Origin of the sequence: Gordonia sp. 'Campus' (assembly GCF_022206305.1) — a bacterium.
Taxonomy (GTDB): domain Bacteria; phylum Actinomycetota; class Actinomycetes; order Mycobacteriales; family Mycobacteriaceae; genus Gordonia.
The window spans coordinates 228203-285873 of the sequence record NZ_JAKOIW010000003.1 but is presented as its reverse complement, the minus strand read 5'-3'; the positions used below and the strand labels follow the sequence as shown (position 1 = coordinate 285873).

Here is a 57671-nt window from a genome sequence, read left to right as displayed (position 1 = left end):
CGGGACCCGACAAGATGGTCGCCACGATGGAGATCACGCCGAGTCATCACCAGCCGTTCGGCATCGTGCACGGCGGTGTGTATTGCGCGATCGGCGAGAGCATCGCCAGCATGAGCGCCTACCTGTGGCTGCAGGACACGGGTATCGGCGGCACTGCGGTCGGGGTGAACAACAACACCGACTTCATCCGGTCCGTCGGGGCGGGCACCGTGACCGCGACCTCGACGCCGATCCATCGCGGCCGTCGTCAGCAGCTCTGGGCCGTCGACATGGTCGACCAGGACGGCACCCTGCTCGCCAAGACACAGGTGCGGCTGCAGAACATCGAGATCAAGTGAGGACGCGACACCTCGACGGAGTCGTGCAGGCGACAGAGGGCTCGCCGGTCGGTGTGGCAGCGCCGCGAACTGCTCGTCGCGCCGTCGCGATGGTGGCATGGCAGGATGACATCCACTGACCGGCCGGGAATCGGAATCGACCGCCGGCCGACCACATCTCGAGGAGCGTCTCGGTGCGATTGTCGCCGCATGAACAGGAACGGCTGCTGATTTCGTATGCGGCCGAACTCGCCCGGCGGCGGCAGGCTCGCGGTGTGTTGCTGAACCATCCCGAGGCGATCGCGGTGATCACCGATCACGTGCTCGAAGGCGCCCGCGACGGTCGGTCGGTCGCCGAGCTCATGACCTCGGGACGTGAGGTCCTCCGCCGCGCGGACGTGATGGACGGCGTACCGGAGATGTTGCACGACGTCCAGGTGGAGGCGACGTTCCCCGACGGCACCAAACTGGTGACCGTCCACGACCCGATCGCCTAGACCGCCGGCGACGCCCGATCGATGCGGCCAGCGAGCCGGCTCACGACCGCGCCGCCCACCATGACCGCCCTCCCGTAGAGAGGACCGACATGTCGGCCACCCACTCGTCCGGTTCCGGATCGACACTCGTCCCGGGTGAGATCATCGCCGCCGAAGGCGCGATCGAGCTCAACGCCGGTGCCCCGGTCGTCGAGGTCACCGTCGTGAACTCCGGCGACCGTCCCGTCCAGGTGGGCAGTCACGTCCACTTCCCACAATCGAACCCGGCGCTGGAGTTCGACCGGGCGCTCGCACACGGCCGCCGGCTCGACATCCCCGCGGGCACCGCCGTGCGGTTCGAGCCGGGAATCGAGATGACCGTCGCGCTGGTACCCCTCGGCGGAACCCGTGAGGTGTACGGGATCTCGCTGGATCCACCGGGGCAGTGTGGTCCGGTTCGAGGTGGTCCGGTACGAGGCGGTCCGGTTCAGGGTGCTCCGGAGCAGGCGCCCGACTCTGACGAGAGCGAGTGACATGGCGATCCTGGGACGCGACCGTTACGCCCAACTGTTCGGACCGACGACCGGAGATCTGATCCGACTCGCCGACACCGATCTGCTCATCGAGGTCACCGACGACCTGTCGGGCGGTCCGGGACGCGCGGGGGAGGAGGCGGTCTTCGGCGGCGGCAAGGTCATCCGTGAGTCGATGGGACAGAGTCGGGCGACTCGCGCCGACGGTGCTCCCGACACCGTCATCACCGGTGTCGTGATCCTCGACCACTGGGGAATCATCAAGGCAGACTTGGGCATTCGAGACGGTCGAATCGTCGCGATGGGGAAGGCGGGCAACCCCGACACCATGGACGGGGTGCACCCCGATCTGGTGATCGGGCCGTCGACGGAGATCATCGCCGGCAACGGCAAGATCGTCACGGCCGGTGCCGTCGACTGTCACGTGCACTTCATCTGTCCCCAGATCATGGACGAGGCGCTGGGCAACGGGGTCACGACGGTGGTCGGTGGCGGCACGGGCCCGGCCGAGGGCAGCAAGGCCACGACGGTCACGCCCGGCGCCTGGCACCTCGCGTCGATCCTCGCCGCGACCGATCACTGGCCGATGAACATCGCGCTGCTCGGCAAGGGCAACACGGTCAGCGCCGAGTCGATGCACGAGCAGATCCGCGCCGGCGCTTCAGGTTTCAAACTGCATGAGGACTGGGGGAGCACACCCGCGGCCATCGACGCCTGCCTGCGCGTCGCGGACGAGACGGGCGTCCAGGTCGCGTTGCACTCGGACACGCTGAACGAGGCGGGATTCGTGGAGACCACCCTCGGCGCCATCGCGGGCCGGGGGATCCATGCCTACCACACCGAAGGCGCCGGCGGCGGCCACGCACCCGACATCATCACCGTGGCGGCATACCCGAATGTCCTTCCGTCGTCGACCAATCCGACCCGTCCGCACACGGTCAACACCCTCGACGAACACCTCGACATGCTGATGGTGTGCCACCACCTCAATCCCACGGTCCCCGAGGATCTGGCCTTCGCGGAAAGTCGGATCCGGCCGTCGACGATCGCCGCCGAGGATCTCCTGCACGATCTGGGTGCCATCTCGATGATCGGCTCCGACTCGCAGGCGATGGGCCGGATCGGCGAAGTCGTGTTGCGCACCTGGCAGACCGCGCACGTGATGAAGCGCAAGCGGGGATCGCTGCCCGGTGACGGCCGCGCCGACAACCAGCGCGCACGCCGATATGTCGCCAAGTACACGATCTGTCCGGCACGGGCGCACGGATTCGACGACGAGATCGGATCGGTCGAGATCGGCAAGCTCGCCGACCTCGTGCTCTGGGATCCCGCTTTCTTCGGGGTCCGACCGGACCTGGTGATCAAGGGTGGGGCCATCGCATGGGCCGCGATGGGCGACGCCAATGCGTCGATCCCGACGCCGCAACCGGTCTTCCCGCGGCCGATGTTCGGTGCCGCACCCAAACTCGCGGCCGCGACCTCGGTCAGCTTCGTGGCCCCCGGTGCCGACGCCGACCTCGCCGACCGGATCGGCGTCGACCGCCGGCTGGTGCCGGTGAAGAACACCCGCTCGGTGGGCAAGGCCGACATGGTGAACAACGACGCCTGCCCGACCATCGAGGTCGACCCCGACACCTTCACGGTGACGGTCGACGGCGAGGTGTGGGAGTCCGAACCGGTGGCGGAACTGCCCATGGCTCAACGGTATTTCCTGTTCTGATGGAAGGCCCGAACACGTCTGTGGCGCTGCACGCCCCGCTGGCCATGATGCTCGCCCTGGCGGATTCACGCCTGCCCGTCGGCGGTCACGTCCATTCCGGCGGCGTCGAACAGGCCATCGCGGACGGATTCGTCCGCAGTACAAGAGATCTCGCCGACTTCCTGTACCGGCGCGTCACCACCGGGGCACTGGTCGCCGCCTCGGTGGCGGCCGCGGTCGCCGACGGCGCACTCGACGTGGGCACGGCGCAACGTGAGACCGACGCGCGCACTCCGTCGGCCGCGGCGCGCAAGGCGTCGCTGGCGCAGGGGCGGGGAATGCTGCGTCTGGCCCGGCGGATGTGGCCCGACACCGACTGGTCCGCACACCGTCCGACCACACATCTACCGGTCATCAGCGGTTCGATCGGTGCGGCGTCGTCCCTGTCGGGTTTCCACACCGCTCTGGTCCTGGTCTACACCGCGATGAGCGGCTCGGCGACCGCCGGGCAGCGGTTGCTCGCACTCGACCCCGCCGACGTCTCCATCATGATCGCCGAGCTCGGCGCGGAATGTGAACGCGTCGCGGCCCAGGCCGCGGTGGGGCTGGCCGACCTGTCCGATCCCGTGCTCGACATCTTCGCCGAACGTCATGAGCGGCAATCGATGCCGCTCTTCATGTCCTGATCCGACGCTTCTCCACGCGTCCCGACCCAGAGGAGACCCCATGCCCCCGCATCTCATCGACGGGCAGCCCCACACCCACGATCACGACCGCCCGCGCCGGCGCAGGGAGCCGGGGGAGGCGCTCCGCATCGGGGTCGGCGGACCGGTGGGGTCCGGCAAGACGGCGCTCGTGGCCGCGCTGTGTCGTCAACTGCGGGACGAGTTGTCGGTCGCCGTGCTGACCAACGACATCTACACCACCGAGGACGCGGACTTCCTGCGCCGCAACGCGGTTCTGCCCGACGAGCGGATCACCGCCGTGCAGACCGGCGGCTGCCCGCACACCGCGATCCGCGACGACATCACCGCGAATCTCGATGCCATCGACGACCTAGTCGAGGCCAACCCGCCACTTGACCTGATCCTCGTGGAGTCGGGTGGCGACAATCTGACGGCCACCTTCTCGACCGGTCTCATCGACGTGCAGATCTTCGTCATCGACGTCGCCGGGGGCGACAAGGTGCCGCGGAAGGGTGGTCCGGGCGTCACGTTCTCCGATTTGTTGGTCATCAACAAGATCGATCTCGCCGAACGCGTCAATGCCGACCTCGACGTCATGCGGCGCGATGCTGCGAAGGCCCGCGACGACCGGCCGACCGCCTTGATCTCGCTGACCGACGATCCGGCGGCGACCGACGTGCTCGCCTGGGTTCGCGCCCAGTTGGCGGCGCCCGTTCCGGCGGGATGACCTTGCGCACCGAGGTCGACATCGTCGCGACCGCTGATCGCGGCGTCCGCCACCGGGCGTCGGGCGGCCTCGGGGTCCGGGTCGTCGGCCCAGGTCATGTCCAGTTGATCGGCACCGCGGCGACCCCGCTCGGCGGCGACGAGATCGTCGTGCGGGTGCGGGTCGAGACCGGTGCGCACCTGAGCGTCGGCAGTGTGGCCGCCACCATCGCGTTGCCGGCGCGAGGTCGTACCGATTCGGTGATGAGGTGGGACATCGAGGTCGCCGAGGGCGGTCATCTACGGCTCGACACGCAGCCGACCGTGGTGGCCGGCGGCGCGAGCCACGATTCCGACATCGTCGTGCGGATGGGGGCCGACGCCACGCTCGACCTGCACGAACACGTTCAGATAGGACGGGCGACGACGATGTCGGCCGCCACGGTCGACCGTGACCGGACCGGCACCTGGACCGGGGGATTACGGGTGGAGGTGGGCGGCGACATCGTGCTGGCCCACCGCGTCGCCCTCGGCGCCGGGACACCGGCCGGCGCGATCGGGCATCGAGCCATGAGCAGCGTGTTCCGCTACCCGGATCGTCGACCGGACGCGGTGCACCCCACCGAGTTCGCGGCCCGCCTCAGCCTTGTCGGCGGTGCGAGCCTGACCAACGCCCTGGGTGCGTCGGTCGCGGCGACCCGACGTCTGGTCGACGCCCACGAACTCGACGCACTCGCCGCCGTGCGATAGGCCCGGCGGGACCTGTCGCACGGCCGCCGCGTCAGCTGGCCTCGGCCTCGGAGTCCTTGCCGTCGGCGTCCTTGCCCTCGGTCGGCACCGAACCGGTCGTCTCCGCGGCCGTCGATTCCGAGTCCACCGTCCCGGCATCGGTCTTCGCCGGCTCCGAGTCCGACGGGGTGCCGGCCTTCTCGAGCGCGGAGAGCTGCCCGATGGCCGTTCGCGCGTAGACCTGCTGCTCGGTGACGGCGAGTTGCGAGCGACCGCGGGTGGTGAACGCGAAGAACCAGTTGATGAGCGTGTTCAACCGGTTGCGGAAGCCCACGAGGTACACCAGGTGCAGCGCGAGCCAGCCGAGCCAGGCGAAGTAACCTTCGGTCTCGAACGTCTTCTTGATACCGGGGATCGGCACCTGCATCACCGCGGAGTACCGCGAGATGGTCGCCATCGAGCCCTTGTCGTAATAGCTGAACGGTTTGCGCTGGTCGGGGGTCTGCCCCTTCAGCTCGGCCTTGATGGCATCAGCCGCGTAACGGCCACCCTGGATGGCGCCCTGGGCGACACCGGGGACACCGTCGACGGCCATCATGTCGCCGACCACGAACACCTCGGGGTGACCGGGGATCGTGAGGTCGGGGAGCACCTTCACCCGTCCGGCGCGATCGAGTTCGACACCCGACTGTTCGGCGAGCTGCCGGCCGAGTGGGCTGGCCTGCACGCCGGCCGACCAGACCTTGCACTGCGATTCGATGCGCCGGGTGGTGCCGTCCTTCTCCTTGACGACGAGCCCGTCGTAGTCGACGTCGACGACCATCGCGTTCAGCTGGATCTCCACGCCCATCCGCTCGAGCCGGGCGGCCGCCTTGGCCCCGAGCTTCGGGCCGAAGGGGGGCAGCACCGCGGGCGCGGCGTCGAGCAGGATGACCCGCGCCTCGGTGGGATCGATGTTGCGGAACGCGCCCTTGAGGGTCTTGTCGCTCATCTCGGCGATCTGACCGGCCAGCTCGACGCCGGTCGGTCCGGCTCCGACGACAACGAAGGTGAGTAGTTTGGCACGCTCGGCCGGGTCGTGCGACAGCTCGGCCTGTTCGAAGGCACCGAGGATGCGTCCGCGGAGTTCGAGCGCGTGGTCGATGGTCTTCATGCCGGGCGCGTACTCGGCGAAGTGGTCGTTGCCGAAGTAGGACTGGTCGGCACCGGCCGCCACGATCAGGTCGTCGTACGGCGTGACGGTGACGCGTTCGAGGAGCTGCGAGGTCACCGTCTTCGCGGTGAGATCGATCTCGGTCACGTCACCCATCAGCACGGCGGTGTTCTTCTGCTTGCGCAGCACCACGCGGGTTGCCGGGGCGATCTCACCTTCGGCGACGATGCCGGTCGCGACCTGGTAGAGCATCGGCTGGAAGAGGTGATGGGTGGTCTTGGCGATCAGCGTGACATCGACGTCGGCCTTCGCCAGGCGCTGGGCGGCGAACAATCCGCCGAAGCCGGAACCGATGATGACCACTTTCCTGCGGGTGGTGGCCGCTACAGCGGGGGCCTGGGCGGCGGGGCTGCTCATCTCCAGACATCTCCTTCTCGCTCGATGGACGACGATCTTGCGGACAACTCGACCGGGGGTGTCGAGCGCCACCCGGCGCAACCGCGTGGCGACGGAGCCGGAGCAAGACCGTGCACACCGTCAACGGTAGTCAATGATGATCGGGCTGGCGCGTCCAGAGGGGTGTTGCGTTCACGCGGACAGATCGCCCGCCGACGACCAGCGCAGGGACCGCTCCTGCCAGTCGGCACGCAGGATCTCGTACTCCACCTCGGACCGGTCCCGATCCGGATGGATGGCGAGCAGCTCGGCGGAGTCGGCCGCGTCGTCGCAGAGGTGAATCGCGGAGAGCGTCATGCCGAGCTTCTCCATCACGCGCCTCGACGGCGCGTTGCGGGCGACGGTGCCGGCGAAGACCCGGTCGGTGCTCAGGTGGTCGAAAGCGAAGGCGATCATCGCGAAAGCGGCCTCGGTGGCGAGTCCCCGACCCCAGACCGTGCGGCGCAGCCGGTAACTCAGCTCGAGTTCGGCGCGAGTGCTGTGTCGTGGGGTGCGCAGGGAGACCCACCCGAGAAATGCGGTCGTCGCGGGATCGCACAGCACCCAGGTGCCCGTCCCGTACATCCGTCGTTCGGTCTCGGCGCGGGGAACCACCCAGTCCTCGATGACGGCGCGCGGGGTGGGAGCGCCACCGCTCACGAAACGCATGACCTCGGGATCGCTGTCCAGGTGAACGAGCTCGTCGACGTCGACGAACGACACCGGGCGGAGTCGGGCCCTCGCCGTGTCGATGTTCACCCGAACCCCTCACCGCGGCCGCCGCACGGCCGCACACCACTGTCCACCTCGGATTCCTGCCCCGGCGAGAGTCTACGACCTGATCGGCGACGCGTGCCGCAGTTCAGGGCACGCGTGTCTCGCACTAAGATCTCGCCCGTGGACCTCGACCCCGCTTCCCCTGCCTCGACCTCGGCCGCCGCGATGGCCGCCGGCGCATCCTCTACCGACGGAGCCGGCGATGGTCCCGGCTACTCCCTGGACGTGCCGGTGTCGTTGCGCTGGGGCGACATGGACATCAACAACCACATCAACAACGTGCAGATCTCGCGCCTGTTCGAGGAGAGCCGGGTCCGCTCGTTCCTGGAGTGGATGCCCGGACGTCCACGCAACTTCTCCTTCCTGGTCGCGCGCCAGGACATCGAGTTCTCCGCACCCGTCTACTACTCGGTCGATCCCGTCCACATCCGGACGTGCATCGGACGTGTCGGCCGGTCCTCGTTCGTCATGGTGCTGCGCCTGTTCGATCAGTCGGGCACGCTGTGCGCGACCGCCGAGACGACGATGGTGGTGGTCGACCCGGACACCGGTCGTCCGTCGCCGATCCCCGACGACGCACGGGCGCTGCTGACCGCCCGCCTCGGCGAACCCGCCCGATTCCACGCCCCGCGAGCGCACGTCGCCGGCTGACGACGCCGAGCCGAACCCGCCGTGTTGATCCTGCCGCCGTGTTGATCTGGCCGCCGTGTTGATCCTGCCGCCGTGTTGATCCTGCACAGGGCCGAACGCACCGACACCCTTGCCGATGCCCTGGCCGACGTGCTGTCGAGTCCCCTGCGCGACCCGATGCGGGCCGAGATCGTGTCGGTACCGGTCGCCGGGGTGGAACGGTGGCTGGCCCAGCATCTCGCCCGCCGACTCGGATCGGGGACCACCGGATCCGACGGCGTCGCCGCCAACATCGACTTCACGGGTCCGGGACGTCTGGCCGACGCCATCGGCGCCGCGGTGATCAACGGCACCCGTCTGGAGACCGCGGCCCGGCTGTCCGCCTCGGAACCGTGGCGGGCCGCCGAACTCACGTGGCCGGTTCTTCGTGTTCTCGACGACCGGATCGACGACCCCGAACTCGACGTCATCGCCCGTCACATCGGCGCCGGAGACGCCGAATCGCCCCGGATCGGCCGGCGTTACGCCACCGCCCGTCACATCGCCGAGTTGTTCGAGCACTACGGGCGGTCGCGGCCGTCGATGATCGCGGACTGGGCGGAGGGCGCCGATCTCGACGGGGCGGGAGGCCGTCTACGCGACGACCTGATGTGGCAACCGGGATTCTGGCGCGCGGTCCGCGACGAGATCGGCCGGCCACATCCGGCGGAGACCCTGGACGAGGTGTGTGACCGGTTGCGCGCGGACGCGTCGGCGGGGGGACTCCCGGAGCGGTTGTCGGTCTTCGGCCCCACCCGGATCACCGAGTCGTTCCGGCGGATCATGAGCGCAGCGGGTGTCCACCACGACGTCCACCTGTTCGTCCCGCATCCGAGTCCGCAGCTGTGGGGGAAGATCGGCCGGTGGGAGGACGTCGCCGGGGTCGCCGCCGACGCGGAACGGGTGGCGGTCCCGCCGCGTCGCCGTGAGCGGTCCCTGCCCGAGCTCGGAAACCCGTTGCTGGCGGGTCTGTCCCGAGATCTGCAAGAACTGCAGTTGCGTCTCGAACCCATCGTCGAGCGCGACCTGCACCATCCACCGCGTGACGCCCCACGGGCAACGACTCTGCTCGGCGCGGTCCAGTCGGACATCCGGAACGACACGACCGGCGACACCGCAGGCGCGGCGACCTCGTCCCGCGTGCGCGCCGACGACTCGGTCGAGGTGCACGCCTGCCACGGTCCCGAACGGCAGATCGAGGTGCTGCGGGACCGGCTGCTGCATCTGTTCGCGGCCGACCCGACCCTGCAGCCGCGTGATGTCCTGATCATGTGTCCCGACGTCGAGACCTTCGCGCCGCTGATCCGCGGGGCGTTCGGCCAGGCCGGACTTCCTCATCCGGCCTTCGACCTGCGTGTCCGGCTCGCCGATCGAGGGATACGACACGTCAATCCGATCGTCGATGTCATCGTGGGCGTCGTCGAACTGGCCGCCGGTCGGGTCACCGCGGGCGATGTCGTCGACCTGCTCGGCAGCCCGCCGGTCCGGGCCCGCTTCGCGATGACCGACGACGATCTCGACCTGGTTCGGGAATGGTTGTCGCACAGCCATGTCCGCTGGGGTCTCGATGCGGTGCAACGAGCGAGGTACGGGCTGGAGCGGTTCCGGCAGGGCACGTTCGACGCCGGCCTGGACCGCATCGCCCTGGGGGTGGTGGCCGAGGAGGCCGATGACGAATGGCTCGGTACGGCTCTGCCGTTGGCGGGCGTCGAGAGCACCGGCATAGATCTCGTCGGGCGCTTCGACGAGTTCCTCGCCCGGCTCGGACACGTGCTGACCGAGTTGGGCACGCCCGCGACCGCCCAGCGTTGGGCGCAGACGCTCGTCGACGCCGTGACCTCGCTCACCGACACCGAGCCCGCGGAGGACTGGCAGCGCGCACAGGCCATCCGGATGCTGAGCGAAGCGTTCGGCGACAGCACATCCGGCGGCTCGGACGAGATCCTACGTCTGGCCGACGTCCGAGATCTGTTGTCGGCGCTGGTCGCCGGACGTCCCACACGGTCGAACTTCCGCACCGGCGAGCTCACCGTCTGCACCATGGTGCCCATGCGGTCGGTGCCGCACCGGGTGATCGTGCTGCTCGGCATCGATGCCGACGTCTTCCCACGCGTACAGCGGATCGACGGTGACGACGTGCTCGGGGTCGATCCGCTGATCGGCGAACGCAATCCGCGGGACGAGGACCGACAGTGTTTCCTCGACGCCATCTGCGCCGCCCGGGACGCGCTGCTCGTCTTCTACAGCGGCGCCGACCCGGTGTCGGGCCGCCGCGTGCCCCCGGCGGTGGTGGTGAGTGAACTGGTCGACACCCTCACACGACTCGCCGGCACGAGTCCCGTACGCCGACACACCTTGCACGGGTTCGACTCCCGCAACTTCGTGCCCGGCGGAGTCGCAGGTGTCGAGGGTCCGTTCAGCCACGACGCGGCGCTGCTCGAGGGGGCGAAGAGCATGCGGGAACCGTCGGGAGGTGTCGTGGTCGCCGCGCGCGAGACGCTGCCCGCACCCGAGCGCACCTCCGACACCGAGGACATCGACCTGGCCGCTCTCGTGGACTTCCACGTCGACCCGATCACCGCCTTCGTGCGTCAGCGACTCGGCGCACGTATCCCCGACGACGACACCCCGCACGCCGACCAGCTCGACGTCGAACTCGATCCGCTGGACAAGTGGGGGATCGGGGATCGTTTCCTGTCGCGGATGCTGACCGGCGTGCCCATCGCCGACTGCGAAGCAGCCGAACTCCGGCGCGGCACCCTGCCGCCGTTCGCCTTCGGCACGCGCGAGCTCAGGGCGATCTCCCGGGCGGTCACACGTCTGCACGGCGTCGTCGAACCGCTGCGGTCCGGTGCACCGGCGACCCTCGACGTCCTCGTCCGGTTGCCCGACGGCCGGCGGCTCCACGGGACGGTGGGCGAGGTGTTCGGCGAGCCGGATGGTCCAGCGGCGGTCGTACGCGCCACCTATTCGCGGCTCAAGGCCAAACAGCAACTGAGCGGCTGGATCACGCTGTTGTCGGTGGCTGCCGCGGCAGCGCAGGGCAATGACACGGCGGGCCGTGTTCAGACGGCGGTGCTCGTCGGACGCGCCGCACGCGGTGGCGGAACCCACACCATCACCCTCCGACGTCCCGACGATCCGGTCTCCCTGCTGAACGATTTGGTGCGACTCCGGGACGAGGGGTTGCGTCGACCGCTGCCCCTGCCGCTCGAGCCCGCGTGCGCCTTCGTCGAGAACGACGGCCCGGGCCGTCGGAGCAAGTTCGCACTCATGAACGCGCGCAAAGTGTTCGACGACAAGTTCGGCCCCCGCCACGACCGATACGTCCGGCTCGCATTCGGCGGAGACGTGCTCGCCGACGTCGAGTTCGACGCCCTGCTGGCCCGCCGCGGCCTCGCAGAGAACCCCTGCGGCGGCGTCGAATTGCCGATGGGCGAGGACGATCCGCTGTTCGCCGGTCTGGCACGCGCCGTGTGGACACCACTCAACGCGCACCGGGAGGGCACATGACGGGCCCCGCCACCTTCGACATCACTGCCGATCTGCCCGAGCACACCACCGTGCTGGAGGCGAGCGCGGGCACCGGCAAGACCTACGCGATCGTCGGGCTCGCGGCACGGCACATCGCCGAGGGCGTACCGATCTCGCAGATGCTGCTCGTCACGTTCAGCCGGGCGGCATCCGCGGAACTGCGTGAGCGCATGCGCGAACGCGTACGCGAGCTGCTCGACGCGCTGGAGTCCCTCCAGCCCGGCGACACTGCTGATCGCCCCCTGGCGGCCGTCGGGGACTCCGACGACCCGCTGCTCCGGATGCTGGCGAGCGGCTCCGCCGACGACATCGCCACCCGCCGCCGCAATCTCGCACGCGCACTGAGCGACTTCGACGCCTCGACGATCGCCACCACGCACACCTTCTGCAATCGGATGCTGGAGGCGCTCGGGTTCCTGGGCGAGCGCGAACTCGTGTACTCGATCGTCGAGGAGGTCGACGATCTCACCGAAGAGGTGGCACTCGACCTCTACCTTCGGGGCTTCTGGTCCACCGACACACCCGATTTCGGCTTCGCCGAGGCGCGGGAGATCGCCCGCGATGCCGTGCGGCAGGCATCGGTGGACCTCGCACCCGACGAGAACGACCTCGCGGACGGTGCGAACCCAGACGCCGTGGCCGCCCGCCGGGTCAGTTTCGCCACCGCCGTGCGACGGATCGTCGAGACGCGGAAACGTGATGCGCGCGTGCGCACCTACGACGACCTGCAGGCGATCCTGCACCGGATCGTGACGGACCCGGTGGTGGGCGAGCGGGCCTGCGCCCGCATCCGCAGCACGTTCTCGGTGGTGCTGGTCGACGAGTTCCAGGACACCGATCCCTTGCAGTGGGAGATTCTCCGTCGGTGCTTCCACGGTCATCGCCGGCTGATCCTCGTCGGCGACCCGAAGCAGTCGATCTACGGCTTCCGAGGCGCGGAGGTACTCAGCTACCTCGCCGCTGTGTCCTCCGCGGACACCCTGCAGGCGCTCGACGTCAACCGACGATCCGACGGTGCCCTCGTCGACGCTCTGGGGCACCTGTACGGCCATGCGGCACTGGGCCATCCGGACATCGTGGTGCACCCGGTGACCGCGTCCGCCGCCGGGAGCAGGCTCGAGAACGGGTCCCCACTGCGCATCCGGGCATTCCTGCGCGGCGACTTCGCGTCTCTGAACTCCTACAATCTGCCGTCGGTGAAGGAGGTCCGGGCACGGATCGCGACCGACGTCGCCGACGACATCGCCCACACCCTCGCGCAGGGCGCGCGCATCGAGGTGGACGGGGTGGCGCGCCCGGTGGATCCCGGTGACATCGCGATCCTGGTGCGGCTCAACAGCACGATCGAGCCCCTGCAGCGGGAGCTCGCCGAGCGTGGCGTCAACTCGGTGATCGGGTCCGGGGTCAACGTGTTCTCCACCACGGCCGCCCATCACTGGCTGTGGGTGTTGCGGGCCGTCGAGCAGCCCTCGCGCTCCGACCGCGTTCGTCTCGCCGCACTCACGACGTTGCTCGGGTGGTCGACGGAGCGGGTGGCGACCGCGACCGAACCCGACGTCGCCGGTCTCGGCGCCGAACTGTCCGCGCTGGGCCGGGTTTTCGTGCAGGGCGGGTTCGCGGCAATGGCGCAACGGCTCCTCGACACCCACGACGTCGCGGCCCGGGTGCTGGCGACCGAGAACGGCGAACGCGTCCTCACTGACCTGTTGCAGGTCTCTGCGCTGTGCAACAAGCACGTCGTGGAGAGCTCCGACGGACTCGGTGCGTTGGTCGAGTGGCTGAGCGAGCGGATCGCCGACACCTCGGCCCGGCAGCGCTACGTGGACCAGAGCCGCCGGCTCGATCGCGACACCCAGGCCGTGCAGATCATGACCGTCCACGCGAGCAAAGGCCTGCAGTTCCCGATCGTGTACGTGCCCTACGGCTGGGACGGCACGTGGATCGGCGACCGCGGCAACATCACCTACCACGACGAGTCGGGAAAGCGTCGGCTCGATGTGGGCGGGGGACAGGCACCCGGGCGCGCAGCCCGTCGCAGGCGCTACGCCGAAGAGACCGCCGGGGAGGACCTGCGCCTGCTCTACGTCGCTCTCACCCGAGCACGATCGCAGGTGGTCGCATGGTGGGCGCCGTCGATGAACACCGCCAGCGGACCCGTGCACCGCTTGATCTTCGGTCGGGACAACGCCGTCGAGACACCGCGCGCGGACGGCGAAGTCGTGTGGTCGGTCGGGTCGGATGTGCCGATTCCCGAAGACGACTCCGCCTGTGTGACCGTCCTGCGCACGCTGACCGATCGCGATTCACTCATCTCGGTCGAGCCTGCCGGCCGCATCGAGTCCGCCGGGCCGGTGCCGCGCCCCGACCCGGGTCCGGATCCCGCGACCCTGGGCGTCGCCGACTTCCGGCGCAATATCGATCAGGAGTGGCGGCGCACGTCGTATTCGGCGATCGTCGCCGACGTGGCGCACGGGGCGCCCGGTACGCCCGCCGAGTCGGTCGTGACCACCGGGAGCGAGCCGGCCGAGGACGTCCTGTCCGACGAACCGGCCGGGATCCCCGATGCGGTCGGAGACGTGACCGGAGAGGACGGCGTCCGTGAGGGGACACCGTCACTCATGAACGGTCTTCCCTACGGAGCCGCGTTCGGCACCCTCGTCCACGAGGTCCTCGAATACGTCGACACCTCGGCCCCGGACATCGAAGTCCATGTGCGCGAGCTGTGTTCGGACGCGATCGGCTCACTCGCGGCCGACGTCGATCCCGGCACCCTGGTCAACGCGCTCGTCGGCGTGCTCACCACCCCGCTGGGGTTCGGCGACCTCTGGGGCGTCGACCCGGGTGACCGGCTCGCCGAACTCGACTTCGAGCTGCCGCTCGGCCCGGCCGAGCCGCACGACACGGAGCCGGCGGCCGGTGCGACACCGGGCCTGCTCGCCGACCTCATGGACGAGCATCTGGCTCCCGAGGATTCGTTGCGGGAGTATTCCGGGCACCTTCGGGAGCTTCCGGACCGCCGGTTGCGCGGGTTTCTCACCGGGAGCATCGACTCGGTGTTGCGCACACCCGAGGGTCGCTATGTGATCGTCGACTACAAGACCAACCGCATCCGGCCGGGCGACCTGGTCGTCGAGGACTTCGACGCCGCTGCGATGGCGGGTGAGATGATCTCCGCCCACTATCCGCTGCAGGCGATGCTGTATTCGGTTGCGCTGCATCGTTATCTGCGGTGGCGAGTGCCAGACTACGACCCGGTTCGTCATCTCGGCCCGGTCCAGTACCACTTCGTCCGCGGGATGGCCGGGCCGGACACGCCGGCTGGATGCGGCGTGTTCGAGTGGGCATTGCCCGCGTCACTGGTGACGGCGCTGTCCGACGCGCTGGCGACAGGAGCCCGATGAGCATTTCCGACGACCAACGAGTGCAACGGGCGAGCGGCGTCCTGGCGGACTGGAACGAGGCGGGCGTGCTCGCTGCCGCCGACGTCCACATCACCGAACGCCTCGTGGGTATGTGCGCCGAACCGGTGTCGGACACCGCGCGTCTGGGCGCCGCCCTGGCGGTCCGCGCCGTCCGCCTCGGCTCCACCTGTCTCGCCCTGGACCGACTCGACGAGCTCGCCGGCGACGACACAGCGCATCTGACGATCCCGGCCCCTGTCGTCCTTCTCGGCGAACTGCTCGAGAGTCCGCTGGTCGCCGGAAGCGATGCGGGTCCGCTACGTCCGCTGGTGGTTCGCGATTCGGTCGACGGGCCACTCGTCTACCTGCAGAAGTACTTTCGGCAGGAGCAGATGATCCGGGACACCCTGGCCCGGCGCGCGCTGACGGCGCCGACGGTCGACCCCGATGCCCTGCGCATCGCGATCGCCACCGTGTACACCTCACCCGAGGACGGACATCTGCAGAAGCTGGCCGCCGCGGTCGCCGCGACCCGCTGGACCACGGTGCTCGCGGGCGGACCCGGTACGGGTAAGACCTACACCGTCGCACGCATTCTCGCGGTACTCGACGCACTGCAGGGTCCCGGTCTCCGGATCGGGTTGTGTGCGCCCACGGGCCGAGCGGCGGCCCAGTTGCAGGCCTCGGTGGAGGCGGAGTCGACCCAGTCGGGTTCCGACCTGCCGGTCACCGCGCACGCGGTCACCCTGCACTCGCTGCTCGGCTGGCGCCCGGGAGCCAATCCACGGTACGGCCGGGGTCGGACGCTTCCTCACGATGTCATCGTCGTCGACGAGACATCGATGCTGTCGATGACAGCGATGAGCAGGCTGCTCGACGCCGTCCGTCCCGATGCGCGCGTCATCTTCGTCGGTGACCCCCATCAGCTGGCGTCGGTGGAGGCGGGTGCGGTCCTCGCCGACCTCGTCGAACGGACGGATGTCGCCGGGGTTCAGGCGGATCCGGGAACCCCGGCGGTATCCAAGGCCGCTCTTGATGCGGTGGGTACGCCCGACCACGAACTGGGGCCGGAGGAGGCGGGTCAGCTCGCCGACGGCGTCATCACCCTGCGCAGGCAATTCCGATTCGGCGGCGGCATCTCGCGCGTCGCCGCGGCGGTCAACTCGGGCGATGCCGACGAGGTCCTGAGACTCGTCGCAGCAGAGGACGTTCCGAACGTCGAACTCGTGGCGCCCGACGACCTCGACGAGATACGCGCCGACCTCGTCGAGTGGGGTCGGACGCTTCGCGCGGCGGCCCGCCGTGGCGATGCGTCAGCCGCCCTCGACGCCCTCGACGCTCACCGGGTGCTGTGCGCGCATCGTGAGGGCACGTGGGGTGTGCGCGGCTGGTCGGCACGGATCACCGACTGGCTGGGCACGACGGCTGCCGAGCACGCCGGATGGTATGCGGGACAACCGATCCTGGTGACCGCCAATGACCGTCAGACATCGACGTTCAACGGTGACACGGGGGTCGTGATCGCCGACCCCGAGGGCCGGTCCGCTCGCGGACAGGGCGTCGGTCGAGATGCCGTGCGGGTGGCTTTCCGGCGTGGAGGAGCCGTGCGCCTGCTGCATCCGACCCAGCTCGCCGACGTCGTGTCGGTCCACGCGATGACGATCCATCGCAGCCAGGGCAGCCAGTTCGATCAGGTGACCGTGGTCCTGCCGCCCACCGGATCGGAACTGCTCACACGCGAGTTGCTGTACACCGCGATCACCCGTGCCCGCGAGCACGTGCGGATCGTCGGCACGCCGGAGGTGCTGGCTGCCGCGGTCAACCGTCGCGTGCAGCGGGCCAGCGGTCTGCGATCGACGGTGATGCCCTTCGGCGGTCAGGGCACTCCGGCGACTTGAGGCGGAGGAGCGGCCCCGTCCTCGCACGATGCGACCGCGCGGGACAGAGTTGCGTCTGATTTCTCTATGGAGTTGGCAAGGTACGGATGCGGTCCCGGGGCGCCGGGTGCGGGAGGTGCTACGCGAAGTCGGCCTCAGGCGGGGTTGATTGTCAGGCGGCGTCGTCGAGTCGCATCGTGCGGCGGTTGTAAGCGGGTAGTGGTCGTCGGCGCGGGTCGATGGTGGCGGGTGGGACGAGCCAGGGATGCCGGTCGAAACCCATCACGATGTCCCAGCCGTGGTGGTGGACCTGGGTGTGGCAGCGTTGGCAGAGCAGGCAGCCGTTGTCGAGGTCGGTGGGACCGCCGTCGGCCCAATGGGATATGTGGTGGACCTGCGTGTGTGACGGTGCTGCACCGCATTTGATGCAGCAGCTGTCGCGGATGATGACGGCTTTACGGAGGTGGGCGGGGAACAAGCGCCGGGTCTGTCCCATCTGTAGCGGTACACCTTCGCCGTCGAGGATGATCTCGGTGAGCGAGCCGTCGCAGGACACCTCCTTGGCGGCAGCCTGTGTGACGGATCCCGTCCACGGCAGGCTGGCCGGATCGGAACCCGTCGCGGGAAGGGTCAGCAGCAGCTGAGTGCGTGGACTGCCGATGCTGTCGATGCTCGCTCCGAGTGCTGCTTGGTCGAGGATGAGTTCGAGGGCATCAGCGCGACGTTGCTCAGCGGTACGGCGATCGTCGGCACCGTCGGGTTCGGGTCGCGGGCAGGCCCGTTCGTCGATCATGGTGAGGAACTTTTCGCCGATGGTCTGTGTGAGGTCGGCGCGGATGTCGACGCGTCCGTCGTCGGTGGTGTGGGTGTTGACCGCGTTCAAGCCAGCGTCGTCGGCGGCGGGAATACTGGTGTCGGTGGCGTCGGCCAGGGTGTTGCCGATGGTGCGGGCGTGCTCGATTACTTGCGCCGGCGTCGCACCTGACAGTGCTTGGCCGAGCAGTTCGATCTCGTGTGAACTCTTGTCGTTGTCCGAAAGCTCTTCAGGACAGCGTGTCTCGATGTGGCGCATACCGCGGACGATGGCGTCGACGATCTCGGTGGACAGTCGTCCGTCGGCGGCGTGGCGGGCGAGAGTAGGTAGCGCTGGTAGGGCGTCGACGATGCGCATGATGCGGTGGGCGGCAGCGGGCGCGTAACCCATCTCGATCAACAGTTTCTTGGTGGTGCTGCCCGCCATCTGTGCGACGCGCAGTTCATCGAGTTGCGTTGTGTGCAGCGCGATCTGGTGATCGACGGCATTGCGAATCAACCGCAGCGTGTTCAGCGCATCGAATGTTGTTCGACCGCTGGGATCGTCGGCGGGCGGGGTGGTTTCGATGCGCTGATCGAGGAAGGTGGCGAGCTCGGGCATGACTCCACTGTACGGGAACATGTGTTCGAATGCCAGGGTTTTCCCCAACTCTTGATCGCGAAAATACAAGATACACAACGAATGTCGTTGACTGTGCGTTATTCGCTACCAGTGGTGAACACCCGTCACACCCGTATCGGATTCGCCAGAATGCGGCCTTGTTGTGTCAGTTCGGGGTTGCCGGACTTTGGTGTGGGGGCATGCCTTGACCAAGAAGGCTCAGTCCGTGAGCAGGCCACCGGGGCACACGGCCGGCGGCGTGAGCCACCAAGAGTCCCGATCGGCGGCTCGGCGAGGTCCGGTAGTGAACGCACTGCACGACAATAGAAGGCGTCTGCGATCAATAAGATCCTGTCGCACACTGCCGTTCTGATCCGGGACAGCGCTGAGACACCACTGGCGAACACTCTGCGTGCCCTGGCCACCCGGACCATCAACTCCAGCCCGTATCACCCACAGACCTGCGGCCTGATCGAGCGGTTCCGACGGACGCCCAGAGACGGCTGAACGCTCATCCGGTATCGGATCGACACGCCGACGCCCCTAGACCAGGTCGCAGCCACCGGGCACGAGGTCGCGACGCTGATAGCACTCGACGCCGAGGAGCTTCCTCTGCACATCGTCAGGCAGTGCCATGAAGCCGGAGATCGCGCGGCTGCGGTGGATCTCCGACCGGTGCGCGCGGACGGCCGCCTCTTTGCGCGCCGCCAGCCCGGACACGTCCACTACCAAGTCGATCTCGGATTCCGGGGTCCCCGGCAGCTGTTCACGGGGGATGTCGGCGAACAGGCTCTCGCCGAGCTCGTCCATCATCCACTCGGGGATGGTGGCGAAGTACAGCGACCGGACACGCCACGCGGGTCCGGCGCGGTGGTAGAGCTTCGTCGACGCGGCGGCGTCGGCAGCGGCGCACGCCAGCCGGTGGGCGTGCACATGATCGGGGTGCCCGTAGATGCCCAGCGGGTCGTAGGTGACGACGATGTCGGGCTGCAGAGCGCGGATGTGGTGGGTCAGAGCGCGCACCTGGTCGTCGAACGAGGCCGCGCAGAGTCGAGGCGCGTCGGGGGCCGATTCCGGGCGCCGGTCGTCGGCGTACCCGAGCATGATGGGAGGTCGTGGCATACCCAGGATGCCCACGGCTTCGGTCAGTTCCCGGTGCCGGACGGTGCCGTCGGCCCACGTGCACATGACGAGGTCGACCTCACCGCCGGCATCGGCATGACGTGCCATGAGTCCGCCGGTCCACAGAGATTCGTCGTCGGGGTGCGCGTGCACCAACAGCAGTCGCGGTGTGCCCATCCACCTGGCTTCCTGATCGTCCCCGACGGACCGGGGTCTCGTCGGGGGTAGTCGGTCCCCGACCCAGGGTAGCCACACCGCCGATCGGTAAAGTCGGTGTCCGTCCCCGACGCGTCGCACCGGCACCCGATCGCCCGCCGCCGGTGCATGAGAACAGAACATGGAGGTCTGCGATGAGCGCTCAGCCCGAAGTCCACGAGTTCCAGGCAGAGACCCGGCAACTGCTGGATCTCATGGTCCACTCGATCTACTCCAACAAGGACAGCTTCCTGCGCGAGCTGATCTCGAACGCATCCGATGCGCTCGACAAGCTCCGACTGGAGTCGCTGCTCGACAAGGACCTCGACGTCGACACCTCCGACCTCCACATCACCTTGGCGCCGGATGCGCAGGCCCGCACCCTCGTGGTCGCCGACAACGGGATCGGCATGACGCGCGACGAGGTCGTCGGCCTCATCGGCACGCTGGCTCGTTCCGGTACCGCGGAGCTGCGGCGTTCGCTGGCCGAGGCACGTGCCAACGGTGTTTCCGATGCCGCAGCCGAGGAGCTGATCGGACAGTTCGGCATCGGCTTCTACTCGACCTTCATGGTCGCCGACAAAGTCGCCCTCGTGACCCGTAAGGCGGGGGAGACCACGGGTACCCGCTGGGAATCGACCGGCGACGGCACCTACACCATCGACGATGTCGCCGACGCACCCCAGGGCACGTCGGTCATGCTGACGCTCAAACCCGTTGACACCGAAGACCATCTGTACGACTACGCCGACCAGAGCAAGCTGCGCCAGCTGGTCAAGCGGTACTCCGATTTCATCGCGTGGCCGATCCGGATGGACGTCGAGAAGACGGTGCCGGTGGAGACCCCCGACACCGATTCCGATGACGAGTCGGGTGAGGAACCCAAGGTCCCGGAGACGAAGACCGTCGTCGAGACGGAGACCATCAACTCGATGAAGGCGCTGTGGGCCAAGTCGCGGTCGGAGGTCAGCGAGGAGGAGTACCAGGAGTTCTACCGTCACGTCTCGCATGCCTGGGACGCGCCGCTGGAGACCATCACGCTCCAGGCAGAGGGAACCTTCGAATACCAGGCGCTGCTCTTCATCCCGACTCAGCCGCCGTTCGACCTGTTCATGCGTGACAGCAAGGTCGGCATCCACCTGTACGTCAAACGCGTCTTCATCATGGACGACTGCGCCGAGCTCATGCCCGAGTACCTGCGCTTCGTGAAGGGTGTCGTCGACGCCGCCGACCTGTCGCTCAACGTGTCCCGCGAGATTCTCCAGCAGGATCGGCAGATCCGTGCGATCCGGCGCCGCCTCACCAAGAAGGTCATCTCCACGGTGACCGAGATGCGCGACAGCCGCCCGGACGACTACCGCACGTTCTGGGACGGCTTCGGCCGTGTGTTCAAGGAAGGTCTGGTCAACGACCCGGACAACCGCGACGCGCTGCTCAAGGCCTCGTCGTTTGCCACCACCCACTCCGAGGACGAGCTGACCACGCTGGCCGACTACATCGGCCGGATGAAGAGCGGGCAGGACACGATCTACTACATGACCGGCGAGTCCCGGCAGCAGATCGTCAATTCGCCCCACATGGAGGCGTTCCGCGCCAAGGGCATCGAGGTGCTCGTCCTGTCCGATCCGGTCGACGAGATGTGGGTATCGGCGGGTGCGGAGTTCGACGGCAAGACCTTTCAGTCCATCGCCAAGGGGGCGGTCGACCTCGACGCCGATGACGAGGACGCCGACGATTCGTCGAAGGACGAGCAGAACAAGACCTACGCCGACCTGCTGGCCTGGCTGACGACCACGCTGTCCGACGACGTCAGCGAGACCCGGCTCTCATCGCGCCTCACCGAGTCGCCCGCGTGTCTGGTGGGTGACACGTTCTCGATGTCGCCGCAGCTGGAGAAGCTGTACCGCGCGTCCGGGCAGGAGTTCCCCAAGACCAAGCGTGCCCTGGAGCTCAACCCGGATCACCCGCTGGTCGGGGCGTTGAACACGGCGTACGCAGCGGGCGATCATGAGCAGCTGGTGCCGACGGCCAAGTTGATCTACGGGATGGCGGTGATCGCCGAAGGCGGCGAACTCGACGACCCAGCGGAGTTCGCGAAGATCCTGGCGGGGCGGCTCACGGATTCGTTCGCCGCGGGTTCGTCCTCCGCCGGATCGGAGTCCTGATCGGAGCGCCCCCGAGCGCATCGCCGCACCCCCGGGACCGAACCTCTCGACGTCCGGGACCGGGGGTGGGGCGGCGGTGAACCGCCGCCGATGGTTGATCGTCTTCGCCGGTGTCGCAGTCGTTCTCGTCGTGGTGCTGGTGGCCGCTCTCCTGACCGGGTTGTCCCGGGAGGACGAGCGGGCAGCCACGCCCGAAGACGCCGTCCGCACCTATCTGACCGCACTCGCCGACGCCGACGCCGCCACCGCGCTCGCGGTCATCGAACCTCGTCCGGAGCCGACGTTCCTCACCGACGAGGTGCTCCGCGCACAGCGTGCGGCCGCCCCGATGAGCGAGATCCGGATCGGGTCAGACGCATCGGGCGGGTCCGATGGCGCGTCCGACACGACGGGTCGGACAGAGATCTCCGCGTCGTATCGGATGGGTGGACGCGTCGCCGACACCGCCGTTCGGGTCGCCCGGGTGGCAGACGGCTGGGCGGTCGTCGACGGGGCCGTTGCCGTGCGCATCGATGCACTGCAGGTGGTGCGACCCACCTTGTTCGGCCGTGAGGTGCGCCAAGGCGACACGGTGCACCTGTTCCCCGGGCCACAACGGTGGGGCTCGGCGGACACCGACTTCGTCGGCCGCGTGGCCGAGGATGCCTATCCGATCGAGCCGCAGGGCCCGGTGTCGGTTCGGGTGACCGGCGAACTCAGCCCGAGCGGAACGAGCGCCGTCAGCGATGCGGTGTCCGAACACCTCCGGCGCTGCGCGAACTCGACCCGGATCGACCCGGCCGCGGAGGTGGCCGGCTGCACGCAGCGGCTGTTCCGGTCCGCGGTTCCCGGCAGCGTGCGGTGGACGGCACCACGCGACCTGTCCGGGCTCCGCTACCTCCTGCGCTCACCGAGGACGTCACCCGGTGAGACCTCGACCGAGCGCGCGGCGACCGATCTCGGCACCGTCGACGTCGTCGGACCGGTGCGGTGGCGCGTGGCATACACACCGAGCTACGACGACGACGGCCCGCGCGTGGAGACCATCGACGAGCAGTATCTGATCGGCTCGGTCGACCTCACCGCCGATCGGCCGCAGTTCATCGCCGATGCCGGTTGAGACGGTGCCGGTTGAAACGATGCCGGTTGAGACGACTCAGCGTGGGCGCAGGCGGAAGACCGGGATGGTGCGGTCGGTGCGCTGTTCGTAGAGATCGAAGTTCGGCCAGACGGCGCGCAGCGTCTGCCACGCGGCGGTGCGTTCGTCCTCGGTGAGTTCGGTTGCGGTCGCCGCGGCGGTCTCCCCGTGGACGACGATCTCGATCTCGTCCGCGGCCCGGACGTTGTACACCCACGCCGGCATCTTGGGACTGCCGAAGTATGATCCCGCGATCAGCCAGTCGGACCCGTCGGGAACCGCCAGCAACTGTGTGGTGCGGACCACGCCGCTCTTGCGACCGGGGACCTTGATCGTGATGTTGGGTAGGTCGGCGATGTCCAGCAGGCTCAGACGTTGCCCGGTGACAGCCTGGATCGCGTTGTCGCTCAGCACTATCTGGGGCAGATAGCGAGGCATCCAGGAAATGGAACCGATCTTGACCGCAAGGCGGCGCCGCACCTTCATCGGTCCAGTGTGTCATGAGCGCCTGGTGTCGACGACGATGACGGCGTTGTCGGGTATGGCATCGGACCGGCTGCCGTGGGGAGTAGCTTCGGCACCGTGACCGACGACACGCGCCGACGCATCCTCATCGACGGGGGTCAGACCGGCACGCGTGTGCGTGTCGAGTCTGCCGACGGAGTCGACGAATTCGAGGCAGCGCCGATCCGGACAGACCGTCCCGTCGTCGACCAGATCGCGGCCACGGTGCGCGGCATCCCGGTCGACGATCCGGGTGCGACGCTGGCCGCGGGTGTCTCGGGCCTGACCCCGTCCGCCTCCCGACCCGGTGAGATCCTCGACGAACTCGCGGACGTCGGCATCGTTTCGGTTGCGCTGGCGCATGATTCGGTGACCGGGTACTTGTCCGCCAACGGAGGGGAGTTCGGCGCCGTCACCGCGGTCGGGACGGGCGTGGTGACCCTCGGCGTGGGAGCCGGGGGAGTGCACCGGGTCGACGGTTGGGGGCACCTGTTCGGCGACGCCGGCAGCGCCTACTGGATGGGCCGCGCGGGCATCGAGGCGGCTCTGCGGGCGTTCGACGGACGTGGGCCCGACACCGTCCTCGAAGAGGCGGCGGCCGAGGAGTTCGGGCCGCTACCGGAGTTGTACATGGAGCTGCAGGGCGACCCGGATCGGGTGTCGCGGGTGGCGGCCTTCGCGCGGCGGGTCGACGCCGCATCGACCGCGGACGATCCAGTGGCACAGCAGATCCTGACCGACGCGGCCGACGAGCTGGCGGCTTCGGTGGCCGCCGCACTCGAGCGCAGCGGCCACCGGCCGGGCGATGCCGCGCGAGTCAGCTGGGTCGGCACGGTGATGACCGCCAACGACCGGCTCCGTGAGCGGTTCGCGGCCGCTGTCATCGGGCGGACGTCCGGCGTCGAGATCGCCGAACCGCACGGTCGCCCGTTCGACGGCGTACGGATGCTCGCCGGTCTCGACGACGAGCATCCGCTCGCGACGCAGATCCACCGCGCCGGACGCTGACCGACCGCGAGGGGTCAGCGGCCCTTGAACTCCGGCTTGCGCTTCTCGAAGACCGCGGTGATGGCTTCGGAGAGATCCTGGCTTGGCAGGAACGCCGAGTTCCACGCGGCGACGTAACGGAGGCTGTCGTGAACGGCCGCGCTGCGCGAGTGATCCAGGACGGCTTTGATCCCGTGCACCACCAGCGGGGGATTGTCGGCGATCTCCCGCGCAGTCGCGCGCGCCAGGTCGAGGACGCCCGCGGGGTCGTCGGCGACGTCGTTGACCAGCCCGATCTTCTCGGCGCGGGCGGCGTCGATGTCCTTGCCGGTCAGCGCGAGCTCGCGCATGTGGCCGTCGCCGATGATGAACGGGAGTCGTGCGAACGTGCCCACGTCGGCGACCATGCCGACCTTGACCTCGCGCACACTGAACTTGGCGTCGGCGCTGGCGTAGCGCACATCGGCAGCACAGATCAGGTCGACACCGCCGCCGATGCACCAGCCCGAGACGGCGGCCACCACCGGTTTGCGGCAGTCCGCGACCGCGGTGATGGCTGCCTGCAGTTTCCGCAGCGAGTCGAGGAACTCGGTTCGCGGGGCGGCCTGGGCGTCGCCGGCCAGCACGCTCGACAACGTGCCGCCCATCGCGACGAGGTCCAGGCCGAAGGAGAAGTGCTTACCGGAACCCGTGAGCACCACCGCCCGTACGCCGGGATCGGCGTCGAGGTGGCCGAACAGTTCGGGGAGCTCGCGCCAGAAGTCCGGGCCCATCGCGTTGCCCTTGCCGGGGCCGGTCAGTACCACCTCGGCGATGTGGTCGTCGACACTGACGTCGAACGCGGTCCAGTCGCGGTCATTCCAGGCGTGGTCAGTCATGCGGGCGAGCTTACTCGGCGGTCAGAAGGGTTGTTGCCGGGATCCTGGCGTGCACGGGTGATGGCTTCGGGCTCCGACGCGCCCTGTTAGATGGACGGATGAGCGACTACATCCAGGAGGACATCGATCCGGAAGAACTCGCGCACCGGACCGAGCTCGCGTCGTCGATCGCGGGGAGCGTCCGGGAACTGATCGACGCGACCGTCCGGACCGAGGTCGGCGATGCCGACATCGCCGAGGCACGGCGCCTGATCGCGGCGGCCACCGAGATCCTGCGCAGGGATCAGCTACCCGGTTCGTTCGGTATCCGGTTCAACGCCGATGGCACCAAACGCTCGTGGGGCAACGCCGTACTGGGTCGACGCAACCCGATCGCACCTCCCGTCGAGCTCCGCCACGAGACCGACCACAGCTGGACCGAGGTCGACCTGGGCCCGCAGTACGAGGGGCCGGCCGGACTCGTCCACGGCGGAGTGCTCGCCCTCATCTTCGATCAATTGCTCGGTTCGACCGCCGAGTTCCAGGGGGTGCCCGGGATGACCGGCACGCTCACCGTCCGGTACCGGCGGGCGACGCCGCTCGGCCGGATCCGGGGCGAGGCACGCGTCGAACGGGTCGAAGGCGTGAAGACGTTCGTCACCGGCACCATCTCATCGGGGGAGCACGTGACCGCCGAAGCCGAGGGTGTTTTCATCCTGCCGCGGTGGGCTCGCGGTGAGGTGCCCGAGACCATGCGGAAGTCCGTGGGAGAGGGCTGAATTCCCGATCAGGCGGGCACGGAACTCGTCCGTGACCCGACGGGTGAGTAGCGCGCACACAGGAAGGCGCCGTTGCGGGCGAACTCCCGGAGTTCGAGGTGGTAGGGTCGCGGGAACAGCGGTCGTCCCGACCCCAGCGTGACCGGTGCGATCGCGATGATCATGTCGTCGAGCATGCCGGAGTCGGCGAACTGCGCGGCCAGATCGCCGCCGCCGACCACCCAGACGTCGCGATCCCCGGCCGCGGCCAGGAGGCGATCACGGTGATCTCCGGGTGCGCCCTCCAGTACGGTGATGCTGTCGGCGACCGGCGTGAGCGTCCGGTGGCTGAACACGAACGACGGGATGTCGTACGGCCACGGCTTCCCTTCCGCCACTTCGTGATCGACGATCCACTCGTAAGTCGTCCGCCCCATCACCGCCGCGCCGACACCGGTGAAGAAGTCCTCGTAGTTCATCGCACCACCCTCTTCGAGCGGTTGACTGAGCAGCCAGTCGAGACTGTCGTGATCGTCGGCCAGGTAACCGTCGAGGGTCGTTGCGGTGTAGTAGCGGAATGCCATCAGAAACCTCCGGAATGCTTGCGGTGCCACATGATCGGATCGGGGTCGAGAGTCGGTGCGGTGACGTCGACGCCGGCGTCGCGCAGCATCCAGCGCGCCAGGAGTCGGCGATGCGCCGAGAACGTGAGGACATGGGACACGATCTGGGAGAGCAGGAACGACTCGGGCGGATCGCACAGTGCGTCGATGACGCTGTCCTGCCACGCTCCACGGCGGTCGATGTCGCGGACGAGTGCCAGCCATCGCGGTGCGATCTCGCGGTGCAGTTCGACGAGGTCGCCGAGTTCCGTGGGCGCCGGGGGCGGGAGGTCGTCGCCGCGTATGGTCGCCAGCCACGGCAGCTTGTCGGCTACGGCATGCGACATCACCTGCGCCAGAGTCTCCTCCGGCCCACTCCACGACAGAGACTGGTGGCCGTTCAATCGAGGCGACGCCCACGCATCGGCGTCGATGCCCTTGGCCGCGTCGAGGAGCGCCTCGGTGTCGTCGAGGTCGTGGCGGATCATGAGCATCACCACGTTGCCCGCGTCTTCGGTCGTGGGTGAGCCGCTGTCGACATAGAGCACCGTCGGCGAGTGGAAGTGGATACCGTTCGGTGCCGGCAACCAGTGGCTGTGCTCGCCGGCGGCACCCATCCGGCCGGGGCTGTGACCGAACGCCCGGTTGAATGCGCGGGAGAAGCCGTCGACCGACGAGTATCCCGAGTCGAAGGCGACGTCGGTCACCGATTCGCCGCGCTGCAACAACCAGGCGGCGCGTTCGAGGAGAACCCGCCGGCGCAGGGCGACGGGTGCCTCCCCGGCCCCACGCCGCACCTGCCGGACGAAGTGGAACGGGGACGAATACGCACCGGATGCCATGGCGTCGAGCGAGCCGTGGTCATCGGCCAGGACTGCGTCGAGCAGCTGCCGGAGTCGGTCGCGGTCGGTCGGAGAAGCACTCACCCCCTGAGTATGCGACGACGAATCGGCCCCGCGCCCGACCGAAATTGCCCGACCGACGGCGCCCCGCCGGCGATCACATCGTGTGGGCGCGTATCAGTCGCGTCGGAGGAGGGGGATCAGCTTCTCGGTCTTGGCGTCCGTCCATCCCGGCGGCTGGAGGATCTTCGCCCACGCTGCCGGAATCGCGGACCGGTAGTTGTGTCCGTGGCCATCGGGCACACCGACCGACACCGCCATGTCGGCGCTCACCTGCAGGAACGTCACGAATGGAATCCAGCGCATCGCCGGCAGCACGTCACGCCCGCGGTCCTCTTTGAGCCACTCCGGTTCACGCAGGATCAGGCTGGGTGACCACCAGGAGATCGGGTCGGATGCGTGCTGGAGGTACACCGCGCGGCCGGATGTCGTTGCCCAGTCCGGGGACGGCCGGTCGAGATCGGGTGCATCGGCGATGAACCGGACCTCGCGGCCGTCGTCGTAGACCGGCAGGACCTCGGGGCTGCCGTCATCGCGCGCGACGGTGGTGTCCACCCACAACGAGTTGTTGAAAGTGGGGCCGGTGAACAGCGCGCCGCTCGTCCGCGCGCTGAGCGCCGGGATCGTCCCGAACGCCGACTCGGCCGCGAAGGACCCGAGGCTCTCACCGAACACGACCAGTTTCGGCCGCTGGGCCTCGGGTACCTCGCGCACCCGCTTCGACACCGCCTCGAACAGGGCCTGACCCGCCTGGCGGGCGCGCTCCTTGTCGACGAGGAACGACAGCCAGCTGGGCAGGTACGAGTACTGCATGCTGACCGTCGCGACATCGCCGTTGTACATGTACTCGAGCGAGTCCACGGTCGCCTGGTTGATCCACCCGGTGCCTGTCGTCGAGGCGACGGCGATGACCTTGCGCTGCAGGCCGCCGGCTCGGACGAGTTCGTCCGCGGCGAGGTCGGCGTTGGCGCGCAGGTCGCTGCCCGACCCCAACCCGACGTACGCACGGATCGGCTCCATCGCCGGGGTTCCGTTGAACGCGCTGAGCTGCTCGACGGTCGGTGACACCGAGACGAAGATCCGCCCCTGCCGTCCGAGCGAGTCCCAGGTCACCAGCGAGCCCGGGCCGCCCGAACGCAGGGGCGTCGTCGGTGGACTGGAGTCGGCCGTCGTCTCGTCGTTGACCGCGGCGAACGACGAGTTCAACGCTCTCATCCCGTAGTCGGCGACCACGCCGTTGAGGACGAGGACGGTGACGACGACCGCGATGGCAACAGCGGTGAACGCCGAGATCCTCGGCGGCGCCACCCGATTCAGCTTCCGAACCAGCCACGCGACACCGTCGCCCCAGGCCTGGCCGATGGTCATCAGGAGCGCGAAGACCACGACCGCGATGAGCACGATCTGCGGATACGCCGTCCACGACAGCAGGTCCACACCCATCATCGTGCGGATCTGATCCTGCCATCGCTGGAACGCGACGAGCATCACGACGGTGCCCGCCACGGTCGCCAGGCCCAGGGCCACCCAGACGCGGCGCATCGGCGACGGCCACGGATCGTCCCGGGAGATCATGTACCGGATCAGCCACGAGACTCCGACGCCGAGGGCGTAACCGACCGCGGCGGAGGCGCCGCTGACGATGCCCTGGAACAGCGGGCCGCGGGGGAGGAGCGACGGTGTCACCGACAACCACAGGAAGACAAGCGCGACAGTCAGTCCGACACATGAGTAGCGATCGAGCCTGCGTCGCCACCATGCCGGCCGCGTTTCTCCGTCGCCCGGACCGGCGGCGTGGCGGTCCGGTTCCGGCGGCTCACCCGGTGTCGGTGCCGATGCCGGGTCGGATGCGGGGGTGGTCGATGACACGTGGGTTCCTCGCTTCTTGAGAACCCGGACACGGTATCAACTTCGGCGGAGCGACGGCCCTACTCGGACGGACTGTGACCGTGACGCCATCCGGTTGTGCCTACTTCACTTCCGACCGCAGGACCCGCAGCACCCCGAGACCCAGCGGCAGCGCGATCCAGATGACCGCCGACACCAGCAGTCGGGCCCATTCACCGCCGGTGGCCCAGTCACCGGACTGGAACGGCATGTTGGTCAGAGTCGTGTCGACCCATTGACCCAGGTTGTCCTTGAACCAGGGGACCAGTTCACTGACCACGGACAGCGCGGTCGGCAGCGCGAAGTACGCCACGATCGCGCCGGGGGTGTTCAGGATGAGAGCAGCGAAGCCGAAGCCGAGCAGCAGACCGAACGCCTGCAACACGAAGGAGTTGACGAACCCGGCGAGGGTGAGCTCCCAGGCGCCGGCCGGGTCGGCGAACGCGAGACCCGCGACGCCGTTGCCGATCACACCCAAGGCGAGTGCGACCGCGACGGCAGCCACCGCGGTGATCAGCGCCGCAACCAATTTGGCCCCGATGATCCGCTCCCGGCGTGGCTCGAGTGTGAAGGTGGTCAGCGCGGTGCGCTGACTCCACTCGCCGGTGACCAGGAGGATCGCCAGGATGGGCAGGATGATCGCGGTGGGGATGTTCATCATCCCGAAGAACTGCCCGAGATTGAGATTCTCCGGTGAATTCCGGTTGGCGACGAGCATCGCGACCACGACGATGGCGGCGATCACGCCGATGGATGCCGTCAGCCAGAACCCGGCGCGGGTGTCGACGAGTTTGCGGAGTTCGACACGGACCAGGCGAGTGAACGGGATGCCGGGACGGTCGAGGTCGACCGCGACTGGCGAGGCGATGGGTGAACTGAAGTCGGCGATGGTCATCGGAGTGCTCCTTGAAGTGTGGGCTGTTCGCGCTGAGAACCTGCGGTGAGCTGGAGGAACATGGCCTCGAGTTGTGCTCCGTCGGCGGGGCGCAACTCGGTGAGGACAACGCCGGTCGCGGCCGCGGTCCGGCCGACCTCGACGGCGTCGGCGTCGACGTCGAGGCCACCGGAGGTGTTGCGGCGAGCCGTGATCCCGGCAGCGGCGAGCGCGGTGCCGAGTGCTGCGTCGTCGAGTGAACGCACCCGGGTCCCGGCCCCGGCGAGGAGCTCCTCCTTGGTGCCCTGTGCGACGATCCGTCCGCCGCCGATGACCACGATGTCGTCGGCGATGATCTCGATCTCGTGCAGCAGGTGCGACGACAGCAGGACCGTGCCACCACGGTTGGCATACTCGCGCAACAGAGTTCGCATCCAGTGGATGCCTGCCGGGTCGAGCCCGTTGGCCGGCTCGTCGAGGATCAGGATTTTCGGGTCGCCGACCAGCGCGGCGGCGATCCCGAGCCGCTGCCGCATGCCGAGTGAATAGTTGCGTACCCGGCGGCCTGCCTCTTCCGGTGTGAGACTGACCATCTCGAGCATCTCGTCGACACGGTCGCGCCCCACGCCCATCGTCATCGCCGACAGACGCAGCACCTCCGCGCCGGTACGTCCCGCATGTTGTGCGGACGCGTCGAGCAGGATGCCCACCTGCGTGGCGGGATTCGGGATCGACCGGTAGTCGGCGCCGTTGAGCTGCGCCACGCCGGACGTCGGCGGGGTCAGGCCGGCGATGATCCTCATGGTCGTCGACTTGCCGGCGCCGTTGGGCCCGAGGAACCCCGTCACCTGGCCCGGACGGCAGGTGAAGGACACATCGTCGACCGCGACGTGTTCGCCATAGCGTTTGGTCAGATTCTTCACTGTGATCATGACGTTCATCGTGTCGTCCCCGCGCACTCGTGCGCATCGGGCGAGAGGACAGCGTCGCATCGGCCGAAAGTCGTAGGGGTCGACACCCATCGGTCTGATGCTCGGGCGACCGCCGGGCGACTACGGTTGTCCAGTGCGCGCTCGTCGATCCGTTTCTGCCTCAGTGGGTGCACTCCGGCCGGAGGCCGGCGAGGACATCTCACTGCCTCCCGAGCAGTATCAACCCCCGATGACGTGGGGCGGCCGAACGTGGCGGCTGATCGTGATGGTCCTCATCTCGGCCGCCACCTTCGCGACACGAGCGTCGTACCTCTGGGAAGAGGCTCGATGGTGGTTCATCATCGACCTCGCGCTCGCAGTGGTGTCCTACACCGTCATCTGGTGGCGCCGGCGACATCCGGTCGCGGTGACCACGTTCACGAACATCGTGACCATAGTGTCGTCGTCGTCAATCGGGCCCGCCGTGCTGGCGATGGTGTCGCTCTCGACACGGCGGCGTTGGAGCGAGATCGTCCCACAGGCGGTGTTGTCTGTCGGCGCGGGCATGGTCGCGGTCAGATTCTTCGCGACGCCCACCGAACAGGACGATCCCGCGCTCGTGCAGTTCGCCGTAACCGTGATCGCGACCGGGGCGATGATCGCCTGGGGTCTCTACATCGGTTCGCGCCGTGAACTTCTCGCGAGCTGGCAGGCTCGTGCGCTCTCGTCGGAGGCCGAGCAGCAGGCGAAGGTGATGCAGGCGCGATCCGCGGAACGAGCCCGAATCGCCAGGGAGATGCATGACATCCTGGCCCATCGCATCTCGGCGATGAGCATGTCCGCCGGAGCCCTGGCCTACCGCTCAGACCTCACCCGAGAGCAGGTCCGCGACACGGCGCAGACCATCCAGGAGACCTCACACCTGGCGTTGACCGAACTCCGTGAGGTGCTCGGTGTGCTGCGGGAGGGTCCAGGGGATGCTCGACCGGAGAACCCGCAGACCGCCCTGGATCTGATGTCCCTCATCGACGAGGCCCGTGCGCTGGGCATGCGGATCGAGGCGCGGTGTGACATCGAGATCGACGCGTTGAGTCCGGCGATCTCACGCACGCTGTATCGGTGTGTCCAGGAGGCGCTGACCAACGCGCGACGGCATTCGCCGAGCGCGCCGGTCGCCTTGCACATCCGCGGGGGTCCCGACCACGGGGTGGACCTGCTCGTCGAGAATGCGCTGCCGCTGTCGGCGGGGTCGTACTCTCCCACACCGGGGTTCGGGCTGGTCGGTCTGGCCGAGAGAGTCGAACTCCATGGTGGACGGCAGTCGGCGACGGTCAGCGAGGACAAACGCTTCCTGTTGCACGTCTGGCTACCGTGGCAGTCATGACCGCGCGCATCATGATCGTCGACGACGACCCCCTCGTCCGGTCGGGCCTCCGCCTCCTGCTCGGTGGCGATCCCGGCCTCGAGATCGTCGCCGAGGCCTCCAACGGCCAGGAAGCCGTCGACGCCCACGCCGTCGAGTCCGTCGATCTGGTGCTCATGGATCTGCGGATGCCGGTCCTGGACGGGATCGCCGCGACCGGCCGGTTCAAGGCCATGGCGTCTCCGCCGGCAGTCATCGTCCTGACGACGTTCGACGCCGACGACTACGTGGTCCGAGCATTGGCCGTCGGTGCCGACGGCTTCCTGCTCAAGGACACGCCGCCGAGCGACATCGTGGCCGCCATCCGCGACGTACTCTCCGGACGGCCGGTGTTGAGTCCCACCGTGACGGCCGCGCTGATCAAGCAGGTGGTCAACTCGGGCGCCAGTCGAACGTCGCACGCGCTCCGACGAGTCGATCTGCTCACCGCGCGGGAGCGGGACGTCGCGGTCGAACTCGCGCGTGGCGCATCGAACGCCGAGATCGCCGAACGCCTCCACATGAGCCTCGCGACGGTCAAGGCGCACATCTCGCACATCTTCACCAAGCTCGATGCCGGTAACCGCGTTCAGGTCGCGATCCTCATGCACGATGCGGGGATGGTCTGATCCCGGGCCCGGTCACCAGCGGAAGGTCCAGCGTCGTACGGATTCCCGGCGGGCCGTCGACCACCGCAGGGATGGCGTTCACGATGCGTCCGGCCGCAGCCACGATCGCGGCGTGGTTGTGGTCGCCCTTGCGGCTCGTGGGGCAGATGTCGACGGTGTACGACGGTTCGCCGGTGATCTCCACGCGGTAGCAGCCGCCGGGCTGTGCCGGTTGCGCCCAGTCCGGGCGTAGGTCGCCCCGAAGCCGCGTCACGTGCTCGAGAACGATCACCGGCTCGCCGGCGACCTTTCCGATGATCTCGAAGCGTACGGCTGCGCGCGTACCCGCGGCGATGTGCCCGGCTGCGATGTCGAAATCGTCAGGTGCGGGCTCACTCTCGTGCACCTCATCGATTTCGTCCACGGTGACGCCGAGGCCTGCGGCCAGTTGGCGGATCGTGGTTCCCCACGCCAGGCCGAGAACGCCGGGGAGGAACAGCATCGGGGTCTCGTCCAGGGGTTTGCCGAAGCCCATGACGTCGAACATGACGGTCGCGCCGTCGTAGGTGGCGTAATCGGCGATCTCCATACAGCGGACCTGGTCTATCCGCTGGCAGGTTCCTGCGAACACCAGCGGGATGAGATCGTTCGCGAAACCCGGATCGACACCGGTCACGAACAGGCTTGCGCCGCTTGCCGCGGTGGTCTCTTCCATCTTGGCGATCGCTCGTTCCGGCATCACACCCCACGGGTACTGCAGCGTGTTCGGCGACGAACCGACGACGTCGATGCCGGCGGCGAGGATGCGCGTCACGTCGTCGAACGCCTCGACCGGGCGCGTGTCGCCCATGGCGCAGTACACGACGCAGTCGGGTTCGGTCGCGATGACCGCGTCGAGGTCGTCGACGGCGAGAACGCCGGTCGGAGCTTCCGAACCGGCGAGGATCGACGCGTCGACGCCGACCTTCTCCGGGGTGGATACGCACACCGCCACCAGGTCGAGACGAGGATCGTCGATCAGCTGCGTCAGGCACAACCGGCCGACGTTGCCGGTTCCGACAAGGGCTACCCGAATGGACATGACTGGAACTCCTCGTGTTGAAAGGCGCCGGTGGGAGCGGTGTACATCTGTCCGGACGCTTGTCTGTTCAGTAGACCATTTTCTTGGTGGAACCTGTTCTATTTTCGCTGTGGTCGCGGTAGCGTGCTCGCCATGGGACGCGTAGACGGCAAGGTTGCGGTGATCACGGGCGGTTCGCGGGGAATGGGTGCCGAGCACGCCCGGGCCCTCGTCGCCGAAGGTGCGAAGGTGGTGATCGGCGACATCCTCGACGACGAGGGCAAGCAGTTGGCGGCCGAACTCGGCGACGCGGCACGGTATGTACACCTCGACGTCACATCGCCCGATGACTGGCAGGCAGCGGTCGCCACCGCCGTCGACGAGTACGGCAAGGTCAACGTCTTGGTGAACAACGCGGGCATCGTGAACGGTTCGACGATCCAGAAGTTCCGGCTCGACAAGTGGAAGCAGATCCTCGACGTCAATCTGACGGGAACGTTCCTCGGCATCCAAGCGGTCGCCGACCTGATGATCGACGCGGGCGGGGGGTCGATCATCAACGTGTCCTCGGTCGAAGGGTTACGCGGGAGTCCCTGGGCGCATGGTTATGTCGCCACCAAGTGGGGTGTGCGTGGCCTGGCGAAATCCGTTGCACTGGAACTGGCTCCGCACAACGTGCGGGTGAACTCCATCCATCCCGGTCTCATCCGCACACCGATGACCGCGGGGATTCCGGAGGACATGGTCACCGTGCCGATGGGCAGGGCGGCCGAATCGAGCGAGGTGTCGACCTTCGTGGTGTTCCTCGCCAGCGACGAATCGTCCTACGCCACCGGTGCCGAGTTCGTGATGGACGGCGGGCTCAGCGCCGACGTGCCGCACAAGTGAAGCCCCACACCAGCACGACCATCCCGATGAGTTCGACTAGCGTCTGAGCGATCACGGTCGCGGCCGCGAGTTCGGCGCCGACCGGCAGTGCCAGGGCCAGCGGGAGCACGACGAGTGAGTTCCGGGTCGCACCCGAGAAGACGGCCGCGGTGGCCGACGCCGGGGCGAGTCGGAACACGCGCGTCACGGCCAGTCCCGCGAGGGCCATGACGACGAGGAATGCGACGTAGATCGGGATCACGCCGGCGATGTCACCGAATCGTGAGTCCACCTGAGGGACCTGCGAACTCACTGCGACGACCAGCACGCCCATCATCAGTGGCACCATCGCCGTCGACGCCCCGTCTTGTACGCGACGCCCGACCGGTGATGTGCGCGACCACCTCTGCGTGATCCAGGCCAAGACCAGGGGCAACACGATCAGCGCCAGGAAAGCCCAGACAAACGGGCTGGGATCGATCACCGAACGCCCGTCCCCGAGCAACACCGCGAGATACAGCGGCGCCAGCAGCATCTGGACGATGAGCAGGAGCGGGGTCGCTGCCAGCATCCGTCTTGCGTCTCCGCCGGCGAGACCGGTGAAGACGACGACGTAGTCGACACACGGACACAACAGCACCAGCAACGCACCGAGACGGATCGCATCATCGGCCGGCAGTGCGAACGACAACGCCGCCACGACCACCGGCGCGACACCGAAGTTGAGCACCAGAACCGCCGCCAGGAACCGTCGGTCGCGCACCGAGTCGACCAGGTCGGCGAACCGCACCTGCAGGAACGTCACGTAGAGCAGCGCGCCGAGAAGCGGGGTGATCGCGATGGCCAGGTTCTCCGCGGGACCGGGTGCGGACGCGCCGAGCACGAACCCGGCGATGATGGCGCCGAGGTAGAGCACGACCTGATGCCGTTCGAGGCGATCGACGACGGTCACCGGTTTGTGCACCGCATCATTCTGCGACACGGGCCGGTGGATCGCCGACACCGCGGCGGCGGTGTGCGGCACACTCGACGCGTGGCCACCCCGTCTCGTCGCACCGGCGTCGTGCTTCTGGTCGCAGTGGTCCTCTTGCTGATCGGGGTGAACGTTCTCGCGCACCGGTTCGACGGCGTTTTGGCTGTGATGATCGTCCCGGCGGCCGCCGCGGTGTCGGTCCTCGTGGCGCGCGCGGGTGGCCTGGGCTGGCGTGATCTCGGGATGAGTCGGGCCGAATTGCGCGCGGGCATTCCGTTCGCGGTCGCCTCGGTCATCGTGGTCGCGGCGATCGTGTCGACGGCGGTCGCGATCCCCGCGACGCGCGAGTTCTTCCTGTCGGACCGCTACGACGACACGTCCGAGGCCCTCCTCGCCGCATTCGTGGTCATCCCCCTGCAGACGGCCATCCCGGAGGAGGTCCTGTTCCGCGGCGTGCTGCAGGGTGCCCTGGGCAGAATCTTCGGCCCGATGGTGACGTTGGTGGCGGGAGCAGTCGCGTTCGGGCTCTGGCACATTCTGTCCTCGACAGGGCTGACCGCGGGCAACGAGGGCCTGAGCGATGTGCTCGGTTCGGGGTCGCTCGCCCAGGTCGCGGGGATCGCGGGTGCCGTGGTGGCGACCGGGGCGGCCGGTTTCGTGCTGGGCTGGCTCCGTCAGCGCACCACGAGCCTGCTGTCGCCGATCGCGCTGCACTGGGCGCTCAACGCGACCGGTGCGATCGGTGCCGCGGTGGCGTGGCAGGTCTCCTGAACCGTGCCCGGTCTCGGCTCAGGCCGTTCCGAAGATCCGGTCGCCGGCGTCGCCGAGCCCGGGCCGGATGAAGCCGTTGTCGTCGAGTTCGCGATCGACACCCGCGGTGAAGATCGGCACGTCGGGGTGCGCGCGATGAAGGACCTCGATGCCCTCCGGGCAGGTCAGCAGACAGACGAACTTGATGGACTTGGGGGAGTGTTCCTTGATGCGATCGATCGCGGCTACCGCCGAATGTCCGGTCGCGAGAAGGGGATCGACGATGACAACGTCCCGTTCGGACAGCTCCGACGGCATCTTGAAGTAGTACTCGACGACGACCATCGTCTTCGGATCGCGGTAGAGCCCGATGTGGCCGACGCGCGCGCCGGGGACCACCGTCAACATGCCGTCGGCGATGCCGGCGCCGGCTCGCAGAACGGCGGCGAACACGAGCTTCTTGCCGTCGATGACGTTCGCCCGGGTGGACTCGAGAGGGGTCTCGATGGTCACCTCGTGCATCGGGATGTCCCGCAGCACGTCGTAGGCCATCAGTATCGAGATCTCGTCCAGGAGTCGGCGGAAGTCGTTGGTGGACGTGTCCTTGCGGCGCATCAGGGTCAGCTTGTGCTGCACCAGCGGGTGATCGATGACGGCAACGGTGCCCATGGGTTCCTCTCTGGGGTCCCGAACCTCCAGCACGTGCGAGGTCCGGGATACGACTGACGATGTGGCTAGAAGACGGTCCCGGTGCTCCGTATCGACAACGGCGGCAATCCGTTTCGAAGTCGTGCGGCCAGCCGACGGCCGGCGGCCCAGGTGCCGCCCTCCAGGACGCACGCGAGCGGCATCGCGGCCGGGTCCGCGCCCAGGCGATCCCGGACACGGTCGGCGAGCTCGTCCAGGAGCGCGACGGTCAGGGCTCGCCACTCGACGATGAGCTCGTCGTCGACGTCCCAGTCGCGTGCTGCCCAGTCGTCGTCGCGGAGCGTGAGCACCCCGGTGTCGAGAAGCAGTCCGCCGTTGCGGTACTCGGGTAGGCCGGTCAGGTCGTCGAGCCCGGTGACCTCGACACCCGCCCAGACGAACGGCTCGAGCATCGAGTAGGTCAGCCATTGCGACAGCTTGTGGAACGGTACCCACCCAGCCGTGAGCCCCGGCCCGGTGACCGCGTCGTGGCGCCAGCAGTCGCCCAGCGGACGGGACCCGATCACGTTGTGTGTCGGCCAGATCGGGCCCAGGTGTTCCAGGACCGCCTGGAGTATGTCGGAAGCCGCCACCCGGGAGCGTCCGCCGCGCGTGAGGTGGTCGAACAGACCGCCGGGCCGTGCGTCCGCGCCGAAGATCTCGGGGCGGGAGGCGAGCACGACGCCGAGGCCTCGCAGCAGATCCACACGGCCGGACAGTCCGGCGAGCCCGTTGTCGTCCGCCACCTGGAAGGCGGCGCCGAGCGCGTCGACCGTGATCGTCTCCAACCCGGCGGCGTCGGCCTGCAACGGCCGTGCCGGGTCGCCGGAGAACAGGCCGGCACCGAAGGCCTCCCAGCTCGCGACGCCCAGACCTTCGGATCGTGCCAGCGTGAGCCCGTTCGAGTCGTGATAGCTCCAGTCCGGTCCGGCGCCGGCGTCGAGCAACACACTGACGAGCACGACGTCGATTAGGGTGCGGCTGCGTTCGGCTCCCTCGGTGGCCGGAAGCCGATCGTCGAGAGCTGCCAGGCGGTCGATACCGCCGGCCTCGAAGTGGCGCCAGCGGCTGTGAAAGGGTATGTCGCCGTCGGGATATCGTGTGCGACTCGTATCGACGACGAGTGCGGCCGCCGCGTCGAGGGCGGCGTCGTGCACGGTGAACCACGACGACTCGCCCGCCCGCGCTCGATCGAGCAGTTGGCGCGCCCGGTCCCGGATCGTCGTGGTCGAGCGCAGCAGGGCCACCGCTTCGGCAGCCTCGACACCCTCGGCAGCAGTCGATTCCAGCGGGCTCACTCCAGCCCCCGACCCTTGACCTGACGTAGTTGCTCGGCATCGGGGACGGGTCCCGGCGTGAAATAACCGGCGGCCATCTTCGCGTCGATCTCGACACGTGCGTCGGCCGGTACCAGCTCGTCGGGGATGTTCACCCGTTCGCCGACCTCGATCCCGGCGCCGGTGATCGCGTCGTACTTCATGTTCGACATCGACACCAGGTGATGGATCCTGGTGATGCCGAACCAGTGCAGGACGTCCGGCATGAGCTCTTGGAACCGCATGTCCTGCACCCCTGCAACGCATTCCGTACGCGCGAAGTACTGGTCGGCGGTGTCGCCCCCGACCTGGCGCTTGCGGGCGTTGTAGACGAGGAACTTGGTGACCTCGCCGAGCGCCCTGCCCTCCTTGCGTGAGTAGGCGACCAGTCCGACGCCACCGTTCTGTGTTCCGCGGATGCACTCCTCGATCGCATGGGTGAGATATGGCCGGCACGTGCAGATGTCGGAGCCGAACACGTCGGATCCGTTGCACTCGTCATGGACGCGGGCGGTGAGCTCGACAGTCGGGTCGGCGAGATCGCGCGCATCGCCGAAGATGTAGACCGTCTGTCCGCCGATGGGTGGCAGGAACACCTCCAGGTCGGAGCGTGTGACGAGTTCGGGGTACATCCCGCCGGTTTCCTCGAACAGGACGCGGCGCAGTTCCGCTTCCGAACACCCGAATCGTTCGGCCACGCCGGGGAGGTGCCAGACCGGTTCGACGGCCGCTTTGGTGACGAGTGCCGCGCCATTGGGTAGGAGGATTTCACCGTCCGGTACGAGGCGCCCCTTCTCGATCGCCTCGGCGATCTCGGGGAGGATGACGTGCGCCTTCGTGACGGCGATGGTGGGTCTGATGTCGTAGCCGCGTCGGATCTCGTCGGGGAAGCTCTGCGCGACCGTTGCGCCCCACGGATCGAGGGACACGATCGCCCGAGGATCGCGCCACTGCGGGTAGGGCCCGATGTGGTCGGTGGGCGACGTGTTGGTGAGGTCGGCGCGGTGTTCGCGGGCCAGGGCGCCCGCAGCGACGGCCAGCGCACGATAGACGCTGTACGACCCGCTGTGAGTGCCGATTACGTTGCGATGCCCCCGCGACACCGTGGTCCCGATGACGGGTCCGCGTTCGGCCGCCGTGGCGGCACCCCAGTGGATGGGTGGCGCGTCGACGCCACCGCTGTGTGAAGTCAGTCGGATGTGACCCAGGGACTTGTGTTCACCGGACATCATCGTCGTCCTCGCCTTCTGCCGCGACGATCGTCCGCCGCGCGGGGAAAGCGCCAGCATAGTTCCGGATCGGCGTTGCCGCCCGGCGAAGCGAGATGCCCGCGGAGTGGCGCCGGTCGATCGTGAGATGACCCGGGCGTCCGGCCCGTCGTCGTAGGATCGACCCATGTGCCCGCGACCTCGACCCGTATAGGTGTGGTCGCGATGTCTCAGTTCGACGAGATCGTCGACGAGCTGTACGGCTCGGCCCCCGAGGAGTTCGTGAAGCGCCGCAACGAGCTCGCGAAGGCGGCCAAGGACGACGGCGACCGAGACCTCGCCGCGCGCGTCGCCAAGCTGCGTCGGCCGACCCAGTCGGCCTGGGCCGTCAACCAGTGGGTGCGGGCGAATCCCGACGACAGTGCCCTCATCGCCCAGCTGGCCGCCGATCTCTCTGCCGCGCAACGCCGTTCGGCGGCTGACAAGATGCGGGAGCTGTCGCGGCGCCGACAGCAACTGCTCAACGCCTCCGCCGACGGCGTCGCCCGCACCGCGGCGAGATCGGGTATCACCCTGGCGGACAGCGCCATTCGAGAGGTGACGCAGACCCTGCGTGCCGCCGTGGCAGACGAGGAGGTCCTCGACCAGGTCATGCACGGCCGCCTGGTCAGCGCCGTCGAGTACAGCGGTTTCGGGCCTGCCGGTGTGTTCGTCGTGCCGGACCCGGTCGCCTCCCCGGCGCCAGGGTCCTCGGCTTCGAAGTCCCGGCCGTCGACGTCGAAGCCGGCGTCGACCTCCGACACGGATGGGTCCGACGCGGCGGATGCGCGGGCGGAGGAAGCCGACAGGGCCCGTCGCGAACTCGAATCACACCTGGCCGGTGCCGAAAAGAACGAGAAGGCCGCGCGGGCGACCCTGACCGAGGCGTCGCAGGCGGTGGAAGCCGTGTCCGCGGAGATCGACGAACTGGCCGGACAGGCACAGGAATTGCGCGAGAAGCTGGCGCGCTGCGAGGAAGAGATGCGTTTCGCCCGACAGCGTCTGACCGCCGCAGAGCGCGGGCGGTCCGAGGCGAAGGTGGGGTTGCGGGAGGCGGTGGCATCGGCCAACGACATCCGCACCGCGCTGGCCGAGCTCTGATGCCGGCCTGATCAGAGCAGGCGCAGGGAGTCGTCGCGACGCAGGACGAAGAAGTAGGGAGCCGCCGAGCCCTTCAGGTCCATCGCGCCGAGCACCGCGTCGTCGGCCAGGCGGTGGAAGACGTCGTTGATCGGCAGTTGGTCGTAGACCATGGTCGCCGTGTCGGTACCCCGGTACCGGGTGGTCCGCAGGCGGGCGCGGGCTCGCCGGGTCTGGCTGAGTAGACGGGTGGCGGCGATCGGGGTGGCGAAGGACATCGATCGGACGCCGGGGGCCTTCTCGGCGACCCCGAGACCGCCGAAGGCGATCGCCGGGTTCATCGCCCAGAGAGCGGACCCGTCCCGCGTGGGGAACAGCAGCGGGTGCACGGTCTCGGCATCGACGAACTGTTTGCCCCACCATCCGCTGGCCTCGAGGAATCCGTCCAGGGGGTGACCGGTCGGGAGCTCCGCCCCTCGCCAGGTGCCGATCATGAACTCGGCATCGACGGCGGGTGACGAGTCGAACAGATCGAGCGCCTCCGCGGTGTTCGTCGGAATGGTGGGCAGGAGTTCGGCGACATGCATGCCGACGATGATACGTGCAAAGAGACGAGAATCGAACATTGTCGCAAGCGAACCACTAGGACCGCGGATGTCCGCGTTCGAGGGCAGAGTGTTTTCCATGACTTCAGAGATTCAAGTGACCTTTGACTGTGGTGATCCGGCGGCGCTGTCCGCCTTCTGGGCCGAAGTCCTCGGGTACCGGGTGCAAGACCCACCGCCGGGGTTCGACACTTGGGACGCGGCGCTGGAGGCGTTCGGGGTCCCGCCCGAGCGCCGCAACGACGCGTCGGGTGTCGTCGACCCCGATGGGCGTGGCCCGCGGTTGTTCTTCCAGCGTGTGCCGGAGGGCAAGGCGGCGAAAAACCGTGTCCACCTCGACGTTCGGGCTGCGCCCGGGCTCGGCGGCGACGAACGGATGCGAGCGCTGGAGGCCGAGGCGGCCAGGCTCGTCGCCCTGGGTGCCACCCGTATCGCGAGGCACGAGCCCGCGCCGCCGATGAGCGGGGGTCACATCGTGCTCCAGGACCCCGAGGGAAACGAGTTCTGCCTCGACTAGCGGTGCCGCGGCGACGATGCCTTCATCATCCGGTCGTCGCGACGTCCGGCGTCAGCGCGAGATGTCCCGCGTGGCCCAGCGTCCCGTCGAGGTCGGGTTGCTCGAAGGTCACCTGAGCGCGACGACCGTCGACGGCCAGGATCGCGATGGTGTTGCCGAACAGCGGCCCGAGAGTGTTGTGCCAGGCCACCGGTAACTCGGGAGAACCCTGCCTGCGGACCCAGCGCCGGAACCCGGCGGCCAGTCGAGTCGACCACCCGACTCGGAAGACCACCTTGATGTACGGCGGGATCTCGTTGTGGACCGGCGAACACACCAGCTGGTGGACGGCCGCGCGGGTCGGCTCGGGGAAGTCGGCACGGGCCGCGTAACTGTGGTGGACGTCGCCGGACAGCACGCTGACCGTCGCGGGACCCGAGTCCCGATCGGCCACGGCACGGATCATGTCGCTGAGGCGGACGAAGGAGTCGAAGAACGCCGGCCAGTGCTCGAGGTCGGCGCCCTGCCGGATCTTCTCGGCAAGGCGTCCGCGAAACCCACGACGCCGGGCACCGATCTCGTTCATGGTCTCCACGTCGCCGATGACGGGCGGCAGCAGCCACGGGAGAGACGATCCGAGGACCAGATGGTCCAGGCTGTCGAGATCGTCGGCGACCTGCTTCTCGACCCAGTCGAACTCGGTGTCGCTCAACATCTTCCGGGTTCCGCCGGCGAGAATGCGACCGTTTCGCGAATCGATCATGACGAGCCTGGTGGCCCCGAGGTCCCATCGGAAACTGAAGCGGATCCCCTTGGTGCCGTCGGTTTCGTGATCGGCGCGGTCGGCGAGCTCGACGAGATACGGCCAGCAGTCCCCGTCGATCTCGCGAACGCGGCGATAGTCCTCGGAGTCCTCCAGCTCGGCGGGCGAGAGGTTGCCGAGGTGTTGGTACACCCAGTACGACGCCAGGCCCGCGCGGATGCGGTCGCGCCACCACGGCTTCTCACTCATCTGCCGTCGCCAGGTGTCCGAGGTGTTCCAGTCATCGCGGATGTCGTGGTCGTCGAAGATCATCGCGGTGGCGACGGTGGACAGGATCCACCGGATCTCCGGATCGCCCCAGGTGTGTCGGTAGAGCCCCTCGTACTCCTGGAAATCGACGACCTCGTCGGACGGACCGGTTGTCGACGTCCGGCTCGACGCCAGTGACTCCTTGACCTGCGGGGTCAATTCGTCCGCGTACACCTGATCGCCGAGCAGGATGAGCGTGTCGGGCCATTCCTCCACCGGGAGCCCACGCATTCGGATCGCGTAGCAGTCGAGGGCGTCGAGGCCCAGCTTCTCGTCGATCTCGGGGTCCTCGGCCCGCGGATACCGGCAGGACCCGAACACGAACCGGTGCCTGTCGGCCGTCTCGGGTCCGCGGGTGCGGATGACACTGGGTGGGAAGTCGGACTCCGGCAGCGGCCACTCGAGCGTGCCGTTCACTCGCACCTGATACTCGGTGACCGTGTCCGGCTCGAGCCCCGTCACCTCGACGAGTGCGTAATGGTGGCCACTGACCTCGAAGGTGCGCGCAGTGCGCTCGAGGACCTCGACCTCGGCCGGTTCTTCGGTCTGCACCCAGACGAGAGCGGATGTCTCGTCGACGTGCCGGAGGATAGGACCCAGAACCAGTGCCATCCGATCAGCCTAGGCCGCGTGGAGACGTTTGTCCGCGACGACGGGTGGACCGATGAGTCTCGTCGCCTCGCATGGTCGAAACCCTGAGAGCGGCGACCTCGATCGGGCGCCGACGGGAGAGTCACCGACGAAAAGAGGGATCACATGGTCATCGTTGCCGGAAGTCTCGAGGTGGACGCGGACGGTCGCGCCGCCTACCTCGACGGATGCGTCGAGGTGGTGTCGGCGGCGCGACACACGCCCGGGTGCCTGGACTTCGCGATCAGCGCCGACCCGGTCGATCCGTGCCGGATCAACATCTTCGAGAGGTGGGAGTCGCAGTCGGCTGTCGAGGCCTTCCGCGGCGACGGTGTCCGCGAGGACCAGGGCGCGGCGATCCTCTCGGCGGTCGTGGCCGAGTACGACGTGGCCGATATCCGCGTCCTCGCAGGCGAGTCGGGCTGAGCTCAGATGAGCCCCAGTGCCAGCATGGCGTCGGCAACCTGGGTGAATGCCGCGATGTTGGCCCCCGTCGCGTAATTGCCCGGCACCCCATAATGATCCGCGGTGTGCAGACAGTGATCGTGGATGCCGGACATGATCTCGGACAGTCGGTCCTCGGTGTGGGCGAACGACCACGAATCCCGAGAGGCGTTCTGCTGCATCTCGAGTGCGCTGGTCGCCACGCCGCCCGCATTCGCGGCTTTGCCCGGTGCGAAGCTGACGCCCGCGTCGGTGAAAAGACGTACTGCTTCGGGCGTCGTCGGCATGTTGGCGCCCTCGGCGACGATCCGGCACCCGTTCTTGATCAACTGCGCGGCGTCGACACCGTTGAGCTCGTTCTGCGTTGCGCACGGGATCGCGATGTCGGCGGGAACGTTCCACAGTGAACCCGAGTCGACGAACGAGGCCGTCTCACGACGCGCGCGGGCGTAGTCGGCGATGCGGCCGCGTTGGACGTTCTTGATCTCTTTGAGGAGTTCGAGGTCGATGCCACCCTCGTCGACGACGTAGCCACTGGAATCCGAGCAGGCGATCACGCGACCGCCGAGTTGGTGCACCTTCTCGATGGCGTAGATGGCGACGTTGCCCGACCCGGACACGACGACCGTCTTGCCGTCGAGTTTGTCGTCGGCGGCGGCCAGCATGTCGCGGACGAAGAACACCACGCCGTACCCGGTGGCCTCGGTGCGGACCTGCGAACCGCCCCAGGCGAGTCCCTTACCGGTCAGGACGCCGGACTCGTACCGGTTGGTGATGCGCTTGTACTGTCCGAACAGGTAACCGATCTCGCGGCCGCCGACACCGATGTCGCCGGCCGGGACATCGGTGTACTCGCCGATGTGGCGGTACAGCTCGGTCATGAAGGACTGGCAGAACCGCATGATCTCGCCGTCCGACCGTCCCTTGGGGTCGAAATCGGCCCCGCCCTTGCCGCCGCCGATGGGCAATCCGGTGAGTGCGTTCTTGAAGATCTGCTCGAAACCGAGGAACTTCACGACTCCGAGGTAGACGCTGGGGTGGAATCGCAGACCACCCTTGTACGGACCCAGTGCCGAGTTGAACTCGACCCGGAATCCCCGGTTGATCTGGACTTCTCCGTTGTCGTCGACCCACGGCACGCGGAAGATGATCTGACGTTCGGGTTCGGTCAGGCGCTTGATGATGCCGGCGTCGGCATAGTGGGGATGCTTCGCCAGGACCGGGCCCAGGCTGTCGAACACCTCGCGCACCGCCTGGTGGAACTCGGCCTCGCCGGGATTGCGCGCGACAACCTGCGCGTACAGATCACTGATCTTCTCATCGAGCACGGCCACGGTGGCGACCACTTCCTTCTCCGATTCGCGGTTGGGGCAGGTGCACGACGGTTCCGGCGTGTCACCCCCTCGCACCCTATCGATCGACAGAAAATCGGTGGGCGGCCGGTTGCACAGAGCGACCGGCGGCGGGCGGTCAGCGGGGGATGTTCAGCGCCCGCGCCATGGTCGGCCACGCGCGGTGCAGGTCCTGATTCCAGTAACCCCAGGAGTGCAGACCGGTCCGGAAGTCGTAGGTGATGTCGACCCCCGCGCGATCGGCGCGACGTTTGAAGCTGTCCGTGCACCGCGCGACGACGCCCTCGAGAACGCCACCCACCGGGGAGGCCAGACCGGCCACGCCGAGTGCGGGATCGGGAAGGCCGTTGCCGACCGCGACGTAGACAGGCTTGCCGCGCAGGGCGGCGACATGGTCGGCGGGATTGTGGGCGTCCCAGGTCGCATGCGCGAGCGGACCCCACATGTTCTCGGGGTTACCTCCCCGGGTCGTCACCGATGTGGCTGTCGCCTGACGGAATTCCGGGGTCCCCTGGTCGAGGCATCCGCTGAATGCGGCCGCGCCGCGATAGAGATCGGGATGGCGCACGGCGATCGACATCGCGCCGAGTGCGCCCATCGAGAGCCCGCCGATGACATTGCGGCCGTTCCCGCGGAAGCGCTTGTCGATGAGCGGCGGCAACTCCTTGGTGAGGAAGGTCTCCCACATGTTCCGTCCCAGTACGGGATCGAGCTTGCGCCAGTCGGTGTAGTACGACCCCGTTCCGCCGATGGGCAGAACGACATTGACGTGCTTGTCCGCCATGAACTCCACGATGTCGGTCTGAAACGTCCATCCGCTCTGGGTGTAGTTGGTGTAGACGCCACCGTCGATGCCGTCGAGGAGATAGAGCGTCGGTCGCGGCCGGGAACTATTGCGCGGCAACAACACACTCACCCGAACAGGTCGTTTCATCGCGGCCGAGTACACGGTCATGGTCGCCCGAGTGGGCGTGAGCGACGAGACCGCGAGAACACGCGACGACTTGCTCAGACCGGCCGGGGCTGCCGACGACGGTTGTGGCGCAGCCACACTCGCGACGACGACGGCGATCAACAACGCGCAACCGAGCCCGGCGGCCCTCTGCCAGCGTGACACTGCTCTGTTCCCCCTCGGAGCACATTCCGACGACCCTGCCCGACGACACGCCCCCACGGTCGACGTCGGCGGTCACCGGGTCGGTCGAGGTGACCGACGCGGAGCCGCCGACACATTAGAACAGGTTCGGTGACGACGTGGAAAGTGGCCACCCACGATTGGTGGGTGGCCGAGGTGACGACGCCATCGCGATCGCCGGATCGGGCCAGGTGCTCGTCGGCGGACGGTGCCGGTGTTTGTCGCCTCGGGTCACGGGTACCCGATCGTCTCCGGGCTGCGCACAGTCGGGATCGAACGACTTTCGGGATCGAACGACACAGGAAGGCAGGTGCTCTGTGAGCACATATGTGACCGCGAATCCGACCACCGGTACGACCGAGAAGGAATTCCCCGGCCTCCAGGACAGTGAGGTCGCGGGTCTCGCCGATCGCTCGCTGGCGGCGTTCGACGACTGGCGGAGCACCACGCCCGCCGAGCGGGCGGCGACGCTGTCGCGGACCGCCGACCTCTACGAGGAACGGGCCGAGGAACTCGCGTCGGTCATCACCACCGAGATGGGCAAGCCGGCGAAGGAGGCAGCGGGGGAGGTGCAGCTGGCCGCCGACATCTACCGCTGGTACGCCGAGCACGGCCCCGATCTACTCGCCCCGGAGGCCCTCGATCCGCAGGGCGCGGAGGAATCCCTCGTTCAGGTCGCGCCGATCGGGCCACTGGTCGGGGTGATGCCGTGGAACTATCCCTACTACCAGGTGGCGCGCTTCGTCGCCCCCAACCTGCTCGCCGGTAACACCGTCATCCTCAAGCACGCCTCGATCTGTGCGGCGTCGTCCGCTCTCATGGCCGACATCCTCCATGACGCCGGTGTGCCCGAGGACGTGTACATCAACACCTACGCGAGTAGTGACCAGGTCGCGGAGCTACTGGCCCACAACGCGATTCGTGGTGTGTCACTCACCGGCAGCGAGAAGGCGGGCGCCGCCGTGGCGAAGGTCGCGGCCGAGAACCTGAAGAAGTCGGTGCTCGAATTGGGCGGGTCGGATCCGTTCATCCTGCTCGATTCCGACGACATGGAGCGCACCACCACCATCGCGGCAAGAGCGCGACTCTCGAACGCGGGGCAGGCGTGCAACTCGCCGAAGCGGTTCATCGTGATCGACGAGCTGTACGACGAGTTCGTCGACGGTGTGGTGAAGCAGTTCGAGGCGACCGCGGTGGGCGACCCCGCGGACTCGTCCACGCGGATGGGTCCGTTGTCCTCGCTCTCGGCGCGTGACACGGTGGCCGAGCAGGTCGACACCGCGGTGGAACAGGGCGCCACGCTGCGAACCGGCGGAAAACCACTCGACCGCGACGGCGCCTTCTACGCCCCGACCGTTCTGACCGACATCACCCCTGACATGGACGCCTACTCCGAGGAGATCTTCGGGCCGGTCGCGATGATCTACAGGGTGGCCTCAGCCGACGAGGCCGTCGCCCTCGCCAATGATGTCGAGTTCGGCCTCAGTGGCTCGGTGTGGAGCGACGACATCGCCAAAGCCGAGAAGGTGGCGGACCGACTCGAGGTCGGCATGGCCTACGTCAACGAACACGGCACGACGTTGCCCGGTCTTCCCTTCGGCGGGGTGAAGCGATCGGGCTACGGACGCGAACTCGGGCGTTGGGGAATGGGCGAGTTCGTCAACACGAAGCTGCGTCGTACCGCAGCGAAATGAGTTGTCCGCCCTCACTGTGAGGACGAATCGACGGGCCGGCACCTAGGTGTGCCGGCCCGTCGGGCAGTAGACGCGGTGGCCGCAGACGCTACCCGTCAGCCGTCGGTGCCGCGCGCGCGTTCGACGGCCACGGCCACGCCGTGATGCCAGGGCACACCGTGCCCGGGCAGGAGCGTGTCCGCCCCGGTGGCCGCGAGGGCGTCGAGGGACGAGCGGTTACGCTCCAGGTCGGCGGTTGCCGATCCGGCGATCATCCGCGGTCCGGTGGCGGCCGTGTACGGGTCGAGCGTCACCAGGGCGTCTCCGGCGATGACCGCATTCCGCTCGGGAAAGTGCAGCGACACGTGGCCGAACGTGTGTCCCGGCGTCGCGATCACCGCTGCGCCGCCGGGAAGTACGGCATCGTCGCCGAATCGGGTGATGGTGGACGGGTCGACGCCGCGGACCGCGAGCGCGCCGGCGATCGTCATCCGTCCCAGCACTGCCAGTGATCGCGGGTTGCGCAGCGGCACACCGAAACGCGTCAGGTTCTGGTGTGCGTAACGATAGGGGTGAGACGCCAACCACGCATCGGCGTCGTGCACGTGAACCGGCAGATGCCACTCTTTCGCCAGTCGACGCGCGGTGCCGACATGGTCGAAGTGACCGTGCGTGATGATCAGGTCGGAGACCGCGTCGGTGTCGCGGCCCAGCTCGCGGATGGCGGAGACCAGCGCCGGGTATGAGCGGGGGAGGCCGGCGTCGATGAGAACCAGCCGATCCCCGTTCTCGACCAGATACTGGTTGGTGTGCGCGTACTCCAGGCGGTGGATGCCGGGCACGACGTCACGATGAAGAGTCATGGTGGCGGGCATACCCCACGCGGCCTCGCATCAACCGGGCCGACGGGTGAGGTGGAAGTTTGGACAAGACCGGGGGTTCCTGTAAGCGCCCCGGCCTCTGGCTCAACAAGCGGGTTACAGCACCGCGTGAACGTGATTGCCACACTAGCAGGCCTACGCGGCCGGTAACGAATCGCGCAGGTGGGAGGTCGTTGTCAGTCGTCGAACACCGACCAGCACAACTCGTTTCGGAGCTGTTGGTCCTCGAGCACGAGGTCCCGTATCGCAGGCGGGAGTTGGTCTCGCTGCCAACGGCATTCGCGTCGGCCGGCCTCGCGGGAGTTCGAAGTCTCCGTGGTTGCGGCACGGACCGCTTTGATCGCGTACGCCGCCGCACCGAGGTCGTGGGAGGCCACGTGCGCGGTGACCGCTGCCTGGCCTGACGCATAGGCGGCGAAGCGCGCGGCTCCCCGGAGATCGCGCGCGGCCCCCATCGCGTGCCCGCCTGCCGCGCGCGCGTCCATCATCTTGATCTCACCGCGCGTCCACCCACGAACGGCGGCGAGGGCCTCGCGCGGGCGGGGGTCATCCGGGCGCACGGCTTCGAAGAGTGGCAGTACGTGCTCCGCACAGGCGGCCGCCCACAGCGCGAGCAGGTGATGGTCGATGTCGGTGAGCGACCCTCCGCGTCGGATGGTCACCAACCGGGGGTCGAGCACCTTCGGGAGGATCACCCGTCAGCCTCTTCGTGTCCCGCTGCCGCCTTGTGCGGCCTTCGGGGTCGGGTGATGCGCACCTCGACGTCTTCGGGTGCGAGCATCGTCGACGGGTCGGCGACGACACCGACATGCACCGGGTTGCGCGATCTGTCGGTCAGGGTCAGGGGCGCGCCGTCAGGCTGGAGGTGCTTGTTCCCCCACTGCATCAACGACATCACCACCGGGAACAGATCGCGGCCCATGTCGGTCAACCGGTACTCGTACCGTTCGCGCTGACCCGCGTCGCGGTAGGGCGCCTTCACGAAGACTCCCGCCTCGGTGAGCTCTTTGAGACGGGCCGACGCCACTGCGTCGGTGATCCCGACGCGTCGACTGAACTGGTCGAATCTGGTTGCCCCGTAAAACGCCTCGCGGAGGATCAGGATGGCCGATCGGGTCCCGATGAGGTCGATCGCCTTGGCGATCGAACAGCCGGTCGCCTGCCAGCTGTCCCGCTCGGCGAGTGGTCCCTTCAGGTGCATCATGAGCCCATTCTAGCCTGACTTGACATGACCATAGTCAGAGCGTAGACATCTGACTATGGCTGACAAAAGTCAGCCGCGGTTCGGGTCGGTCCTCGAGACCGACCGGTCACGAGGAGGTTCAGTCATGAGGTCTGCGGTCATCGTCGACGCGGTACGGACACCCATCGGCAAGGGAAAGGCGACCGGCGCGCTCCACGACGTGCACCCGGTGGATCTGCTGGCGCACAGCCTCCGGGCGATCGTGGACCGTACCGGGATCGACCCCGGGGTGATCGACGACGTGATCACCGGCGTCGTCAGTCAGGTGGGCGAGCAGAGCGTCAACATCGCCCGCCGCGCACTGCTCGCGGCCGGGTATCCCGAGTCGGTGCCCGGGGTGTCGGTCGATCGGCAGTGTGGCAGTGGGCAGCAGGCGATCGCATTCGCCGCGCAGGGCATCATCGCCGGCACCTACGACGTGGTGGTCGCCGCGGGCGTCGAGTCCATGTCGCGGGTCCCGATGGGATCGGCAGCATTCGGTACCGCCGACCTCAACGGTCGGGCGTTCGACGAGCGATACCCCGAAGGGTTGGTCGGACAGGGCATCTCGGCCGAACTGATCGCCGCCCGGTGGGGCATCTCGCGGCGCGCGATGGACGAGTTCTCGCTGCGTTCGCATGAGCGGGCCGCGACTGCGGCGAAGAACGGACTCTTCGACGACGAGTTAGTGGCTGTGGCCGGCCTGCATGCCGACGAGGGGATCCGTGTCGGCAGCACCCTCGATGCGCTGAGTGCTCTGCGCCCCGCCTACCACGACGAGGCGATGGCCCGGCGGTTCCCGGAAATCAATTGGCAGATCACGGCGGCCAACGCCAGCCAGATCAGCGACGGCTCGGCCGCGGTCCTCGTGATGAGTGAGGAGAAGGCGGCTGAACTCGGCCTGCGACCACGCGCGCGGGTGCACACCATCGCGGTCGCAGGCGACGATCCGCTCCTGATGCTGACCGGAATCATCCCCGCCACGCGGAAGGCGCTCGCGCGCAGCGGCCTCGACATCGGCGACATCGACCTGTTCGAGGTGAACGAGGCGTTCGCTCCGGTCGTGCTGGCGTGGTCTCAGGAGTTCGGTGTCGATCTCGACAAGGTCAATGTGCACGGCGGCGCGATAGCTCTGGGGCACCCCCTCGGGGCCAGTGGCGCTCGGCTGGCCACCACCGGTCTCCACGCGCTCGAGCAGCGAGGCGGGCGCTACCTGCTGCAGACGATGTGCGAGGCCGGCGGTCTGGCCAACACCACGATCTACGAACGGCTCGCCTCCTAGGCCGCGTGGTGCCCGGCCCCCTCCGTCAGCGCCGTCCTCCCGTTTGGGGGTTGCCGCGGTGGGGTACCGGAGTGCACCGACGAGGCAGCGCCCGGACGCGGCCACGCCCGCGGGGCACGCCGGATCGCGGACGAGACCGCCAGGTCGAGGATGGGACGCCGATGATGGGTGAGAGTACGGAGTCGCCGCCGGACGACGGGCATGACGACGCCGCAGGTGGCGCCGGTGAACCCGCCGACGTCCGGGTCGCCGAGGACGAGAGCGGGGCGGGCCAGCGAGCCCCCCTCATCGAGCCTCCCCGGTTGCGAGTGGAAGAGGACCGGGCTGCCACCAGGCTCGAGTTGTTCTTCGATCTCGCCTATGTTCTGGTCATCCACCAGCTGGCTCTGGCGCTCACGGACAACATGGGCTGGCGCGGCGTCGGCGAGTTCGCCGGACTGTTCGTCGTCACGTGGTGGTCATGGGTGACCACCACGCTGTACGCCAATCGATTCGACACCAACGACGTGATCTACCGGGTCCTCAAGCTGGCCGCGACATTCGCGGTCGCGGTGATGGCCGCGGGCGCCGCGACCGCGATCGGGGGTGACGGCACAGTGGCGTTCGGGGTGGGTTACATCGCGACCCGGATCATCCTGGCGGCGTTGTACTTCCGGGCGTGGCGGCACATCGTCGAGGTGCGGGTGACGGTTGACATCTATCTGGCGGCGACCATCGTGAGTGCGCTGATCTGGACGGTCTCGCTCTTCACGCCGTCACCGGTCACGTACATCCTGTGGGCGGCGGGCATTCTCGTGGAGGCGGTGGCGCCCTTCGCCGCGACGCGCTGGGGCCCGGACGTGCCGCTTCACCTCGAACACCTTCCGGAGCGCTTCGGCCTGTTCGTCATCTTGGTTCTCGGCGAGTCGATCTCGGCCATCGTGCTCGGCATGAAAGACAGTCACTGGGCGTGGTCGTCGACCGCGGTGGCGGCCCTGGGGTTCACGATCGCCGCCTCCGTCTGGTGGATGTACTTCGACATCGGTGGGGCCGAGGCCAAGGTCGAGATCCAGGAGGACGACAGTGCAGTGGGCAGTGGGCGGGCCGACGGGTACATCTACGGTCACCTGCCGCTCACCCTGGGTGCCGCGCTCCTGGGAGTGGGCATCGAGCAGTACGTGATCCACCCGATCGGCGAGCTGGAGCCGGCCGGCCGATGGATCCTGTGCGGCGGGATCGCTCTCTTCACCGTCGGGGTCTGCTCGATTCTCGGGTGGAGCTCCGGCAACTGGAAGACTGTGATCCCGTGGCCCGCGTTGGTCATTCCGGTCGTGCTCGTCGTGGGTGCGGTCGACAATGCGCTGCCCTACGCCTCGGCGATCGTGCTCGCCGTCGGTGCCGTCATCGGTGTGGCTACCGGGGTGGTCCGGCGACGCCGGAGCCCTGTCGAGGCGACCGAGACCTGACCTAATGCGTCGGGGCCCCGAGCTTGCCTCACACCCGGGGCTGCTCCTCCTCCGTCGTGGCTTCGGTCGTTGCCTCCTGCTCCGGCTCGTCGCCCCGCTTCGCGAGTGCACTGGGCCACCAGACGGGACGGCCGATGTCATAGACGAGCGCGGGGACCAGGAGCGTCCGGACGATGAGGGCGTCGAGCAGCACCCCGAATGCGACGATGAAGGCGATCTGCGCCAGGAAGATCAACGGGATGACCGCCAATGCCGAGAACGTGGCGGCGAGAACGACACCCGCGGAGGTGATGACACCTCCGGTGACCGTGAGTCCGCGGAGCACGCCTCGACGTGTACCGATCCGGAGGGCCTCTTCTCGAACCCTGGTCATCAGGAAGATGTTGTAGTCGATGCCGAGCGCGACGAGGAAGACGAACGCGAACAGCGGGACGACCGGGTCCGCGCCCGGGAATCCCAGGATGTGATTGAAGACGATCGACGAGATGCCCAGTGTCGCAGCGAAGGACAGGATCACGGTGGCCATGAGCAACACCGGTGCGACGATGGAGCGCAGCAGCGCACACAGGATCAGGAGCACCACGAGGCTGACGATCGGGATGATCAGGTTGCGGTCGTGAATCGCCGTCGTCTTGGTGTCGAGGTCGACGGCCGTCGGGCCGCCCACCAGTGCGTCGGCGCCGTCGACGCCGCGGACCGCGCTGCGTAGCCGTTCGATGGTCTCCTCGGCGGCCAGCGAGTCGGCGGGATCGGTCAGGGTGGCCTGCAGGGCGATTCGACCGTCGACGGTCGTGGGGGCACCGTTGCGCTCGACGACCGGGGCGACCTCTGCGACTCCCTCGACGCCGGTGGCTGCGGACCGGACCTGCTGCAGCGCATCGTCGTTGGCGATGATGACGGCCGGCGAACCATCCCCGGCGTCGAAGTGTGCGGTCAGGACCCGCTGCCCTTCCTGGGATTCCACCGGGAGCAGGAAGGTGTCGGACTGTGCGACACCGTCGGCACGGAACTGGGGGAGGAACAGAGCGAACAGGACGAGAAGGAGGGTGGTCGCCACCCAGAACCGGCGGGGGTGCCGACCGATACGGGACGCCAGCGCACCCCAGAATCGATGACCGTCGTCGCGTCGCGCGGATTCGGCATCGACGACGGGTCGTTTCGGCCAGAACGCGGTGCGGCCCAGCAGGGTGAGGGCCGCGGGCAGGAAGGTCATCGAGGCGAGGAACGACGCGGCGATACCGATCGCGGCGACCGGACCGAGTCCCCGGTTGGAGTTGAGGTCGGACAGCAGCAGACACAGGACGCCCGCGATGACGGTTCCCGCGGAAGCGGCAACCGGCTCCAACGTGGCCCGCCATGCCGACTTCATCGCCCGGTACTTGTCGTCGGTGAGCCGGAGCTCCTCGCGATACCGGGATACCAGGAGAAGGGCGTAATCCGTTGCGGCGCCGAACACCAGGATGAACAGGATGCCCTGGCTCTGGCCGTTCAGGGTGATGATGTCGTTCGACGCCAGGACGTAGACGAGGAGACTGGCCAGGCCGAGTGCGAACACGGCCGAGACGATCACGACGAACGGCAGGATCGGACTGCGGTAGACGACGATGAGGATCAAGATCACCACCGCGCCTGCGACCAGCAGGAGGAGACCGTCGATCCCGCCGAAGGCGGTGGTCAGGTCCCCGGCGGTACCGGCAGGTCCCGTGACGAACACCGAGAGTCCCGCCGGCGCACCGGACGACAGCGGTTCGCGCAATGCTTCGACGCTCTCCGACACCTCACCGGCCGAGTCGACCGGCACGATCATCTGGATCGCCTGGCCGTCCTGGGAGCGGATGGGTGGGGACGTCTGCTCGGCGATGCCGGAGGTGCCCGCCACCTCGGCGACGGCATCGGCGACGAACGCGAGGTCGGCGTCGGTGATCCCGGACCCACGCTCGGCGACGACGACGGCGGGGATCTGGGTGGAGTTCACGAAGTCCGCTTCGAGACGAGACACTTCGGTCGCTTCTGCGGATGCCGGCAGGAACGACGTGTTGTCGTTGGCCTGCACATCGCCGAGTTTGCCGGCAAACGGTCCGCCCGTAGCGCCCACCGCCAGCCAACCGATGATCAACAGTGCTGGCAGAATCCATCGCAGACGACTGACGCGTCGGTCTGAGGTGCGTGAGTTCACAGGACTTCCGTTCCTTGTTCGCGGCAGGCGTCGGACAGCACCATGATGTTCAGCAGGCTGAACAAATGCAAGTCGGCGTCGGGCAGTAGAAGGAATCGGCAGGTCAGATGAACGACGGGATGGATGGGTGGCCGACAGGTCGCCTCTTGTCGGCCGCGGCGCGGATGGTCGAGCACGCCTGGGAAGGTGTGCTGCGGGAGTACGACATCTCCAGCGCCGGTCTCGTCGTGCTGCACGTCCTGTCGACCGGCCCGGCGACTCAGCGGGAGATCGCCAAGCACGCACGAGTCACCGATCAGACGGCCAGCCGCACCATCGAGCGGCTGGAACGTATGGGTTATGTGCTTCGGCAGGTGGATTCGCGTGATGAGCGTCGCAAGTATGTGAGCGCGACGCAGGCGGGAACGGATGTGTATCACGCACTACTCGAACGCGAGCGGTCCGATCCCGACCTGATCGCGGCCATCGGGGAGTCGGAGCCGCAACTGCGACGGCTACTGCTCGAGCTGATACGCGCGCAGCAGCGACGCACCGAGAACTCTGTGCCGGACCGCGCGCGCGGTGGCGAAGAGGCCGGCCCCGCCTAGGTCTCAGTTGGCGTCGCGGGCGGCCTCGAGTCCGGCGATCAGTGCTTCGACCTTGCTTCGATTGTCCGCCGACGTCATCAGGCCGACGAACGGTGGACGGTCGAAGCTGAAGGTCACCTGCAGCAGCTGCTCGCGTTCGCTGCCGAAGAGCTTCTTCCGTCGGTCGATGTCCTGCACATCCGCGGAGACGAACGACGATGCCGGGAGCCGGGTCTTCGACGTGCCGCCCCGGAGCTTCTCGAACCACTCACCATCCAGAACCACCGTCTCATTGGACAGGCCGCGAATCTCGAGCATGCGCACAACCCCGTTCGTTGTCGACGCGTCCTCGGGTGCGGACGCGATCTCGTCTGGAACCATGATGGTGCGTCGACGACCGGGACCGCACGAGGAAAACCGAGATCGACCCGTATGTCATCCGATGAACCGAGTGGCCGACTCCATCGCCCGCGGTGCGGGACGAACCGGGTTGCCTGTCGCACCCACTCCAACTACTGTGCGCTCCATGCTTTCTCGCGGTACTGAGCGCGCAGCTCGAGCGGTGGCCGAGCATGGCTGACGTGATCGTCCGACGGGCCGAGGCCGGGGACACCGAGCGGCTCGTCGCCGTCTGGCGCGCTGCGGTCGAGGCGACGCATCACTTCCTCGGCCCGGACGACGTCGAGCACTACGCGAGCCGCATGGCGACAGAGTTCTTTCCCTCGGTCGACATGATGGTCGCCGAGAGCGACGGTGTCGTCGTGGGATTCAGCGGCACCGCCGACGGTCGCCTGGAGATGCTGTTCGTCGACCCGGTGGTGCACGGTGAGGGTATTGGTTCCGCGTTGCTGGCCCGTGCGGTCGATGACGCCCACGTGATCGACGTCGATGTGAACGAACAGAACCCGGGGGCGGTGGCGTTCTACCGGAGGCGCGGATTCAGCCAGATCGCAAGGTCGCCCGTCGATGCCGATGGGCGACCCTTCCCGGTGCTGCACCTGCGTCGCTCGTCGTGACGAGCGCCGGCTGAGCGCTGACCGACGGCCGCTACGGACGACGAGCTGATCCGTATGCGGGCGGCGTCAGCAGCACGCGTTCGCAATGTCACGTGCGTCGCCACAGCAGCCCTTGGCCTCGTCCGTCGGAGCGGCGTGTGCCGACGATTTCGGTCCGGTGCCGAACGTGTCCGAGTCTGCGAGGACGGTGTAGATCTCCCACTTCTCGTCTCCTGGTCCGGTGACCCAGACCTTGTCCTGGGTGGCGTAGCAGCACGTCGCCCCGATCTCCTCATCGGTGATGAGGCCTTCCTCTGAGAGGCGAGCAATCTCGGCATGCACCCGCTCAGAGGACTCGACCTCGACTCCGAGGTGGTTGATGGTGCCCCCGCGGCCGGGATTCTCCAGCAGCACCAGCTTC

The 57671-nt window shown here is 68.0% G+C and carries 53 protein-coding genes (2 of these 53 running past the window's edge); 27 read left to right on the top strand and 26 right to left on the bottom strand.

The window, feature by feature from the left end; all coding sequences use genetic code 11:
- The 7 genes from MAY35_RS05030 to MAY35_RS05000 all read left to right on the top strand — a co-directional run.
- Positions 1-338, top strand: the 3' portion of a protein-coding gene (locus MAY35_RS05030; protein WP_238419707.1) for a PaaI family thioesterase. The gene continues 85 nt to the left of window position 1, outside the view; 338 of the gene's 423 nt are visible here — the last part of the coding sequence; the start codon falls outside the window, past its left edge; it ends in the stop codon at positions 336-338.
- 173 nt (positions 339-511) lie between these two features.
- Positions 512-814, top strand: a complete 303-nt coding sequence (locus MAY35_RS05025; RefSeq protein ID WP_238419706.1) for an urease subunit gamma — start codon at positions 512-514, stop codon at positions 812-814.
- An 89-nt stretch (positions 815-903) separates the two neighbouring features.
- Positions 904-1326: an urease subunit beta gene (locus MAY35_RS05020; RefSeq protein WP_238419705.1), complete on the top strand. Its 423-nt coding sequence runs from the start codon at positions 904-906 to the stop codon at positions 1324-1326.
- A 1-nt stretch (position 1327) separates the two neighbouring features.
- Positions 1328-3046, top strand: a complete 1719-nt coding sequence (locus MAY35_RS05015; RefSeq protein WP_238419703.1) for an urease subunit alpha — start codon at positions 1328-1330, stop codon at positions 3044-3046.
- Positions 3046-3711, top strand: a complete 666-nt coding sequence (locus tag MAY35_RS05010) for an urease accessory protein UreF (RefSeq protein ID WP_238419702.1) — start codon at positions 3046-3048, stop codon at positions 3709-3711. The genes MAY35_RS05015 and MAY35_RS05010 overlap by 1 nt, the downstream gene beginning before the upstream one ends.
- A 40-nt stretch (positions 3712-3751) precedes the next feature.
- Positions 3752-4438, top strand: a complete 687-nt coding sequence (gene ureG, locus MAY35_RS05005; protein ID WP_238419700.1) for an urease accessory protein UreG — start codon at positions 3752-3754, stop codon at positions 4436-4438.
- A gap of 2 nt (positions 4439-4440) precedes the next feature.
- Complete coding sequence (locus MAY35_RS05000) at positions 4441-5166, top strand: urease accessory protein UreD (protein ID WP_238419811.1); 726 nt, start codon at positions 4441-4443, stop codon at positions 5164-5166.
- Between the two features lie 31 nt (positions 5167-5197).
- Here the strand turns inward: MAY35_RS05000 and MAY35_RS04995 are convergent, their stop codons facing one another.
- Complete coding sequence (locus MAY35_RS04995; protein WP_238419699.1) at positions 5198-6715, bottom strand: NAD(P)/FAD-dependent oxidoreductase; 1518 nt, start codon at positions 6713-6715, stop codon at positions 5198-5200.
- Between the two features lie 171 nt (positions 6716-6886).
- On the bottom strand, positions 6887-7492 hold the full coding sequence (locus MAY35_RS04990) for a GNAT family N-acetyltransferase (RefSeq protein WP_238419697.1): 606 nt from the start codon (positions 7490-7492) through the stop codon (positions 6887-6889).
- A 183-nt stretch (positions 7493-7675) separates the two neighbouring features.
- Between MAY35_RS04990 and MAY35_RS04985 the strand changes: the two genes are divergently transcribed.
- The 4 genes from MAY35_RS04985 to recD all read left to right on the top strand — a co-directional run bounded on the left by MAY35_RS04985 (position 7676) and on the right by recD (position 17012).
- A complete protein-coding gene (locus MAY35_RS04985) occupies positions 7676-8161 on the top strand; it encodes a thioesterase family protein (RefSeq protein ID WP_238419810.1) in 486 nt (161 codons plus the stop codon).
- Positions 8162-8233: 72 nt separating this feature from the next.
- The gene (gene recC, locus MAY35_RS04980) at positions 8234-11692 is read left to right on the top strand and encodes an exodeoxyribonuclease V subunit gamma (protein ID WP_238419695.1); all 3459 of its coding nucleotides are present in this window, start codon (positions 8234-8236) and stop codon (positions 11690-11692) included.
- Positions 11689-15114, top strand: a complete 3426-nt coding sequence (locus MAY35_RS04975) for a UvrD-helicase domain-containing protein (RefSeq protein WP_238419692.1) — start codon at positions 11689-11691, stop codon at positions 15112-15114. Before recC ends, MAY35_RS04975 begins: the two co-directional genes overlap by 4 nt.
- Positions 15111-17012: an exodeoxyribonuclease V subunit alpha gene (recD, locus tag MAY35_RS04970; protein ID WP_238419691.1), complete on the top strand. Its 1902-nt coding sequence runs from the start codon at positions 15111-15113 to the stop codon at positions 17010-17012. Before MAY35_RS04975 ends, recD begins: the two co-directional genes overlap by 4 nt.
- A gap of 151 nt (positions 17013-17163) precedes the next feature.
- Here the strand turns inward: recD and MAY35_RS04965 are convergent, their stop codons facing one another.
- Positions 17164-18426 (bottom strand): HNH endonuclease signature motif containing protein, encoded by a 1263-nt coding sequence (locus MAY35_RS04965; RefSeq protein ID WP_238419690.1) that lies wholly within the window; start codon positions 18424-18426, stop codon positions 17164-17166.
- Positions 18427-18948: 522 nt separating this feature from the next.
- Entirely contained in the window at positions 18949-19704 is a 756-nt protein-coding gene (locus MAY35_RS04960) for a PIG-L family deacetylase (protein WP_238419689.1), read from the bottom strand.
- A 173-nt stretch (positions 19705-19877) separates the two neighbouring features.
- Here MAY35_RS04960 and htpG point away from each other — a divergent pair, with 173 nt between their 5' ends.
- Together htpG and MAY35_RS04950 are read left to right on the top strand one after the other, a co-directional pair.
- Complete coding sequence (gene htpG / locus MAY35_RS04955; RefSeq protein ID WP_238419688.1) at positions 19878-21887, top strand: molecular chaperone HtpG; 2010 nt, start codon at positions 19878-19880, stop codon at positions 21885-21887.
- A 76-nt stretch (positions 21888-21963) separates the two neighbouring features.
- A complete protein-coding gene (locus MAY35_RS04950) occupies positions 21964-22986 on the top strand; it encodes a hypothetical protein (RefSeq protein ID WP_238419687.1) in 1023 nt (340 codons plus the stop codon).
- Positions 22987-23022: 36 nt separating this feature from the next.
- Here the strand turns inward: MAY35_RS04950 and MAY35_RS04945 are convergent, their stop codons facing one another.
- Positions 23023-23490, bottom strand: a complete 468-nt coding sequence (locus MAY35_RS04945) for a nitroreductase family deazaflavin-dependent oxidoreductase (protein WP_238419686.1) — start codon at positions 23488-23490, stop codon at positions 23023-23025.
- Between the two features lie 96 nt (positions 23491-23586).
- Between MAY35_RS04945 and MAY35_RS04940 the strand changes: the two genes are divergently transcribed.
- Positions 23587-24516 carry a BadF/BadG/BcrA/BcrD ATPase family protein gene (locus MAY35_RS04940; RefSeq protein WP_238419685.1) on the top strand — a complete coding sequence of 310 codons (930 nt, stop codon included), beginning with the start codon at positions 23587-23589 and terminating at the stop codon, positions 24514-24516.
- 14 nt (positions 24517-24530) lie between these two features.
- Here the strand turns inward: MAY35_RS04940 and MAY35_RS04935 are convergent, their stop codons facing one another.
- Positions 24531-25373 (bottom strand): crotonase/enoyl-CoA hydratase family protein, encoded by an 843-nt coding sequence (locus tag MAY35_RS04935; RefSeq protein WP_238419683.1) that lies wholly within the window; start codon positions 25371-25373, stop codon positions 24531-24533.
- Between the two features lie 98 nt (positions 25374-25471).
- Here MAY35_RS04935 and MAY35_RS04930 point away from each other — a divergent pair, with 98 nt between their 5' ends.
- Positions 25472-26131 carry a PaaI family thioesterase gene (locus MAY35_RS04930; protein ID WP_238419681.1) on the top strand — a complete coding sequence of 220 codons (660 nt, stop codon included), beginning with the start codon at positions 25472-25474 and terminating at the stop codon, positions 26129-26131.
- A gap of 8 nt (positions 26132-26139) precedes the next feature.
- Here the strand turns inward: MAY35_RS04930 and MAY35_RS04925 are convergent, their stop codons facing one another.
- The 5 genes from MAY35_RS04925 to MAY35_RS04905 all read right to left on the bottom strand — a co-directional run bounded on the left by MAY35_RS04925 (position 26140) and on the right by MAY35_RS04905 (position 31307).
- Positions 26140-26694, bottom strand: coding sequence for a dihydrofolate reductase family protein (locus MAY35_RS04925; protein WP_238419680.1), 555 nt, complete (start codon positions 26692-26694; stop codon positions 26140-26142).
- A complete protein-coding gene (locus MAY35_RS04920; RefSeq protein WP_238419679.1) occupies positions 26694-27638 on the bottom strand; it encodes a helix-turn-helix transcriptional regulator in 945 nt (314 codons plus the stop codon). Before MAY35_RS04920 ends, MAY35_RS04925 begins: the two co-directional genes overlap by 1 nt.
- Positions 27639-27731: 93 nt before the next feature.
- Entirely contained in the window at positions 27732-29483 is a 1752-nt protein-coding gene (locus MAY35_RS04915; RefSeq protein WP_238419678.1) for an alpha/beta-hydrolase family protein, read from the bottom strand.
- Between the two features lie 100 nt (positions 29484-29583).
- Complete coding sequence (locus tag MAY35_RS04910; RefSeq protein ID WP_238419677.1) at positions 29584-30396, bottom strand: ABC transporter permease; 813 nt, start codon at positions 30394-30396, stop codon at positions 29584-29586.
- A complete protein-coding gene (locus tag MAY35_RS04905) occupies positions 30393-31307 on the bottom strand; it encodes an ABC transporter ATP-binding protein (protein WP_238419676.1) in 915 nt (304 codons plus the stop codon). The genes MAY35_RS04910 and MAY35_RS04905 overlap by 4 nt, the downstream gene beginning before the upstream one ends.
- Positions 31308-31509: 202 nt before the next feature.
- On the opposite strand from MAY35_RS04905, the gene MAY35_RS04900 reads away from it, so the two are divergent.
- A complete protein-coding gene (locus tag MAY35_RS04900) occupies positions 31510-32670 on the top strand; it encodes a sensor histidine kinase (protein WP_238419809.1) in 1161 nt (386 codons plus the stop codon).
- On the top strand, positions 32667-33317 hold the full coding sequence (locus MAY35_RS04895) for a response regulator transcription factor (RefSeq protein WP_238419675.1): 651 nt from the start codon (positions 32667-32669) through the stop codon (positions 33315-33317). The genes MAY35_RS04900 and MAY35_RS04895 overlap by 4 nt, the downstream gene beginning before the upstream one ends.
- Here MAY35_RS04895 and MAY35_RS04890 read toward each other — a convergent pair.
- Positions 33292-34377: a diacylglycerol kinase gene (locus tag MAY35_RS04890; protein WP_238419673.1), complete on the bottom strand. Its 1086-nt coding sequence runs from the start codon at positions 34375-34377 to the stop codon at positions 33292-33294. The genes MAY35_RS04895 and MAY35_RS04890 overlap by 26 nt on opposite strands.
- A 132-nt stretch (positions 34378-34509) precedes the next feature.
- Between MAY35_RS04890 and MAY35_RS04885 the strand changes: the two genes are divergently transcribed.
- Positions 34510-35244, top strand: a complete 735-nt coding sequence (locus tag MAY35_RS04885) for a glucose 1-dehydrogenase (protein WP_238419672.1) — start codon at positions 34510-34512, stop codon at positions 35242-35244.
- On the opposite strand, the gene MAY35_RS04880 is transcribed toward MAY35_RS04885, so the two are convergent.
- Positions 35219-36187, bottom strand: a complete 969-nt coding sequence (locus MAY35_RS04880; RefSeq protein WP_238419670.1) for an arsenic resistance protein — start codon at positions 36185-36187, stop codon at positions 35219-35221. The genes MAY35_RS04885 and MAY35_RS04880 overlap by 26 nt on opposite strands.
- Before the next feature lie 69 nt (positions 36188-36256).
- On the opposite strand from MAY35_RS04880, the gene MAY35_RS04875 reads away from it, so the two are divergent.
- Positions 36257-36967: a CPBP family intramembrane glutamic endopeptidase gene (locus tag MAY35_RS04875; protein ID WP_238419669.1), complete on the top strand. Its 711-nt coding sequence runs from the start codon at positions 36257-36259 to the stop codon at positions 36965-36967.
- 18 nt (positions 36968-36985) lie between these two features.
- Here the strand turns inward: MAY35_RS04875 and upp are convergent, their stop codons facing one another.
- From upp to MAY35_RS04860, 3 genes are all read right to left on the bottom strand, one after another.
- Positions 36986-37615 (bottom strand): uracil phosphoribosyltransferase, encoded by a 630-nt coding sequence (gene upp / locus MAY35_RS04870; RefSeq protein WP_238419668.1) that lies wholly within the window; start codon positions 37613-37615, stop codon positions 36986-36988.
- A gap of 65 nt (positions 37616-37680) precedes the next feature.
- Positions 37681-38922 (bottom strand): URC4/urg3 family protein, encoded by a 1242-nt coding sequence (locus MAY35_RS04865; RefSeq protein ID WP_245403672.1) that lies wholly within the window; start codon positions 38920-38922, stop codon positions 37681-37683.
- A gap of 5 nt (positions 38923-38927) precedes the next feature.
- Positions 38928-40178, bottom strand: a complete 1251-nt coding sequence (locus MAY35_RS04860) for a GTP cyclohydrolase II (protein WP_238419666.1) — start codon at positions 40176-40178, stop codon at positions 38928-38930.
- A gap of 204 nt (positions 40179-40382) precedes the next feature.
- Here MAY35_RS04860 and MAY35_RS04855 point away from each other — a divergent pair, with 204 nt between their 5' ends.
- Positions 40383-41297 (top strand): hypothetical protein, encoded by a 915-nt coding sequence (locus MAY35_RS04855; RefSeq protein WP_238419665.1) that lies wholly within the window; start codon positions 40383-40385, stop codon positions 41295-41297.
- An 11-nt stretch (positions 41298-41308) separates the two neighbouring features.
- Here the strand turns inward: MAY35_RS04855 and MAY35_RS04850 are convergent, their stop codons facing one another.
- A complete protein-coding gene (locus MAY35_RS04850) occupies positions 41309-41863 on the bottom strand; it encodes a GXWXG domain-containing protein (protein ID WP_238419664.1) in 555 nt (184 codons plus the stop codon).
- A 97-nt stretch (positions 41864-41960) separates the two neighbouring features.
- Here MAY35_RS04850 and MAY35_RS04845 point away from each other — a divergent pair, with 97 nt between their 5' ends.
- Positions 41961-42398 carry a VOC family protein gene (locus tag MAY35_RS04845; RefSeq protein WP_238419662.1) on the top strand — a complete coding sequence of 146 codons (438 nt, stop codon included), beginning with the start codon at positions 41961-41963 and terminating at the stop codon, positions 42396-42398.
- Between the two features lie 25 nt (positions 42399-42423).
- Here MAY35_RS04845 and MAY35_RS04840 read toward each other — a convergent pair whose 3' ends face one another.
- Positions 42424-44061, bottom strand: a complete 1638-nt coding sequence (locus MAY35_RS04840; RefSeq protein WP_238419661.1) for an alkaline phosphatase D family protein — start codon at positions 44059-44061, stop codon at positions 42424-42426.
- A 144-nt stretch (positions 44062-44205) separates the two neighbouring features.
- Between MAY35_RS04840 and MAY35_RS04835 the strand changes: the two genes are divergently transcribed.
- Positions 44206-44505 carry a putative quinol monooxygenase gene (locus MAY35_RS04835; protein ID WP_238419660.1) on the top strand — a complete coding sequence of 100 codons (300 nt, stop codon included), beginning with the start codon at positions 44206-44208 and terminating at the stop codon, positions 44503-44505.
- Between the two features lie 2 nt (positions 44506-44507).
- On the opposite strand, the gene gdhA is transcribed toward MAY35_RS04835, so the two are convergent.
- Positions 44508-45857 (bottom strand): NADP-specific glutamate dehydrogenase, encoded by a 1350-nt coding sequence (gene gdhA, locus MAY35_RS04830; RefSeq protein WP_238419659.1) that lies wholly within the window; start codon positions 45855-45857, stop codon positions 44508-44510.
- 136 nt (positions 45858-45993) lie between these two features.
- Positions 45994-46992: an alpha/beta hydrolase family protein gene (locus MAY35_RS04825; RefSeq protein WP_238419658.1), complete on the bottom strand. Its 999-nt coding sequence runs from the start codon at positions 46990-46992 to the stop codon at positions 45994-45996.
- Between the two features lie 335 nt (positions 46993-47327).
- On the opposite strand from MAY35_RS04825, the gene MAY35_RS04820 reads away from it, so the two are divergent.
- Positions 47328-48704 (top strand): NAD-dependent succinate-semialdehyde dehydrogenase, encoded by a 1377-nt coding sequence (locus tag MAY35_RS04820; RefSeq protein WP_238419657.1) that lies wholly within the window; start codon positions 47328-47330, stop codon positions 48702-48704.
- A 95-nt stretch (positions 48705-48799) separates the two neighbouring features.
- Here MAY35_RS04820 and MAY35_RS04815 read toward each other — a convergent pair whose 3' ends face one another.
- The 3 genes from MAY35_RS04815 to MAY35_RS04805 all read right to left on the bottom strand — a co-directional run bounded on the left by MAY35_RS04815 (position 48800) and on the right by MAY35_RS04805 (position 50768).
- Positions 48800-49546: an MBL fold metallo-hydrolase gene (locus tag MAY35_RS04815; RefSeq protein WP_238419656.1), complete on the bottom strand. Its 747-nt coding sequence runs from the start codon at positions 49544-49546 to the stop codon at positions 48800-48802.
- Positions 49547-49740: 194 nt separating this feature from the next.
- Complete coding sequence (locus tag MAY35_RS04810) at positions 49741-50259, bottom strand: putative immunity protein (RefSeq protein WP_238419655.1); 519 nt, start codon at positions 50257-50259, stop codon at positions 49741-49743.
- The gene (locus MAY35_RS04805; RefSeq protein ID WP_238419653.1) at positions 50256-50768 is read right to left on the bottom strand and encodes a helix-turn-helix domain-containing protein; all 513 of its coding nucleotides are present in this window, start codon (positions 50766-50768) and stop codon (positions 50256-50258) included. Before MAY35_RS04805 ends, MAY35_RS04810 begins: the two co-directional genes overlap by 4 nt.
- Positions 50769-50892: 124 nt before the next feature.
- On the opposite strand from MAY35_RS04805, the gene MAY35_RS04800 reads away from it, so the two are divergent.
- Together MAY35_RS04800 and MAY35_RS04795 are read left to right on the top strand one after the other, a co-directional pair.
- Complete coding sequence (locus MAY35_RS04800) at positions 50893-52068, top strand: acetyl-CoA C-acyltransferase (RefSeq protein ID WP_238419651.1); 1176 nt, start codon at positions 50893-50895, stop codon at positions 52066-52068.
- Between the two features lie 164 nt (positions 52069-52232).
- A complete protein-coding gene (locus MAY35_RS04795; protein WP_238419649.1) occupies positions 52233-53513 on the top strand; it encodes a low temperature requirement protein A in 1281 nt (426 codons plus the stop codon).
- Positions 53514-53541: 28 nt separating this feature from the next.
- Here the strand turns inward: MAY35_RS04795 and MAY35_RS04790 are convergent, their stop codons facing one another.
- Positions 53542-55689, bottom strand: coding sequence for an MMPL family transporter (locus MAY35_RS04790; RefSeq protein ID WP_238419648.1), 2148 nt, complete (start codon positions 55687-55689; stop codon positions 53542-53544).
- A 107-nt stretch (positions 55690-55796) separates the two neighbouring features.
- Between MAY35_RS04790 and MAY35_RS04785 the strand changes: the two genes are divergently transcribed.
- On the top strand, positions 55797-56276 hold the full coding sequence (locus MAY35_RS04785) for a MarR family winged helix-turn-helix transcriptional regulator (protein ID WP_238419647.1): 480 nt from the start codon (positions 55797-55799) through the stop codon (positions 56274-56276).
- Positions 56277-56279: 3 nt separating this feature from the next.
- Here MAY35_RS04785 and MAY35_RS04780 read toward each other — a convergent pair whose 3' ends face one another.
- Positions 56280-56573, bottom strand: a complete 294-nt coding sequence (locus MAY35_RS04780; protein WP_238419646.1) for a hypothetical protein — start codon at positions 56571-56573, stop codon at positions 56280-56282.
- A 254-nt stretch (positions 56574-56827) separates the two neighbouring features.
- On the opposite strand from MAY35_RS04780, the gene MAY35_RS04775 reads away from it, so the two are divergent.
- On the top strand, positions 56828-57271 hold the full coding sequence (locus MAY35_RS04775) for a GNAT family N-acetyltransferase (RefSeq protein WP_238419645.1): 444 nt from the start codon (positions 56828-56830) through the stop codon (positions 57269-57271).
- A gap of 66 nt (positions 57272-57337) precedes the next feature.
- On the opposite strand, the gene MAY35_RS04770 is transcribed toward MAY35_RS04775, so the two are convergent.
- A protein-coding gene (locus MAY35_RS04770) for an ArsI/CadI family heavy metal resistance metalloenzyme (RefSeq protein WP_238419644.1) crosses the window boundary here: on the bottom strand, positions 57338-57671 show its 3' portion. 134 nt of this gene lie beyond the right edge of the window; the window shows 334 of its 468 coding nt (coding positions 135-468); its start codon lies beyond the right edge, outside the window — the gene reads right to left on this strand; the stop codon is at positions 57338-57340.

What these genes read in the sequence shown, in the direction of transcription:
- MAY35_RS04780 (WP_238419646.1), bottom strand. Translation starts at nt 56,573, where the DNA reads ATGCTCGAGATTCGCGGCCTGTCCAATGAGACGGTGGTTCTGGATGGT.
- MAY35_RS05015 (WP_238419703.1), top strand. Translation starts at nt 1,328, where the DNA reads ATGGCGATCCTGGGACGCGACCGTTACGCCCAACTGTTCGGACCGACG.
- MAY35_RS04895 (WP_238419675.1), top strand. Translation starts at nt 32,667, where the DNA reads ATGACCGCGCGCATCATGATCGTCGACGACGACCCCCTCGTCCGGTCG.
- MAY35_RS04850 (WP_238419664.1), bottom strand. Translation starts at nt 41,863, where the DNA reads ATGCATGTCGCCGAACTCCTGCCCACCATTCCGACGAACACCGCGGAG.
- MAY35_RS04975 (WP_238419692.1), top strand. Translation starts at nt 11,689, where the DNA reads ATGACGGGCCCCGCCACCTTCGACATCACTGCCGATCTGCCCGAGCAC.
- MAY35_RS04855 (WP_238419665.1), top strand. Translation starts at nt 40,383, where the DNA reads ATGTCTCAGTTCGACGAGATCGTCGACGAGCTGTACGGCTCGGCCCCC.
- MAY35_RS04800 (WP_238419651.1), top strand. Translation starts at nt 50,893, where the DNA reads ATGAGGTCTGCGGTCATCGTCGACGCGGTACGGACACCCATCGGCAAG.
- MAY35_RS04840 (WP_238419661.1), bottom strand. Translation starts at nt 44,061, where the DNA reads ATGGCACTGGTTCTGGGTCCTATCCTCCGGCACGTCGACGAGACATCC.
- recD (WP_238419691.1), top strand. Translation starts at nt 15,111, where the DNA reads ATGAGCATTTCCGACGACCAACGAGTGCAACGGGCGAGCGGCGTCCTG.
- ureG (WP_238419700.1), top strand. Translation starts at nt 3,752, where the DNA reads ATGCCCCCGCATCTCATCGACGGGCAGCCCCACACCCACGATCACGAC.
- MAY35_RS04995 (WP_238419699.1), bottom strand. Translation starts at nt 6,715, where the DNA reads ATGAGCAGCCCCGCCGCCCAGGCCCCCGCTGTAGCGGCCACCACCCGC.
- MAY35_RS04960 (WP_238419689.1), bottom strand. Translation starts at nt 19,704, where the DNA reads ATGGGCACACCGCGACTGCTGTTGGTGCACGCGCACCCCGACGACGAA.
- MAY35_RS04805 (WP_238419653.1), bottom strand. Translation starts at nt 50,768, where the DNA reads ATGATGCACCTGAAGGGACCACTCGCCGAGCGGGACAGCTGGCAGGCG.
- MAY35_RS04775 (WP_238419645.1), top strand. Translation starts at nt 56,828, where the DNA reads ATGGCTGACGTGATCGTCCGACGGGCCGAGGCCGGGGACACCGAGCGG.
- MAY35_RS04835 (WP_238419660.1), top strand. Translation starts at nt 44,206, where the DNA reads ATGGTCATCGTTGCCGGAAGTCTCGAGGTGGACGCGGACGGTCGCGCC.
- MAY35_RS04845 (WP_238419662.1), top strand. Translation starts at nt 41,961, where the DNA reads ATGACTTCAGAGATTCAAGTGACCTTTGACTGTGGTGATCCGGCGGCG.
- MAY35_RS04795 (WP_238419649.1), top strand. Translation starts at nt 52,233, where the DNA reads ATGGGTGAGAGTACGGAGTCGCCGCCGGACGACGGGCATGACGACGCC.
- MAY35_RS04935 (WP_238419683.1), bottom strand. Translation starts at nt 25,373, where the DNA reads ATGACTGACCACGCCTGGAATGACCGCGACTGGACCGCGTTCGACGTC.
- MAY35_RS04965 (WP_238419690.1), bottom strand. Translation starts at nt 18,426, where the DNA reads ATGTTCCCGTACAGTGGAGTCATGCCCGAGCTCGCCACCTTCCTCGAT.
- MAY35_RS04930 (WP_238419681.1), top strand. Translation starts at nt 25,472, where the DNA reads ATGAGCGACTACATCCAGGAGGACATCGATCCGGAAGAACTCGCGCAC.
- MAY35_RS04905 (WP_238419676.1), bottom strand. Translation starts at nt 31,307, where the DNA reads ATGATCACAGTGAAGAATCTGACCAAACGCTATGGCGAACACGTCGCG.
- MAY35_RS04945 (WP_238419686.1), bottom strand. Translation starts at nt 23,490, where the DNA reads ATGAAGGTGCGGCGCCGCCTTGCGGTCAAGATCGGTTCCATTTCCTGG.
- MAY35_RS04925 (WP_238419680.1), bottom strand. Translation starts at nt 26,694, where the DNA reads ATGGCATTCCGCTACTACACCGCAACGACCCTCGACGGTTACCTGGCC.
- MAY35_RS04910 (WP_238419677.1), bottom strand. Translation starts at nt 30,396, where the DNA reads ATGACCATCGCCGACTTCAGTTCACCCATCGCCTCGCCAGTCGCGGTC.
- MAY35_RS05010 (WP_238419702.1), top strand. Translation starts at nt 3,046, where the DNA reads ATGGAAGGCCCGAACACGTCTGTGGCGCTGCACGCCCCGCTGGCCATG.
- MAY35_RS04785 (WP_238419647.1), top strand. Translation starts at nt 55,797, where the DNA reads ATGAACGACGGGATGGATGGGTGGCCGACAGGTCGCCTCTTGTCGGCC.
- MAY35_RS04815 (WP_238419656.1), bottom strand. Translation starts at nt 49,546, where the DNA reads ATGACTCTTCATCGTGACGTCGTGCCCGGCATCCACCGCCTGGAGTAC.
- MAY35_RS04860 (WP_238419666.1), bottom strand. Translation starts at nt 40,178, where the DNA reads ATGTCCGGTGAACACAAGTCCCTGGGTCACATCCGACTGACTTCACAC.
- MAY35_RS05020 (WP_238419705.1), top strand. Translation starts at nt 904, where the DNA reads ATGTCGGCCACCCACTCGTCCGGTTCCGGATCGACACTCGTCCCGGGT.
- MAY35_RS04890 (WP_238419673.1), bottom strand. Translation starts at nt 34,377, where the DNA reads ATGTCCATTCGGGTAGCCCTTGTCGGAACCGGCAACGTCGGCCGGTTG.
- MAY35_RS04885 (WP_238419672.1), top strand. Translation starts at nt 34,510, where the DNA reads ATGGGACGCGTAGACGGCAAGGTTGCGGTGATCACGGGCGGTTCGCGG.
- upp (WP_238419668.1), bottom strand. Translation starts at nt 37,615, where the DNA reads ATGGGCACCGTTGCCGTCATCGATCACCCGCTGGTGCAGCACAAGCTG.
- htpG (WP_238419688.1), top strand. Translation starts at nt 19,878, where the DNA reads ATGAGCGCTCAGCCCGAAGTCCACGAGTTCCAGGCAGAGACCCGGCAA.
- MAY35_RS04985 (WP_238419810.1), top strand. Translation starts at nt 7,676, where the DNA reads ATGGCCGCCGGCGCATCCTCTACCGACGGAGCCGGCGATGGTCCCGGC.